The following is a 55346-nucleotide window of genomic DNA, read 5'->3' as shown; positions in this document are numbered from 1 at the left end:
GTTTTTCCGACAAGCCCCACTTGGTCACCATGTTCTTGGCCAACTGGGTGGCGCGCATGATGTCGTTGGAGGCACCGGTGGTGACGCCATCGAAGCCCAGGGTCATTTCCTCGGCGATACGGCCACCGAACAGCGAGCAAATCTGACTGGTCAGCGCACGCTTGCTCAGGCTGTAACGATCTTCCTCTGGGAGGAACATGGTCACGCCGAGGGCACGACCGCGCGGGATGATCGACACTTTGTAGACCGGGTCATGCTCAGGCACCAGGCGCCCGACAATCGCGTGACCGGCCTCGTGGAATGCGGTGTTGAGCTTTTCCTTGTCCGACATGACCATGGTTTTGCGCTCGGCACCCATCATGATCTTGTCTTTGGCCAGCTCGAATTCCTTCATCTCGACCACGCGCTTACCCGCACGGGCGGCGAACAGCGACGCCTCGTTGACCAGGTTGGCCAGGTCGGCACCGGAGAAGCCCGGCGTACCACGCGCAATTACGGCTGGAGCGACATCTTCGCCCATCGGCACTTTGCGCATGTGCACTTTAAGAATCTGTTCGCGACCACGAATGTCCGGCAGACCCACCACGACCTGACGGTCGAAACGGCCCGGACGCAGCAAGGCAGGATCGAGTACGTCAGGGCGGTTGGTAGCGGCGATGACGATGATGCCATCGTTCATTTCGAAGCCATCCATCTCCACCAGCAACTGGTTGAGGGTCTGCTCACGCTCGTCGTGACCACCACCCATGCCAGCGCCACGATGGCGGCCCACGGCGTCGATCTCGTCGATAAAGATAATGCACGGCGCGTGCTTCTTGGCCTGCTCGAACATGTCGCGCACACGGGATGCACCGACACCGACGAACATTTCGACGAAGTCCGAACCGGAAATAGTGAAGAACGGTACCTTGGCTTCGCCGGCAACCGCCTTGGCCAGCAAGGTCTTGCCGGTACCTGGCGAGCCGACCATCAGCACACCACGCGGGATACGCCCACCGAGGCGCTGGAACTTGCCCGGATCGCGGAGGAATTCGACCAGCTCACTGACTTCTTCCTTGGCCTCGTCGCAACCGGCGACGTCAGCGAAAGTGGTCTTGACCTGATCTTCCGAGAGCAGGCGCGCCTTGCTCTTGCCGAAACTCATCGGCCCGCCCTTGCCGCCTGCGCCACCTTGCATCTGGCGCATAAAGAACATGAACACGGCGATGATCACCAGAATCGGGAAGCTGGCGACCAGTAGCTGAGTCCAGATGCTCTGCTGCTCAGGCTGCTTGCCGACGATCTCGACGTTGTTGTCCATCAGGTCCTTGATCAGCCCATTGTCCTGAATCGCCGGACGAACGGTCTCGAACGATGAACCATCAGTACGAGTACCGCTGATGATGAAACCATCCACGGTCACCCGCTTAACGCCGCCATCCTGAACCTGCTGGATAAACTGCGAGTAATTGAGTTTGTTCGACTCACTCGGGCTGGAAAAATTGTTCATCACCGTCACCAAGACGGCGGCGATGATCAGCCACAGGACCAGATTCTTTGCCATGTCGTTCAATTAGCTACCCTCTGAAGCAGGCCCCGTGCAGAAGCGCGCTTCGCATGACGACCAGTTATGTACCGATCTAACTTACTACACAACGCCCACCCCTGGCAGACGCCGTCTGTAACCCTTTATTTGCTGTACACCTGCGACGGCAGTGCGCCAGCCTCAGGCTCAGACGTCTGGCTGACCGCGAAAACCACGCGCCAGCATATATTGCTCACGGGAGCGGTCGCGCGAGGACAGTGGCTTGCGCATCTGCACCTTGTCGAACAGCTGCCGCACCTGTTTGTGGTACAGGTCAAAACCTTCGCCCTGGAAGATCTTGATCAAAAAATCACCGCCTGGGCGCAGCACCCGAGTCGACAAATCCAGTGCCAACTCGCACAGGTACATCGCTCGCGGCTGATCCGACTCCCTCACCCCACTCATATTGGGGGCCATATCGGAAATCACAAGGTCTACCGGCTTATTGCCGATAGCCTCGAGGATCTGCGCGAACACCGCATCATCGGTAAAGTCGCCCTGGATAAAGGTGACGTCAGGGATGCTGTCCATTTCGAGAATATCTGACGCGATCAACCGGCCTTTGTCACCGATCACCCGACTGGTGACCTGCGACCAGCCGCCCGGTGCCGCACCCAGATCGACTACAGTGATGCCAGGCCGAAGGATGCGATCCTTCTCCTGAATCTCCAGCAGCTTGTAGCTGGCGCGCGAGCGATAGCCATCCTTCTGCGCCATTTTGACGTAGGGGTCGTTGAAATGTTCTTTCAGCCAACCTTGACTGGTCTTGGAACGGGCCACGCAATACCTCGATTTGTGCAGAGCATGAATATCTGGGCGGCCCCGAAGGCGCTCGGGTAAACTAACCGCCGTTTTTTACCAGATTAAATGCAGGAATCAGATTATGCCGCTCACTCAAGAGCAGAAGAAACAATTCAAATCCATTGGCCACCACCTGAAGCCTGTGCTGATCGTGGCAGACAATGGTTTGGCCGAAGGCGTGCTGGCCGAACTGGAGCGCGCGCTGAGCGATCATGAACTGATTAAAGTGCAATTACGCATCACCGAGCGTGAAGACCGCCTGACCGCCATCAACGAACTGTGCAAAGCCGGCAAAGCCGACCTAGTCCAGGTGATTGGCAAGATGGCGCTGATCTACCGCAAGAATCCAAAAGTGAACAAGAACCTGTCCAACGTTCACCGTCATCACGGCTGAGTCACCTGCTACTGCGAGGCGCTCACAGCGCCTTCGCAAGTACCCTGCCGCACACAACGCCCCGCCACCTCAGAGCTTGCGCCTGAGCCTTTCCGGCACCGGCTGCAAGACCAGCAACAGCCCGCAGAACGCCATCACCAGATAACTGAACATCAGCCATAGCCCTGCCTCGGGTAGCCACCGGCGTACACCGAAATAACTGCCCGCCATCGCCACCACGACCAACAGCAACTGCCCGCGCATGTCGCGCCACAGGCTGACCAGACGTTCGGCCCGAATCAATACCAGCACCTGCACAGCCGCACAGATAGCCGCCAAACCGACCAGCAGTGGCCGCAAGGTGTCGCCAAGCTCATCGACCAGCAATGACGCCAGTCCGACCTTGGCTATCGCCGGCAACAGCAGAAAATGCAGCAACCAGAGGCCACCGACCCAAAGCGTCTGGGCCAGCAGCCAGCCGATTGCGCCAACATCACGCCGGACAGGCTTAGAGATGGCGAACCTCAACAATTTCATACTCGAGGGCACCGCTCGGGGTCTGCACCACCACCACATCCCCCTCGGACTTGCCGATCAGGGCACGGGCGATGGGCGAGCCGACCGACAGCTTGCGCTGCTTGATGTCCGCCTCGTCTTCACCGACGATCTGGTACGTCACGCTTTCGTCGGTTTCGCAGTTGGCGATCTCGACAGTGGTACCGAAAATCACCTTGCCGGTGTGCTCGATGCTGGTGACATCGATGATCACTGCATTCTGCAGACGGCCTTCGATATCCCGCACGCGCGCCTCGACCATGCCCTGCTGCTCGCGCGCGGCATGGTATTCGGCGTTTTCCTTGAGGTCACCGAGCTCGCGCGCGGTGCCAATGTCCTGACTGAGTTTGGGGCGCACGACCTTGGTCAGGTGCGCCAGTTCCTCTTCCAGGGCGCGTGCGCCCTGAACGGTCATCGGGTATTTGATCATGCCTCGATTCCTGCATGCAGATCCTGCAGGCGGCGCACGGTCTTCTCGGGACCGAACTTCAGCGCCTCGCAGATCGCCTGCCCCGCCGCAATGGTGGTGGTGCAGTAGATCTTGTGCTGCAGAGCGTTACGACGGATGGAGTAGGAGTCAGCGATGGACTGACGGCCCTCAGTGGTGTTGATGATCAGGGTGACTTCGTCATTCTTGATCATGTCGACCACGTGCGGACGGCCTTCCGTCACCTTGTTCACCCGGCGCACTGGCAAACCAGCCGCTTCGATCAGCTTGGCAGTACCGGCGGTTGCCACCACTTCAAAGCCCAGCTCGATCAGATCGCGGGCAACGCCTTCCACCAACGGCTTGTCGTCATCACGCACACTGATAAAGGCTACGCCTGCGTTTGGCAGAATCTCGCTGGCACCCGACTGCGCCTTGGCAAAGGCTTCGCCGAAGGTATCGCCGACGCCCATCACTTCGCCGGTGGACTTCATTTCTGGGCCGAGGATCGGGTCGACGCCAGGGAACTTAGCGAACGGGAACACCGCTTCCTTGACGCTGAAATACGGCGGGATGATTTCCTTGGTGTAACCGGCATCAGCCAGCGACTTGCCGGCCATGACGCGGGCAGCCACCTTGGCCAGCGAGACGCCGACGCACTTGGAGACGAACGGCACGGTACGCGAGGCGCGCGGGTTCACTTCGATGACGAAGATGTCCTCGCCCTGCACGGCCATCTGCACGTTCATCAGGCCAACCACATTGAGCTCCAGAGCCATTTTCTTGACCTGGTCACGGATCTCATCCTGGATGTGCATCGGCAGCGAGTAAGGCGGCAGCGAGCAGGCCGAGTCACCGGAGTGCACGCCGGCCTGTTCGATGTGCTGCATGATCGCGCCGATCACCACGGTTTCGCCGTCGCACACCGCATCCACGTCCACTTCAATGGCGCAGTTGAGGAAGTGGTCGAGCAGTACCGGGCTGTCGTTGGAGACTTTTACCGCTTCGCGCATATAACGCTTGAGCTCGTCTTCCTGGTAGACGATTTCCATCGCACGACCGCCCAGTACATAGGACGGACGCACCACCAGCGGGTAACCGATGGTCTTGGAGTGCGCCAGGGCTTCATCTTCGCTGCGCGCAGTGGCGTTGGCCGGCTGACGCAGACCCAGACGCTGAACCATCTGCTGGAAGCGCTCGCGGTCTTCGGCACGATCGATGGCGTCAGGGCTGGTGCCGATAATCGGCACGCCGGCTTCTTCCAGGGCGCGGCAGATTTTCAGTGGAGTCTGGCCGCCATACTGCACGATCACGCCTTTCGGCTGCTCGACGCGGACGATTTCCAGTACGTCTTCCAGGGTTACTGGCTCGAAGTACAGGCGATCGGAGGTGTCGTAGTCGGTGGAGACGGTTTCCGGGTTGCAGTTGACCATGATGGTCTCGTAACCATCTTCACGCAGCGCCAGTGCCGCGTGTACGCAGCAGTAGTCGAACTCGATGCCCTGACCGATACGGTTGGGCCCGCCACCAAGAATCATGATCTTGTCGCGGCTCGACGGATTGGCCTCGCACTCTTCCTCGTAGGTCGAATACATATAGGCCGTGTCGGTGGCGAACTCGGCAGCGCAGGTGTCCACGCGCTTGTACACCGGCAGCACTTTCAACTTGTGGCGCTGGCTACGCAGGGTCTTCTCGGTTACGCCCAGCAGCTTGGCCAGGCGAATATCGGAGAAGCCTTTGCGCTTGAGCTTGTACATCGAGTCACGGTCGATGCTGGACAGCGCCAGGGTCTTGATCCGCTCTTCGTCCTTGATCAGATCTTCAATCTGCACTAGGAACCATTCATCGATATTGGTCAGCTCGAAGACTTCGGCCACAGTCTTGCCGGCACGGAAGGCATCGCCGATGTACCAGATACGGTCAGCGCTTGGCACGGTCAGTTCGCGACGCAGGGTGCTTTCGGCTTCAGGATCGGCCAGATCGAGCATCGGATCGAGGCCCGAAACGCCTACTTCCAAGCCACGCAGGGCTTTCTGCAGGGATTCCTGGAAGGTCCGACCAATGGCCATGACTTCACCGACCGACTTCATCTGGGTAGTCAGGCGGGCGTCGGCTTTCGGGAACTTCTCGAAGGCGAAACGCGGGATCTTGGTCACAACGTAGTCGATGGCCGGCTCGAACGATGCCGGCGTGCGGCCGCCGGTAATGTCGTTGCTCAGTTCGTCGAGGGTGTAACCCACGGCCAGCTTGGCGGCGATCTTGGCGATCGGGAAGCCGGTGGCTTTGGAGGCCAGCGCCGAGGAACGCGACACGCGCGGGTTCATCTCGATCACCACCATACGGCCAGTGTTCGGGCAGATACCGAACTGCACGTTGGAGCCGCCGGTTTCCACGCCGATCTCGCGCAATACCGCCAGGGAGGCGTTACGCAGGATCTGGTATTCCTTGTCGGTCAGGGTTTGCGCCGGGGCAACGGTGATCGAGTCGCCGGTGTGCACGCCCATCGGGTCGAAGTTTTCGATGGCGCAGACGATGATGCAGTTGTCCTTCTTATCGCGGACCACCTCCATCTCGTACTCTTTCCAGCCGATCAGCGATTCGTCGATCAGCAGCTCGCTGGTTGGCGACAGATCGATACCGCGCGCGCAGATTTCTTCGAACTCTTCGCGGTTGTAAGCGATGCCGCCACCGGTGCCGCCCATGGTGAAGGACGGACGGATGATGCACGGAAAGCCCACCTTCTCCAGTACGCCGTAGGCTTCTTCCATGTTGTGCGCGATACCGGAAACCGGGCACGCCAGGCCGATGTCTTTCATCGCCTTGTCGAAGCGCGAGCGATCTTCGGCCTTGTCGATGGTGTCGGCGTTGGCACCGATCATCTCGACGCCGAATTTTTCCAGGATGCCGTGCTTTTCCAGGTCCAGCGCGCAGTTCAGCGCAGTCTGGCCACCCATGGTCGGCAGCAGGGCGTCCGGGCGTTCCTTCTCGATGATCTTGGCCACGGTGGACCACTTGATCGGCTCGATATAGGTGGCGTCGGCCATGGCCGGGTCGGTCATGATGGTGGCCGGGTTGGAGTTCACCAGAATGACGCGATAGCCCTCTTCTTTCAGCGCTTTACACGCCTGGGCACCGGAATAGTCGAACTCGCAGGCCTGGCCGATAACAATCGGGCCAGCGCCGAGGATCAGGATGCTTTTAATGTCTGTACGCTTTGGCATGTTCTCTCTCTCGAATCCTTGGGTCAGTCGGCGGGCTTAACGGCGCTTGGCCATGGTTTCGATAAAACGGTCGAACAGCGGGGCCACATCGGCTGGGCCGGGGCTCGCTTCGGGGTGCCCCTGGAAGCTGAAGGCGTCCTTGTCGGTACGCTCGATACCCTGCAGGGAACCGTCAAACAGCGACTTGTGGATGGCGCGCAGGTTGCTCGGCAGCGTAGCCTCATCCACGGCGAAACCGTGGTTCTGGCTGGTGATCATCACCACGCCGGTGTCGAGGTCCTGTACCGGGTGGTTGGCACCGTGGTGGCCATGGCCCATTTTCAGGGTCTTGGCACCGGAGGCCAGGGCCAGCAGCTGGTGGCCGAGGCAGATACCGAACACCGGAATCTCGGTGTCCAACACTTCCTTGATCGCTGCGATTGCGTAATCGCAAGGCTCGGGATCACCCGGGCCGTTGGACAGGAATACGCCATCAGGTTTCATCGCCAGCACTTCGCTGGCCGGGGTTTGCGCCGGCACCACGGTCAGGCGGCAACCGCGCTCGACCAGCATGCGCAGGATGTTCCACTTAACGCCGTAGTCATAGGCGACCACGTGGTACTTCAGCTCGCTGCTCGGGATTTGCGGGTGGCTGTCGTTTTCCAGGCCCCACACGCTCGAGCGCCATTCGTAGCGCTCGGTGCAGCTGACCACTTTGGCCAGGTCCATGCCTTTCAGGCCGGGGAAGCTGCGTGCCAGCTCCAGCGCCTTCTCTTCGGTGGCGTCATCGCCCACCAGAATGCAGCCGTTCTGCGAGCCTTTCTCACGCAGGATGCGGGTCAGGCGGCGGGTATCGATACCGGCGATGGCGACAGTGCCGTTTTCCTTGAGGTATTCATCCAGCGGCTGCTTGTTGCGCCAGTTACTGGAGGTCAGCGGCAGGTCACGGATAATCAGGCCAGCTGCCCATACGCGGTTGGACTCGGCGTCTTCCGGCGTAGTGCCGGTGTTGCCGATGTGCGGATAGGTCAGGGTGACAATCTGCTGGGCATAGGAAGGATCGGTGAGGATTTCCTGATAGCCGGTCATGGCGGTGTTAAAAACCACCTCACCAATAGTCTGGCCATCGGCACCGATGGCCTCGCCACGAAAAATGCTGCCATCAGCAAGGGCCAAAATGGCAGGTTTAAGGGCTGGCTTACTCAAGAAAACCTCCAAAAATCAAAACGTGAAGCAAACGCAGATTGTAAAAAAGCGGGATGACGTATCGACCGTCACCCCGCTTTTTTATCTGATTCATTCTGCGCAACTTTAGTGGACACACTAAAGCAGAAAGCTTACAGGAAAGTGCCTTTTTGGTCCACCGCCAGTTGCGCTTAAGACCCAGACAAAAGCCACTCCTGCGACAGAATGCCCCAGTTCAACATCAATTCAGCCCCAGAACATCCTGCATGTCGTACAGGCCCGGCTGACGTTTTTGCAGCCACAACGCCGCGCGCACCGCGCCTTTGGCGAAGGTCATGCGGCTCGATGCTTTGTGGGTGATTTCCACGCGCTCACCATCAGCCGCGAACAGTACGGTGTGATCGCCGACCACATCACCGGCACGCACGGTGGCAAAACCGATGGTTTCGCGCTCGCGCGCACCGGTCTGGCCTTCACGCCCATAGACGGCGACCTTCTGCAGATCACGCCCCAGGGCATTGGCTACGACTTCCCCCATGCGCAGCGCAGTACCGGACGGCGCGTCGACCTTGTGCCGGTGATGCGCTTCGATGATCTCGATGTCCACGTCATCGCCAAGCACCCGCGCGGCGGTGTCGAGCAACTTCAGGCACAGATTGACGCCGACGCTAAAGTTGGCGGCAAACACGATCGGAATCTGCTTGCCGGCATCCGCCAGCAACTGCTTTTCTTCCGGGGAAAAACCGGTAGTGCCAATGACCATGGCCTTGCCGGCCTGGCGGCAGATTTCCAGGTTCTTCAGGGTGACCGACGGATGAGTGAAGTCGATCAGCACATCGAACTGATCGAGCACTGCGTGCAGATCACCCGACAGGCTGACGCCAATCTTGCCCTGCGCGACCAGCTCACCGACATCAGCACCGACCAGACTACTATCGGCACGATCAACCGCCGCATTCAGTTGCGCGCCGTCGGCCAGCTGCACGGCCTCGATCAGGGTTTTACCCATGCGCCCAGCGGCGCCCATCACTGCGATACGTTGCATAGAACTCAGCTCCAAGCTGCAAGCCTCAAGCTGTGGAGGCGCGGATTAACCTTCGCACCACAGCCTGCCGCCGGGTTTTACAGATCGCCAAAGAAGCGCTTAACGCCCTCGAACCAGCCATTGGCTTTCGGCGAGTGCGAGCTATCGCCTTCCAGGGTTTTGCGGAACTCATCAAGCAGTTCGCGCTGACGCTTGTCCAGGTTGATCGGGGTTTCCACCGCCACCTTGCACATCAGGTCGCCGGCACCGCCGCCACGCACCGGGGCCACGCCCTTGCCACGCAGACGGAACATCTTGCCGGTCTGGGTGCCTTCCGGAATTTTCAGTTTGACCCGACCATCCAGAGTCGGCACTTCCAGTTCGCCGCCCAGGGCCGCATCGGCAAAGCTGATCGGCACTTCGCAGTACAGGTGCTTGCCGTCGCGCTGGAAGATCGCGTGCTCGCGCACGTTCACCACAACGTACAGGTCGCCCGCCGGGCCGCCCATGGCGCCCGCCTCGCCTTCGCCGGACAGACGGATGCGGTCGCCGGTATCGACGCCAGCCGGCACTTTCACCGACAGGGTCTTGTGTTCTTCGACCCGGCCGTGGCCGTGGCAGGAGCCGCAAGGATCGGTGATCATCTTGCCGCTGCCGTGGCAGCGCGGGCAGGTCTGCTGCACCGAGAAGAAGCCCTGCTGCATACGCACCTGGCCAATACCGCCACAGGTGGTACAGGTTACCGGCGTGGTGCCCTTCTTCGCGCCCGAGCCATCGCAAGGTTTGCAATTAACCAGAGTCGGTACGCGAATGGTCACCGTGGTGCCACGCACCGCCTCTTCCAGGTCCAGCTCCAGGGTGTAGCGCAGGTCACTGCCGCGCTGCGCGCCACCGCGTGAGCCGCCACGACCGCCACCACCGAAGAAATCGCTGAACACATCGCCGAAGATATCGGAGAAGTTCGCCCCGCCTGGGCCGCCACCGCCGCCGCCCATTTGCGGATCGACGCCAGCGTGCCCGTACTGATCGTAGGCCGAGCGCTTGCCCGCATCGGAGAGCACTTCGTAGGCCTCGTTGGCTTCCTTGAATTTCTCTTCCGCGGCTTTGTCGTCGGGATTACGGTCCGGGTGATGCTTCATTGCCAGACGGCGGTAGGCTTTTTTCAGCTCCGCTTCGCTGACACCGCGCTCGACACCGAGCACCTCGTAATAGTCACGTTTAGCCATAAGTCTTCAACACCTTAAAATCGTCTACTCCAGACACGCCAACGCGGGAGCAAGCTCCCGCGCGGCGGATCATGCCGGGCGCGACTCGCGTCGCACCCGGCCAGAGCGGCATAAGCTTGCGCCTATTTGTGCCTATTTATTTGTTGTCTTTGACCTCTTCGAACTCAGCGTCGACCACGTCGTCAGCTGCGTCCTTGGCCTCGTCGGCACCTTGCGCAGCACCCGGCTGCGGCTGCTCGGCGTACATCTTCTGCGCCAACGGAGCAGTGACTTCGGACAGCGCGGTCATCTTGGCGTCGATGGCAGCTTTGTCGTCGCCCTTGATCGCCACTTCCAGCTCACCCAGCGCTTTCTCGATGGCCGCTTTCTCGTCGGCAGTCGCCTTGTCGCCGGCCTCAACGATCATCTTGCGGGTGGCGTGCACCAGCTGATCGCCCTGATTACGTGCGGTCGCCAGCTCTTCGAACTTGCGATCTTCCTCAGCGTTGACTTCGGCATCACGCACCATCTGCTGAATTTCTTCTTCAGACAGACCGGAGTTGGCCTTGATCACGATCGACTGAGTCTTGCCGGTCGCCTTGTCCTTCGCGCCGACATGCAGGATGCCGTTGGCGTCGATATCGAAGGTTACTTCGATCTGCGGTACGCCACGCGGGGCTGGCGGAATCTCGGCCAGGTCAAATTTGCCCAGGGACTTGTTACCGCTGGCTTGCTTGCGCTCGCCCTGCAGCACGTGAATGGTCACGGCGCCCTGGTTGTCGTCGGCAGTCGAGAACACTTGCGATTTCTTGGTCGGAATCGTGGTGTTTTTCTCGATCAGCGCGGTCATCACGCCGCCCATGGTTTCGATACCCAGGGTCAACGGAGACACGTCGAGCAGCAGCACGTCTTTGACGTCGCCAGACAGTACCGCACCCTGGATAGCAGCACCCATGGCTACAGCTTCGTCCGGGTTGACGTCTTTACGCGCTTCTTTACCGAAGAAATCGGTGACCAGCTTCTGCACCAGCGGCATGCGGGTCTGACCGCCGACCAGGATCACGTCGTTAATCGCACCGATGTCGATACCGGCGTCTTTCAGCGCGATACGGCACGGTTCGATGGTGCGCTGCACCAGGTCTTCAACCAGCGATTCCAGCTTGGCGCGGGAAATCTTCACGTTGAGGTGCTTAGGACCGGTGGCATCTGCGGTGATGTACGGCAGGTTGACGTCGGTCGACTGGCTCGAGGACAGCTCGATCTTGGCTTTCTCAGCGGCTTCTTTCAGGCGCTGCATGGCCAGCGGGTCACCCTTGAGGTTCATGCCGCTTTCTTTCTTGAATTCGTCGACGAGGTAATCGATCAAACGAATGTCAAAGTCTTCACCACCGAGGAAGGTGTCGCCGTTGGTGGCCAACACTTCGAACTGGTGCTCGCCATCGACTTCAGCGATCTCGATCACCGACACGTCGAAGGTACCGCCACCCAGGTCATAAACGATCACGGTGTGGTCGCCCTTGGCCTTGTCCATACCGTAAGCCAGAGCGGCCGCAGTCGGCTCGTTGATGATGCGCTTAACGTCCAGACCCGCGATGCGGCCGGCGTCTTTGGTGGCCTGGCGCTGGCTGTCGTTGAAGTAGGCCGGAACGGTGATCACCGCTTCGGTCACTGGCTCGCCGAGGTAGTCTTCGGCGGTTTTCTTCATCTTCTTGAGAATTTCAGCCGATATCTGTGGCGGCGCCATCTTCTGGCCGTTCACTTCAACCCAGGCGTCACCGTTGTCGGCCTTGGCGATCTTGTACGGCACCATCTGAATGTCTTTCTGCACGACGTCTTCTTCGAAACGACGACCGATCAGACGCTTTACCGCGTACAGGGTGTTGTGCGGGTTGGTCACTGCCTGGCGCTTGGCCGACTGCCCAACCAGAATCTCGCCATCGTTGGCGTAGGCGATGATCGACGGCGTGGTGCGCGCGCCTTCGGCGTTTTCGATAACTTTAGCAACACCGTTTTCCAGAACCGAGACGCACGAGTTGGTGGTCCCCAGGTCGATACCAATAATTTTGCCCATATTCACTCTCCCGAAACTTTGATAATCCCGCCGCTGATCGTTGTCAGCGGCGGTAGCACTAAAACGCTTGACTGTTTAATGGGGGCAGCTCGGCGAATTTCAAGCCTGCTCATCAATCGATGGCGGCGCTTCGACCGGTGCCTTGCTGACCACCACCATGGCGGGGCGCAGCAGGCGACCATTGAGCAGGTAGCCCTTCTGGAACACCTTGAGCACGGAGTTCGGCTCAACATTGGTGCTTTCCTGCATCGCCATCGCCTGGTGGTGCTCGGCGTTGAACGGCGCGCCATGCGGGTCAATGGCTTCCAGCTGGTAACGCTTGAGGGTGTCGTGGAACAGCTTGAGCGTCAGCTCCATGCCCTCACGCACCGCCTTGATCGCCTCATCATCCGGACTCGACAGCTCAAGGCCGCGCTCCAGGCTATCGACGACCGGCAACAGGTCGTTGGCGAATTTTTCCAGGGCGAACTTATGCGCCTTCTCCACGTCCTGCTCGGCGCGACGGCGCACGTTCTGCAGGTCTGCAGCCACACGCAGCGACTGATCCTGCGCAGTCGCCAGCTGCTCTTCCAGCGTTTGCACGCGGGCAGCCAGCTCATCACCCGAGGCTGCGTCGGCAGCGGTTTGCAGGTCGGGATTCTGCGTATCCAGGGTCTGTTCGTCAGCCATGCGTCTCTCCTCTAAAAATTCGACGTGAGCCTCAACTCACGTGCCTGACCGCTATATGGGGCCAAAAAATATGGTTTCAAGGACAACAGACGGATTGTCAGCCCACAAAAAAACACTGTATAAATAACCAGACATGAACTTGGGAGGCCCTCGCCATGCTGGTGCACCTGTCCGTACACAACTACGCCATCGTTGAACACCTCGACCTCGAACTGGACGCCGGCATGAGCGTGATCAGCGGCGAAACCGGCGCGGGCAAATCGATCATGCTCGACGCCCTCGGCCTGACCCTAGGCGATCGCGCCGATAGTGGCGTGGTGCGCCCCGGTGCCGACAAGGCGGACATTCTCGCCAGCTTCGACCTGACCGAGATCCCAGAAGCGCGCGCCTGGTTGGCCGAGCGCGACCTGGACAATGACGGCCCGTGCATCCTGCGCAGGGTGATCACCGCCGAAGGCCGCTCACGCGGCTATATCAACGGCGCACCCTGCCCGCAGGGCGATCTCAAAGCGCTCGGCGAGCTGCTGATCGACATTCACAGCCAGCATGAGCACCAGTCTCTGCTCAAGCCAGACACCCACCGCCGCCTACTCGACGAATACGCCGGCAGCCAGGAGCTGGCGCGCCAGGTGCAGCTGGCCGCACAGCGCTGGAAACAGACGCGCAACGAGCTGGAACGCATCGCCAACATCGGCGACGAACAGCGCGCCCGCCACCAGCTGCTCAGCTACCAGCTTGAAGAGCTGGATAATCTGGCCCTGGGCGAAAACGAACTAGAGCAGCTGGAGCAGGAACACAAGAACCTGACCAACGCCGAAAGCCTGCTCAGCGCGTGCCGCCTGGTGATCGAGCAATGCAGCGAGAATGACGCCGGCAACGTGCTGTCCGCCCTGACCAGCAGCCTCAACCGCCTCGGTGCCTTCCAGGGTCAGCCCGGAGCACTGAGCGAAGCGACCAACCTGCTGGCCAGCGCGCAAATCCAGGTCGAAGAAGCGGTCGGTGAACTGAACCGTTTTCTCGATCATTTCGACGCCGACCCCGAGCGCCTGCAACAGATGGAAGAGCGCCTGGACGCCATCTACACCCTGGCGCGCAAACACCGCATCCAGCCCAGCGAGCTGAGCGCGATGCAGCAACAGTTGTTCGAGGAGCTGGAAAGCCTCAACGCCGACGACCAGGCCGCCGAACGCCTGAGCGAAGAGCTAGCCGCCTTCGAACGCCACTATCAGGAAAAAGCCAGCGAACTGAGCACCCTGCGCAACAACGCCGCCAGCCAACTGGCCAGTGCAGTGGAGCTGGAAATGCAGAACCTCGGCATGCCGGGCGGGCGTTTCAACATCAAGCTAAGCGCTAACAGCAGCAGCGAGCCGCACCCTAATGGCCTGGAGCAGCTGGAATTTCTGGTCAGCGCCAACCCCGGCCAGCCGTTGAAAGCCTTGGCCAAGGTTGCTTCGGGTGGCGAGCTGTCGCGCATCAGTCTGGCCATTCAGGTGATCACCGCACAGACTTCGCGGGTACCAACGCTGGTCTTCGACGAAGTCGATGTCGGCATCGGCGGTCCCACCGCCGAAGTGGTCGGCCAACTGCTGCGTCGCCTCGGCGAACGCGGCCAGGTGTTGACCGTCACTCACCTGCCGCAAGTCGCGGCGCAGGGGCACCAGCACCTATTCGTGCACAAGGTGCGCGACAGCGATGCCACGCGCACTGCCGTCAGCAAGCTGGACAGCGCCCAACGCGTCGAGGAAATCGCGCGCATGCTCGGTGGCGTCGACCTGACCGAGGAATCTCTGGCCCACGCCAGAAAAATGGTCAGCAGCGCGCAGGCCTGAGCCCTACAAACGCAGCAAGAAAAAAGGCGACCCTAGGATCGCCTTTTTCATACAGGGATCAATCAGCTCTTCTTGCGCACATAGAGCACAAGGTTGTGATCGACCAGCTCAAAACCGTGCTCTTTGACGATTTCTTTCTGACGCTTTTCGATCTCGGCATCGAAGAACTCGATCACCTCACCGGAATCGACACAGACCATATGGTCGTGGTGACCGCTGTCCGCCAACTCGAACACGGCGTGGCCGCCGTCGAAGTTGTGGCGAACCACCAGACCGGCGGCCTCGAACTGGGTCAGTACGCGATAGACGGTGGCCAAGCCCACGTCATCGCCGGCTTCCATCAGTGATTTGTAGACGTCTTCCGCACTCATATGACGCTGACCAGCAGAGTCGAGCATTTGCAGAATCTTGACCCGTGGCAGGGTCACTTTCAGGCCAGCCTTACGTAGTTCGCTATTTTCAACCATGGTCTGCTTTCTCGCGGAAGCGGCTTCGCAGCTTCCCTTATTGCGGGTATGATCCGGGATTATGTTGCCCAGCCAAGATAGTGGAAGTCGCCCACCGATGCAAAAAACCAAGCTCCTGCTGACCAGCCTCACCCTTACGGGGCTACTCGCACTCGCCGGTTGTTCATTCCCCGGGGTTTATAAAATCGACATCCAACAGGGCAATGTCGTGACGCAGGACATGATAGACCAGTTGCGCCCGGGAATGACCCGCAAGCAAGTGCGTTTTATCATGGGCAACCCACTGCTGACCGATACCTTCCACGCCAATCGCTGGGATTACCTGTACAGCATCCAGCCAGGCGGCGGTCAGCGCCTGCAAGAGCGCGTCAGCATCAACTTCAGCGCCGACGACCAGCTTGTGGGCCTGTCGGGTGACTTTATGCCGGGCGTCAGCCGCGACCAGGCTATTCTGGGCGAAGACGGCAGCGTAACCGCTACCCCGCAAGCCACACCGCAGCCACAGGTTGAAGAAAAACCTGCGCCAGGCTCGCTGCTTGAGCAGATCCAGCGCGAAGTAGACGACGTGCAAACCGTGCCGGTGCCAACGCCCGAGCCACTGGAAAGCGCCCCGCAGTAAGCTTCAGCGACAAAAAAGCCCGGACATGTCCGGGCTTTTTTATGCGTTCGATTCGCTCAACTAGGTATTCGGGGCTTCAGTACGGGCTTGTGCCGCCTTTGCCGCGCGCAGTTTGCGCACCTCTTTCGGGTCAGCCAGCAGTGGCCGGTAGATTTCCACCCGCTCGCCCTCTTCAAGCACGCGTTCCTCGGGCTTGCTCACCACCTTGCCGAAGATACCCAAGGGGCAGCCGAGTAGATCCAGTTCAGGAAAGTGCAGCTGCATACCCGACTGCAACACAGTCTGGCGCACCGTGGTGCCGCGGGGCAGGCTCAGGCGCAGCAGTTTCTGCTGATCAGCCAGGGCATACACCACTTCAACCTCAATGCCTGACTTATCCATACAACTGCTTGGCCCGCTGACAGAAGGCATCGACCAACGTATTGGTCGCCTGATTGAACAGCGGCCCCAGGGTCGCGCGCACCAGCGGCCCGGCATAGTCGAAGGTCAGGTCAAGGCTGATCTTGCAGGCCGAATCGCCCAGCGGCTTGAACTCCCAAGAACCGCTGAGCTGAGTGAACGGCCCCTCGACCAGATTCAGGCTGATCGACTGTCCCGGCACCAGGCTGTTGGCCGTGACAAAGCGCTGACTCAAACCGCCCTTGGCGATCGCCAGACTGGCGCGCATATGGGTTTCGCTGACTTCCAGCACTTCACTGGCCGAACACCAGGGCAAAAACTGCGGGTAGCTGGCCACATCGTTGACCAGATCAAACAACGCCTGGGCCGGATAAGGCAGTAATGCCGAACGCTGGATACGGGTACTCATAGCACTGCCACTTCACTTACCAGGGTGCGCGCTGGCATACGCCAAGCACACAAAAATACGATTAACACGCCAAACGGCGCGACCCAGAACAACCCGACCTGACTCGATAACCGGCCTGCCCTGTCGATAAAGCCCGCGCATTGTCGGGGATTCACCGAAGTGGCTCAAGCACGGCAGAAAGTGCGAAGCGCCATGAACACGCCAATCCAGCGTTTTGCCCTGCTGCGCGCATAGCGCCCGCGCCAGTGACTCCCTATAATGCGCGCCCTATGGCTAAACAAAAGAAACATCCGCAAGGCACCATCGCGCAAAACAAGAAGGCGATGCATGACTATTTCGTCGAATCTAGGTTCGAGGCTGGCTTGGTCCTGTCCGGCTGGGAAGTGAAAAGCCTGCGCGCCGGCAAGGCCCAGCTGGTCGACAGCTACGTGCTGCTGAAGAACGACGAAGCATGGCTGATGGGCTGCCACATCACCCCGCTGACGGCGGCCAGCACCCACGTGATCGCCGACCCGACGCGCACGCGCAAGCTGCTGCTGAACAAGCGCGAACTGGAAAAGCTGTTCGGCGCCGTGCAGCAGAAAGGCTATGCCTGCGTGGCACTGTCGATTTATTGGAAGGCGCACCTGATCAAGTGCGAGATTGCCCTGGCCAAGGGTAAGAAAGACTTCGACAAGCGCCACACCGAAAAAGAGCGCGACGCCGACCGCGAAGTGCAGCGCGCTATGCGCAGTAAAGGCAAAGACGACTGAGTCCGCCCTGCACCACCAAAAACGCCCCGCAATGCGGGGCGTTTTCGTTGCAGCGATTTACTTAGCGTAACTCGCTGAATGCCAGCTTAACGCCGAGCCCCACCAACACCGCCCCCATCAGCCGATCAAACCAGTGGCCCATACGGGCAAAACCGGCACGCACGCGCTGATGGCTGAACAGTTGCGCGACCATGCAGAACCACAACGCGGTGGCCACCGCCAGGTAAACCCCGTAACCCGCCTGCACCGGCAGCGGCGTATGCGGGTTGATTACCACAGTAAACAGCGAGAGGAAGAACAGCGTGGCCTTGGGGTTCAGGCCATTGGTGATAAAGCCTGCAACAAACGCCGCACGCGGCGAACGCGCGCCCTCATCCAGGCTTAACTCGGCGGCGCTCGGGCTTGCCGGTTTGGCGCGTAGCGCCTTGATACCGATGTACAGCAGGTAGGCGGCGGCCAGCCACTTCAGCGCGTTGAACAGCACAATCGACTGCGACACGATCAAGCCGATACCCAGCAGCGAATAGGCTACATGGATGAAAATCCCGCAGCCCACGCCGACCGCGCTGAACATGCCGGCACGCCGACCATGGCCGACGCTCTCGCGCACCACAATGGCAAAGTCAGGGCCTGGGCTGGCCACCGCAAGCAGGTGAATCAGGGCCACGGCTAAAAATTCGGTCCAGTACATAAGCGGCTCCGCGCGTCGAAATGATTCTGCTAGGCTCGCCACCTTACTCCCCGCCCAAACCCGCAGGATAGATACAGCTGATGAGTAACAGTCACCGCGCCGTCTTTCTCGACCACAGTTCACTCGACCTAGGTGACCTTGATTTGTCCGGCCTGAGCGCCTGCTTCTCCGACCTGCAGCTGTATCCACACAGCACCCAGGCGCAAACCATCGAACGCCTACAAGGCGCACAGGTGGCGATCAGCAACAAGGTGCCGCTGAATGCCGAGGTGTTCGCCGCCTGCCCGGAACTGAAACTGGTGCTGGTAGCCGCCACCGGCACCAACCCGATTGACCTGGCGGCCGCCCGCGCCCATGGCGTCAGCGTGTGCAACTGCCAAGGCTACGGCACGCCATCGGTGGCGCAACACACCCTGATGCTGCTACTGGCCCTGGCGACCCGGCTGCCCGACTACCAGCAGGACGTGCGCGCCGGCCACTGGCAGCAGGCTGCGCAGTTCTGCCTGCTCGATCACCCGATAATCGAACTGCACGGCAAGACCCTCGGCCTGCTTGGCCATGGCGAACTGGGCAGCGCGGTGGCCAAACTGGCCGAAGCCTTCGGCATGCGCGTGTTGCTTGGCCAGCTACCCGGCCGACCGCCGCGTGCCGACCGCCTGCCACTGGCAGAGCTGCTGCCGCAGGTCGATGCCCTGACCCTGCACTGTCCGCTGAACAGCGACACCCTGAATATGCTCGGCGCACGCGAACTCGGCCTGATGAAACCCACGGCCTTTGTCATCAACACCGCACGCGGTGGCCTGATCAACGAACAAGCCCTGGCCGACACCCTGCGCGCAGGGCACCTCGGCGGCGCGGCGACCGACGTACTCAGTCAGGAGCCGCCAAGGGACGTCAACCCGCTGCTCGCAAGCGATATTCCGCGCCTGATCATCACCCCGCACAATGCCTGGGGCAGCCGCGAAGCGCGGCAACGTATCGTCGGCCAGCTGAGTGAAAACGCCTCGGCCTTTTTCAACGGCGCGCCCGTGCGCGTAGTCGGCTAAGCTACGCGACTTTTTTCCAGGAGCGCTTATGGACCCGCGAAGCGAAGTACTGCTGCGCCAGGCTGATCTATTCACCGGCGCACTGCTGTGCGTCGGTCTGCCCGCCGACGACCTGCTCGGCCAGCTGCCTGCGGCTCAGGGCTGGAGCTGGCATGCAGGCGAGCATGCGCTGCTGGATGCGCGCTTTGCCGGGCGTTGCCACTTCGGCGTCAGCCCGCCTGCACATGAATTTCAGGCTGCTGTGTTGTTCCTGCCGAAATCCCGCGAGTTGACCGACTACCTGCTCAACGCCCTGGCCGCACGCCTGGGCGGTCGCGAACTGTTTCTGGTCGGTGAGAAACGCGCCGGCGTCGAGCGCGCGGCCAAGCAACTGGCGACGTTCGGGCAAGCGCGCAAACTCGACAGCGCGCGGCATTGCCAACTTTGGCAAGTGCAGGTAAAGCACGCTCCCGCCGCACCCGACCTGCCGAGCCTGGCGCAGCGCTATGAACTGCCGCTGCCAGACGGCCCCCTGACCGTGCACAGCCTGCCCGGCGTTTTCAGCCACGGCCGCCTGGATGTTGGCAGCGCCATGCTGCTTGAACACCTCGACGGTTTACCCAGCGGGCATATCCTGGATTTCGGCTGCGGAGCCGGGGTACTCGGCGCGGCGCTGAAACGCCGCTATCCGGACAGCCAGGTGACCCTGCTGGATGTCGACGCCTTTGCCGTCGCCAGCAGCCGCCTGACCCTGCAAGCCAATGGCCTGCAAGCGGAGGTCATCAACGCCGACGGCATCGACGCTGCCCCGCATGGCCTCAGCGCCATCCTCAGCAACCCGCCCTTCCATCAGGGCGTGCACACTCACTACCAGGCCACCGAGCACCTGCTGCGCCAGGCCAGCCAGCACCTGGCCAGCAAAGGTGAGTTGCGCCTGGTCGCCAACAGCTTCCTTAAATATCCGCCACTGATCGAACAACACCTCGGCCCCTGCCAGACCCTGGCTGACGCCAAGGGCTTTCGCATCTACCGCGCGCGCAAAGGCTAAACGGCGCTTGCCCTATCGAGGAGGCGCGGGCAGAATGCGCGCGTCCTAGGGGAGTAGTCTCCCGCGAGCGCCAGCTCGCCCGGCACGCGTCAACATACTTGCTCAGCAGAGCATGGCGCGTGCGACCCAAGGCCCACTCAGTGAGGCCTGCGGTTTGACAAGACCTATGACACGCACACCTTACCCGGGGCGGGAAGGCTGTACGTGTCATAGCCGTGTCGACCCGCCCCTTTAGGAATCCTGATGCTCGAATCCCTGTTTGTGCCCACCTTTATCGTTGCCCTGGCCGAAATCGGCGACAAGACGCAGCTACTCGCCCTGCTGTTGGCCGCACGCTTTCGCAAACCCTGGCCGATCATCTGCGGCATCGTGGTCGCCACTCTGGCCAACCATTTCGCCGCCGGCGCTATCGGCAACTGGGTAGCCAGTTTCTTCTCCCCCGCCACCTTGAGCTGGATTCTCGCCGCCAGCTTTGTTGCCGTGGCCCTGTGGACGCTGATCCCGGATCAACTGGCCGACGATGAAAGCTCCAATTTCAAGCGCTACGGGCCATTCCTGACCACGCTGACTGCCTTCTTTATCGCCGAAATGGGCGACAAGACCCAGGTTGCCACCGTGATGCTGGCCGCGCAGTACCCGCACTTTGTCCTGGTCGTCATCGGCACCACGCTGGGCATGCTGCTGGCCAACGTGCCGGTGGTGCTGGCCGGCAATTTCGCCGCTGAACGCCTGCCCTTGACCCTGATCCGCCGCGTGGCGGCCTGCGCCTTTGCAGCCCTGGCAGTCTATGCGGGGTATCAGGCGCTGCAATTCAGCGGGCTAATTTGACATCAAGTTGACGCCAGGGCTCTGGCGTTTCGGCCAATACCTCGGCTTCCTGACGGCTGCTACAGTGCGCAACATTCTGCCCACTTCACTCAGCAGTCAGGGAGACACGCATGTCGCTGGATGATCGGAAAAAGCTGGTACGCCACCATATCGACCTGTCGTGGAACAAAGGCCGCACGGCCCTTGCCGAGCAATTGCACAGCAAGGATTTCCTCTACAAGAGCTCGTTTATCGGCCGCCCGCTGAGCAGCCTGGCGTTCGCCCAGATGGTGCAGGACATCCGACACGCCATGCCGGACCTGCAAGTGGTGATCGAGGAATGCATCGCCGAGGACAACAAGGTGGTCACCTGGAGCACCCTGATCGGCACCATCCAGAAACCGGCGCTGGGCTACCCGCCAAGCGACAAGGTGCTGAGCATCTCGGCCATGGCCTTCTGGACCCTCACCCCAAGCAATGAGATTCAGGAAATCTGCACCATGTTCGACATGGAGAGCTTCCGCTCACAGCTGGGCCTGGCCACTCAACCCTTCGCCGCCAAAGCACTGCCCTGAGCCAATAGCGCCCAACAAAAAGCCCCCAAGCGGGGGCTTTTTGTTTACCGCGCTTTAGCGCGTCTGCTCATACAACGGCATAACTTTCGGGATCGCCGCCTGCAGTGCAGTAATCCGACTGCTCGACGAGGGGTGCGTGCTCATGAATTCCGGCGGTGCGCCGCCACCGGCCTGGGCCATCTTCTGCCACAGGCTGATGGCCGCGTTCGGGTCGTAACCGGCTCGAGCAGACAGCTCCAGGCCAATGATGTCCGCCTCGTTTTCGTTGGCCCTGCTATTGGGCAGGGTCATCAGGTACTCCACCCCGGTACCGGCCATCTGCTGACCGAGTTCGCCCAGACCGAGCAGAGCAGAGCCCATCTGGGTCGCCATCTGCGTGCCATAGGCCTTGGACATCGCCTCGCGGCTGTGTTCGCGCAAGGCGTGAGCGATCTCGTGGCCCATCACCGCCGCCAGCTCGGCATCGGTCAGCTGCAACTGAGTGATCAGGCCACTGTAGACGATGATCTTGCCACCCGGGCCGCAGTTGGCATTCAGCTCGTCGCTCTTGATCAGACTGACCTGCCAGTCCCATTGCGCCGCATCGGCGCGGAACACCGGTGCCTGGGCAATCAGCCGACGAGCTATCGCATTGACCCGCTTGGCATTCTGGCTGCTCTTGTCCAGCGCTCCCTGGCTCGAAGCCTCGCTCAGCGTCTGCTGATAGGCCTTGGCGTACATGCTGTCGACCTCTTGGGCCGATAGCATGCTGAACATGTACTGCTTGCGCTCGACACCCACCACGCCGCCGCTGGTGGTGTTCACTGCCTGGCAGGCCGACAGCAGGCTGCAAAGCGCCAGGCCGGCCAGGCGAAATGGGGTATTCATGTCTGTTCTCCGTCACGACAGGGGGCCGTATGCTAGGCCGAGCCTCAGAGCAAAACAACCTGCACCACTTGCACTATGACCCTCAACCTCCTTTGCTAGTTGCAGGAGCGCTAAAAGGCTGTTTTTAACGCCGTGATGGCAACGCAGGTAGTTTTTCAACAGCCTGCTAATGCTTTGGCGCTAGACGGCCGATAAGCCAGGGACAGGTGCAACCAACGCGTTGAGGAGTCCCCATGCGATTCAAGTCGATCCAGTTTTCCGTCGTCATCCTGGCGGGGGCCAGCATCCTGGCTGTGGTGGTGGCACTGGTGCTCTACGCGCTGTTTGCCGGGTCGCGCACCCAGGGCCTGGTGCAAGAACGCACCCAGAGCCTGCTGGAAGAAGTGATCGATCAGCGCCTGGTGGCCCTGGCTGAAGCTCAGGTGGGCGATTTGCAGCGAGAGTTCGAAGCGCCGATGAACCTCTCAAAGTTCCTGGCGACTCTCAATAGTCAGATGGCCCAGGGCGCGGACGGCGCAACCAAGGTAAGTCTCAGCCGTGATGAGCTGTCGACACTGGTCAGTGTGTATCTGGAAAAGAACCCGAAACTGATTGATCTCTACATCGGCTGGGAAGCCAATGCCTTCGATCAGGACGATGATCTCTACGCCGGCCAGGAGGCCGCCGGCTATGACGCTACTGGGCGCTTCATGCCCTGGTGGTACAGGGACAATGGCCAGCTCAAGGTAGCCGCGCTGACCGCCGTGCAGATGGAAAGCGAGAAGCTGCTGCCCACAGGAGTACGCGAAGGTGAATACTACCTGTGCCCCAAGGCCAGCAAACAGCCCTGTGTGATCGACCCTGCCTCTTACGACTTCGGTGGCAAGCAAGTACTGGTTGCCTCCTTCAACGCACCTATCCTGGTCGACGGTCAGTTCAAAGGCGTCGTGGGCAACGACCTGGCCCTGGACTTTATCCAGGGGCTGCTGACTACCGCCAAGGGCGAACTGTATGACGGTGCCGGCGAACTGGCGCTGATCGCCGCCAATGGCACCCTGATCGCCGCTACCAAAGACGCCAGCCTGATCGGCCAGCCGGCCAGCAAGGTGCTGGATGCCGAGCTGCTGGAGCAACTCAAGCAAAACAGCAGCGAACAGGCGATCAACAAACTCGACGAGGAACGCCAGCTGTTCCAGTTGCTGCTGCCGTTCAAGGTGGCCGGCACCTCGACCCGCTGGACCCTGGCCATCGAGCTGCCAACCACCGCGGTATTTGCCGACCTGAAAAAACTCCAGAGCGGCCTCGCCGAGCAAGCCCAGGAAGACACCGTTGGCATGGCCCTGGTCGGCCTGCTGGTGGCCGGCATCGGTCTGCTGGTGATCTGGTTCGTCGGCTATGGCATCGCCCACCCGCTGCGGCAGATGGTGTTGATGCTCGACGATATCGCCAAGGGCGACGGTGACCTGACCAAGCGCCTGCAGGTCGACCGCAGCGACGAACTCGGACAGATCGCCAATGGCTTCAACACCTTCCTCAACAAGCTGCAGAACATGATCCGCGATGTGGTCACCTCGGTGCAGAAGGTCAGCGATTCCTCCGAGCACACCGCCGACATCGCCATCCGCACCAACGAGGGTGTACAGCGGCAAATGGCCGAGATTGATCAGGTGGCCACCGCCGTGCATGAGATGACCGCCACCGCCCAGGACGTGGCGCGCAACGCCAACCAGGCGGCTGAAGCCGCCAACCATGCCGACCAAGCGGCCAACCAGGGTCGCCAGACCGTGCAGCACACCGCCGACGCGATTGCCGCGCTGGCCCAGGAAATCGGCCGAGCAGTGGGTGTGGTGCAAACCCTGGCCAAGGACAGCGAGAACATCAACGCCATCCTGGTGGCGATCCGCGGGATTGCCGAACAAACCAATTTGCTCGCGCTTAACGCCGCGATCGAGGCGGCGCGTGCCGGCGAGCAGGGTCGCGGCTTTGCCGTGGTGGCCGATGAGGTGCGCAACCTGGCACAGAAGACGCAGAAGGCCACCGAAGAAATCCAGACCATGATTCAGCAACTGCAGCACGGCACCCGTGAAGTGGTGAAGGTCATGCAGGACAGCCAGGACAAGACCGAGGTCAGCGTGCAGCAGGCCAGCCAGGCGGCTGAGGCGCTCGAGTCGATTACCCAGGCGGTGTCGGTGATCAACGACATGAACACCCAGATCGCCAGCGCCGCCGAGGAGCAAAGCGCAGTGGCCGAGGACATCAATCGCAACGTCACCAATATCGGCCAAGTGGCCAACGAGGTCGCGGGAGGAGCCGACGAGGCCAGCCAGGCCAGCGCCGAGCTGACCAAACTGGCCGAGCAGCAGCGCCGCCTGATCAACCAGTTCAAGGTCTGACCGAGCCTGCAATGCAAAGGGCGGACTGCCATAAACAGTCCGCCCTTTTTATTTCCATGACCTCATGCCGTGTTAGCGAGCTAGGCGGGAGTCAGGCACTCCGGCGCATCGAGCTTGGGATCGTTGATCAGGTTGGCCAGCACCCGCTCGCGCAGCGCCAGTGGCGGGCTGGCCAGCAAGGCCTGCAAATCCGCCGCCGAGGTGTCGGCAGCCAACCAGGCGGCCTGCCCCGCCTCATCGAGAATCAGCGGGCGGCGCTGACTGGCCGCGGCCTGGGTCACCACGGCGGTACTCAGGTACACGCAGCCTTCTACCGGATAGGCTTCCCACAGCGCGGCGAAATACAACGGCGTGGAGTCACTGGTCAGCCAGTAAGGGCGCTTGCGCGCGGTGCCACGCCACTCGTAGAAGCCATTGGCCGGCAACAGGCCACGGCGCAGGCGAAAGGCCTCGCGAAACATCGGCTGCTCGGCCAGGGTTTCCGCACGGGCCTGGGCCGGGGTCTTGGTCAGGTCGGTCAGCCACGGCGGGGTCAGCCCCCAGCGCGCCCGCGTCAGTTGCCGCTCACCCTCGACGTTGCGCAGCAACAGCACCTGAGAATTCGGCGAAATACTCCAGTGCGGCAACTGGTCAGCAGGGAAACCGGGAATCGCCGCGAATGCGGGCGTCCAACGGAACAGGGCAAAACGTCCACACATGGGGTAACTCGATAGCGTTCAGGCAGTCAGTGCGCCAACCAGATGGTCAGCAAGAAGTCAGTCAGGTGCGCCGCCAGGTTCAGCTCAGCACAGCAGCGTGCCTTGAAAATTTTCCGATTCATCCGTCGGCAGCGGTTGCGCGGCATTGTACGCGGCGATCAGCTGTTGTGCGCTGTGCGCCTGCGCATCCTCGACCAGCACGCCAAGCAGGCCAGAGGCCGGCAACTCACCCACCGCGCCAGCCAGATGCTGCCCGGTCAGGTAGGCGTCGATGCCCTCGCTGGCCAGCATGCTCAGCAGCAACTCGCCCTCCATCAGGTCCTGCGGCTCGTAGATTCGCTGCATCAGTCATTCTCCCCGCGAACATCCAGTTGCCAGTCGTGGCCATCGGTTTGCAGTGAAAACACGATCGGCCGGCAGCACACCGGGCAGTCCTCGATGTACTGCTGATCACCCGCCGAAAGATCCAGCACGGCCTCGACCTGTTCACCGCAGTAAGGGCACTGGTAGTCCTGGTTTTCCAGCATCGCAGCCTCCGTGTGACTTGCGCGTATAATCGCCGGTCTATAGCTGGCCCAGCAGTCGTGAAACAGCCCTTGCGCGTTACCACGAGCAGCTAATTGAGCGTTCCCACAGCCAACCACAACAAGAGAACATGATGGGCGAATTCGATGCCATCCGACCTTACGCCGACGCCGAAGTCCCTGCCGTACTGGCGCGCTTGCTGGCGGACGAGGCGTTTCTCGACATCCTCACCCAGTTCCGCTTCCCGCGTCTGGCGGCACCTTTAGGTTGGCTGCTTAAACCACTTATAGCCTATCGCCTGCGCCGTGAGTTTCGTGGGGTCCATTCCGTCTCTGGATTACAGGAGAGAATCGAGACCTACGTCGACCACAGCATCGAGCGCGCGACGGATGGCGTGACCTATTCCGGCATCGAGCGCCTGCAAACCGGCAACGCCTACCTGTTCCTCGCCAACCACCGCGACATCGTCATGGACCCGGCCTTCGTCAACTACGCGGTGTACCACGCCGGCCTACCAACCCCGCGCATCGCGATTGGCGACAACCTGCTGCAGAAACCCTTCGTCAGCGACCTGATGCGTCTGAACAAGAGCTTTATCGTGCACCGCTCGATCAGCGGACGGCGCGAAAAACTGGCGACTTACCAACTGCTGTCGGCCTATATCAACCACTCGATCCGCAACGATGGCGAGTCGATCTGGATCGCCCAGGCCGAAGGCCGCGCCAAGGACGGTGACGATCGCACCGATTCGGCGATCCTCAAGATGTTCCACATGAGCCGCAAAGGTGAGCCCTTCGCCGAGGTAATCAACGCGCTGCGCCTGACACCGGTCTCGATCAGCTACGAATACGACCCCTGCGACCAGGCCAAGGCGCGCGAGCTGTTTATCCGCGCCAGCAGCGGCAGCTATACCAAGGCCGCCGGCGAAGACGACCAGAGCATCGCGCTCGGCATCACCGGCTACAAAGGCCGTGTGCATGTGCACTTTGGTGCGCCGGTCAGTGAAGGCCTGGAAGACAGCAAACTGCTGGCCGCCGAAATGGACCGGCAGATTCTCAGCGGCTACCGGCTGTTCCCCGTGCACTACCTGGCCTATGCCATGTGGGCCGAACGTGACCCGGCACTGGCGGTACCCGAGGCCGCCGAGCTATTCCCGGCCGCCGAACTGGCTGCGGCGCAAGCCGAATGGCACAAGCGCCTGGGCAACTGCCCGACCGAGCAGCAGCCCTACCTGATCCTGCAATACGCTAACCCGGTGCGTAACCAGTACCGGATCAAGGCGGGCCTGCCGCTGTAGATAAATCGCAGCCATAAAAAACGGCAGCCAATGGCTGCCGTTTTTATTACCTGAGGCACCGAGTTACAGCTGAGTGCTAAGCCAGGACAGCAGCAAGGCCGACGCCAGGCAGGCATGGCCAAAGCGATAAAAGAACCGATTCAAGCGCAGTGTCGGCTCATCAATGGCATAGGCCTCATCCGCCAATTCATTCAACTGATTGCCAGCCAGCAACCGCGCCTGCGCACGCTGCTCGCGCATGCGGGTGGCCAGCAACAGCCAGGCACCGGCCAGGGTAAAGAACAGCGCCAACCCATTAAGCCACTGCCCAGGTTGAGCCTCGATCAGCAACCAGAGCGCTTGCAACGACATCCTCGACCTCTACTTCTATAAGGCATGCGATCAACGCCGCGCCTGATTATCAGCACACCCGATGCAGTATCAGGCAGTCCAAATACGGCCGCGGAGTCTACCGAAGGCTGCAGCGCTCGCGATTCGATTCCGACGAATCGCAGTCACTATGACCAAGCGGTCTAAACACTGTCATCTACGTAAGCTATGGTCTAACACTCGTCTCCGCACCTTGTTCAAAAAGGCTTTGTGCGCCGAGACAGGCCTTAATATTCATGGAGGATCACAGCATGCTGCACGCCCAACCCCAAGACCGCGACTACCTGATCGATTCACTGGATGACGTGGAAGATGTCATCGACGGGCTGTCTTTCAATGTGCAGGACGACCACTGGCTGGTCTACTGCGCCATGGGCGGCCACGAGCATTACGCCCTGCCAGATGTGGATACGCTGACCGGCATGAGCATGCCGGAGTTTTACAGCGAGGCTGCCTGAAGCCAGAGCTCTCGGCGCAGACCGCAAAACGCAGGTGTAAAAAGCCCGGAATAAACCGGGCTTTTTTATTGCCGCCAGCCTTACTGCGCGAGCATCTGGCCGATGGTCGGGTCCTTGAAGGCGCGGGTCAGGGCGTCGCTCAGAACATCGCCAACCAGCTTGGTATTGGTCGCCTGGTTCGGGGCCATGCCGAAACGCTGGTTCAGCGAAGCGCCATAACGACCGCTGTAGCGACGGCTGCTGTTCTGCACATCGACGCGGAAGGTCGCGGTCATGTCAGCTTCGGTCACGTACAGGCCTTCTTTTGGCGACTGGTACTTCAGCTCGGCCAGGGTCAGGGTCAACTGCGGCGCGTTGTAGGCATTGGCGCTCGGGGTAAAGCCGAGCAAACGCACGGCGGCTTCAGCCTGGGCCTGCAGTTTGGGCAGAATGTCCTGACCGGTCACGCTGATGGCGCTGGTTTCCGGATAGAGACCACCACGGGTACCCAGTACTGGCGAGGGACGACCATCGGCCACACGCACCACCACCGGTTGGCCCTGACCAACGGCCGCAAGCGGGCTGTTGAGTTTAGGTTGCGGGCTGAGTTGTTGCGGGCTGTGGGCACAACCCACCAGAGTAAGGCTGGCAACAGCCGCCAGGCCTAACAGCAGACGATGCAGCATGCTCATCTCTCCAAAAAAGGGGGCAAAAGTGGCGCGCAGTATAACCAGCGCTGGAAATGCCTGACAGCGCTGCTTTCTAGGACGTTTATCGCGGCCACAGGTTCCCGTCACGCGCTTGTCACGCAGTTTGGGCATAAGACTTTAGTCTTCCCTAGTCGTGAGTGAGCCGCCATGTTTTCCCTGCGTAGCCTGTTTAGCACGCGCCGCCCGATGCGCTCATTCGCCCTGATAGACGCACAGGGAATATGCCGCGCGCTGCGCCAATCGGCCCAGCCTCCACAAGGCGTGGGCTGGATCGAGCTGCAGCAGTGCTGCCCGAGCTGGCTCGATCGAACGCTGCCAGCCAGCGCCCGAGCCGCCCAAGTCACACCCTGCCTGCACGCGCAGCGGGTGCTGGCGGCCTGACCGGCGGAAGAAGAAAAGTCACGCCAGGCGATCAATTTTCCCGCTTTGCCCTTATAATCGCGCCCGATTATAAGGGTGCCTCCTGACTCGGGCCTTGCCGTACGGCTGATGTACCTTCATCAGCCTCGCCCCAGAGAGTCGCCCACTTCGCGCTGCCAGCGGGCCGTCGTGTTCTTCCCCTGTGAAACCCCCTTGCAAGCTGTGCAACGGTCGTTTTACGCCGGCGAAAAAGACCGACCCGTGCAGACGCGTTTTGAGGTTCACGACTCCAAAAGGGCGTGGAAAAACGGTTGGAACAACTTCACAAGAGTGTGGCGAAAATGAACGATCTGGCGGTTGGCACCTGCATCCAGAGGCTTGCTTCCTTCAATCCTGAGTGTCTCGGCGATTACTGATCGGCTGTGTTTACGCACAAGCTTACTAACGTCTTTTGAGTGCTGGTTTGCGGAGAAGTGGTAATGGCGCAGAACGATTACGAAACAGTGGATGTGGTGCTGGTCGGTGCCGGCATCATGAGCGCGACCTTGGCCGTGCTGCTGAAAGAGCTCGACCCGGCGATCAAGCTGGAAGTGCTCGAGATGATGGCATCCGGGGCGATTGAAAGCTCCAACCCGTGGAACAACGCGGGCACTGGCCACGCCGGTCTGTGCGAGCTGAACTACACGCCGGAATCGGCTGATGGCTCGATCGACATCAAGAAGTCGGTGACCATCAACACCCAATTCGAAGAATCCAAGCAGTTCTGGGCCTACCTGGTCGAGAAAGGCCGCTTCGGTTCGCCCAAGTCGTTTATCAACCCGGTGCCGCACCTGAGCTTCGTCCGCGGGCAGAAAGGTATCGACTACCTGAAGAAGCGCTTCGACGCGCTGACCGCCCACCACGCCTTCGCGGAAATGGAATACACCGAAGACCGCGCCACCATGGCCGAGTGGATGCCGCTGATGATGCCGGGCCGCGACCCGAGCGAGCCGATTGCCGCCACCCGTGTAATGGCCGGTACTGACGTCAACTTCGGCACCCTGACCAAGAGCCTGCTGGATCACCTCGGCCAGCAGCAAGACGCCAACGTCACCTGCAGCCAGAAGGTCGTCGGCCTCAAGCGTAACGCCGATGGCTGGCGCGTCAGCGTCAAGGATCAGCAGAGCGGCAACAGCCGTGAAATCCAGGCCAAGTTCGTCTTCCTCGGTGCCGGTGGCGCGGCGCTGCCGTTGCTGCAGATGTCTGGTATTCCGGAAGGCAAAGGCTTTGGCGGTTTCCCGGTCAGCGGCCAGTGGCTGCGCTGCGACAACCCGGACGTGGTCAAGCAGCATCAGGCCAAGGTCTACAGCCAGGCCGCCGTCGGCTCGCCACCGATGTCGGTGCCGCACCTGGACACCCGCGTGGTGGACGGCAAGACCTCGCTGCTGTTCGGCCCTTACGCCGGCTTCTCGACCAAGTTCCTGCGTCACGGCTCCTTCCTCGATCTGCCGCTGTCGGTGCGCCCGAACAACATCGGTCCGATGCTGGCGGTAGCGCGCGACAACTTCGACCTGACCCGCTACCTGGTCAAGGAAGTGCTGCAGTCCGAAGAGCAGCGCCTGGAAACCCTGCGCGGTTTCTACCCAGAGGCCAAAGCCTCCGACTGGCGTCTGGAGATGGCTGGCCAGCGGGTGCAGATCATCAAGAAAGACCCGAAGAACGGCGGCATCCTGCAGTTCGGCACCGAACTGGTGGCCGCCGAAGACGGCTCGATTGCCGCGCTGCTCGGTGCCTCGCCAGGCGCGTCGGTGACCGTGTCGATCATGCTGGACCTAATCCAGCGCTGCTTCGGCGAGCAGGTAAAAACCGCAGAGTGGAGCCGCAAGCTCAACGAAATCTTCCCTGCCATGGGCAAGGTGCTGGCCAGCGATGCCGAGCGTTACCGCGAAGTGCAATCGCGCTCCGATGCCCTGCTACAGCTGGAACAAACCGTCAGCGCCTAACTCGCCTGACAATAAAAATTGCAGGGAGCAATTTTAAACGTCGCGCCAGCGACGGCCCGAAGGGTAGCCGCCAGGGATGGCAGGCAATAAAAAACCGCCTCTCAGGGCGGTTTTTATTGCACTCGAAATCAGGCGGATGCGGCCATCGGGCGGAAACTGAAGTAATGGCGCAGCGCATCGACCATTTCGACATAGTCGGCCGGCGGGGCCACCAACGCGAATCCTGAGTCATAGCCGCCTGGCGTGACATCCTCACGGCACCATTGGCAGGTCGCCGAAAAGTCGATGTAGTGCGGCGCATCATGTCCCGGAATCTTCAGGCGCATATCGAAGCGCGCACCCACCAGCATCGGCAACTGACTGATCAGCAGCAAACCGTCCAGAGAGACGTTGCCGATGTAGCCCATCGGCTTGTCGGTGATGCGATTGAACACCTTCAGGTAGTAGGGCAACTGGTGGCGTTCGATGCTGCGCTGAATATGCATAGGCATAGTGGCAAATCGCTATAGATGGCCATTGAGTATGGCCTCACTACTGCGCTTAAACCAGTTTCAGGAACAACGTTCTGACACCCGACTCTGGAGTTGCTGACGAGCGGTATCGACCTCCTCATCACTGTAATAACTGCGCTCACCGTCGGCCTCGGAGCGGTAATAACTGTAGCCTTCGGGAATTTCGGCCAGGGAATTACGCAGCTTAGCGCACTCTTCTTGGCGCTCCGCCTGGCGCTTGAGGGCCTCGGCGGAGGCCTGCGCCTGCTCTTCACGGCGCGCGTCATAAAAGCGGTTGGCACGCTCCTCGCGCTCACGGGTCAATTGGTCCCGCTCGACCACCTGCGGCTTGACCTCGACCTGTTCGGCACCGGCGGCCGTCGGGCGCTGGCTGAAATGCACCTGGCCATTGGCATCGGTCCAGCGATAGATCTCCGCAGCCGCCAACCCTGGCAGTAACAACAAGCACAACAGAACACGCATGGAATCCCTCCCTTAAAACCTCAGCTTACTGCCGAGGATAACCGCCAATGCCCCATCACGACCAACGGTCAAGGCTTCACAGGCGTAACCTTGATCGCAGCCCCACTGTCTTCATGGCCTAGCTGGCGCAAGGTATCCATACGCGCACGGGCGCGGTAGGCGTACTCACTGGCAGGGTAATTAGTGGTGATGAACTGGTAGGTCTGCATGGCGTCGACGAACAACGCCTGGCGCTCCAGGCACTGGCCGCGCAGCAGGGAGATTTCCGGCTGCATATAACGCCGCGAGCGGCTGTTACGCTCGGCCTTAGACAGCAACAGAATGGCCGACTCGCATTCACCGCGATCATAGGCCTCATAGGCGTTATTGAGGTCGCGATCGAACGAGTAACGGTTGCATCCCGCCACACCCACCACCAGCAAAACAATAAACAGTATGCGCATAAGCCTCTCCTCCGATGAGCAGTGTATCGACTGCCCTGGAAAATTCTGCAGCAACATATCCTCTGATGGGTAATGCCGCCAGCCACTTGGCCAGCACTCACGCGCCTGACTAGACTGGCGCGCAACGGCCCTGCGCCTTCGGAGTTGCCATGTCGTCATCGTCCCGCTTGTCGCTACTGCTATGTGCCGCCCTATTGAGCGCCTGCTCGCCCACCACGCCACTGTTTATCGCACAGATCACCACCAACGAAGTGGTCGAATACAAGACCCTGAAGAACAACCGCATGCTCGCCGCCATCGAAGAGGAAGGCGACCTGCTGACCTACAGCGCCCAGGCCATTCGTGACGCCAAGAGCGAGCAGGCCGAGCAGCTGTACCTGACCGGCTACCGCGACAGCAAACTCAGCGACGACGTACGGGCCATCTCGCTGTACCAGATCGGCCTGATATACATGAACCGTTTCAACGACCAGCGCGACGACAACAAGGCGCTCAACTACTTCTACCAGGTGCTCAACGAGTTCCCCGGCAGCCGCGCCGCCGAACGCGCCGATGCGCGCATCCAGCTGATTCGCGCGCGCGCCGACGAACCGCTGCACAAGACTTCGCGCGAACTGCTGGCGCACTGGAAACCCAACCAGCAACTCGACCTGTACAAGCCCAGCCTCGACCCTGACATGACCCTGCTGTCGCGACGCGCGGTGCTGAAAAACCGCGTCGGCGAGGCCGAGGAGCTGTACCTGCTGGCCCTCAGCGACAATGGCATCGCCGCCGACATAAAGGAAAGAGCCCTGTACCAGCTGGCCCTGATGTACCTCGCCCCGGACAACCCGACGGCCAGCCGCGACAAGGCCATCGGCTACCTGCGCCGCCTGCTGACGCAGTACCCGCAGAGCGCGCTGAACAACAAGGCGGCCCGCCATCTGGACCAGGCGCTCAATCGCGAATAGAGCCAGGCAAGGTAGTGCAGAGGAACAATGACTACAGGGTTGCGGCATAGTAGCCTCGTGCTCAGATGCAACTCAGGAGTCTGTGCATGACCTTTCGCCGTACCAAAATCGTCGCCACCCTCGGCCCATCCAGCAATAGCCCCGAGGTCCTCGAACAACTGATCATCGCGGGCCTGGATGTCGCCCGCCTGAACTTCTCCCACGGCTCACCCGATGAGCACAAAGCCCGCGCCAAGCTGGTGCGCGAACTGGCCGCCAAGCATGGCCGCCATGTCGCCCTGCTCGGCGACCTGCAAGGGCCGAAGATCCGCATCGCCAAATTCGCCAACAAGCGCATCGAGCTGAAACTCGGCGACCGCTTCACCTTCTCCACCAGCCACCCGCTGACTGCCGGCACGCAAGACATCGTCGGCATCGACTACCCGGATCTGGTCAAGGATTGCGGCGTCGGTGACGAGCTGCTGCTCGACGACGGCCGCGTGGTGATGCGCGTCGTCAGCGCAACCAGCGATGCCCTGCACTGCGGAGTGCTTATCGGCGGCCCACTGTCTGACCATAAAGGCATCAACCGCCGTGGCGGTGGCCTGACTGCGCCGGCGCTGACCGAAAAAGACAAAGCCGACATCAAGCTGGCTGCCGAGATGGAGCTGGATTACCTGGCTGTGTCCTTCCCGCGCGATGCTGACGACATGCATTACGCGCGCAAGCTGCGTGATGAAGCCGGCGGCACCGCCTGGTTGGTGGCCAAGATCGAGCGCGCCGAAGCCGTGGCCGACGATGAGACCCTCGATGGCCTGATCCGTGCCAGCGATGCGGTGATGGTTGCTCGTGGCGATCTGGGCGTAGAAATTGGCGACGCCGAACTCTGCGGCATCCAGAAGAAAATCATTCTGCACGCCCGTCGCCACAACAAGGCGGTGATCACGGCCACGCAGATGATGGAGTCGATGATCCAGAACCCTATGCCGACCCGCGCAGAAGTCTCCGACGTGGCCAACGCGGTGCTCGACTACACCGACGCAGTGATGCTCTCGGCGGAAAGTGCCGCCGGTGCCTACCCACTGGAAGCGGTGCAGGCCATGGCGCGTATCTGCCTGGGTGCGGAAAAACATCCGACCAGCAAGAAGTCCAGCCACCGCATGGGTACCGAGTTCGAGCGCTGCGACGAAAGCATCGCCCTGGCAGCCATGTACACGGCCAACCACTTCCCGGGCGTGAAGGCGATCATCGCGCTGACCGAAAGTGGCTATACCCCGCTGATTATGTCGCGCATCCGCTCCTCGGTGCCGATCTTCGCGTTCTCACCGCACCGCGAAACCCAGGCCCGCGCGGCCATGTTCCGTGGTGTCTACACCGTGCCATTCGACGCGGCCGCGATGCAGCCGGGCGAAGTCAGCCAGGCGGCGGTGGACGAGCTGCTCAAGCGTGGCGCAGTGCAGGCCGGCGACTGGGTAATCCTGACCAAGGGCGACAGCTACCACACCATCGGCGGCACCAACACCATGAAGCTGCTGCATGTCGGTGAAGCGCTCGTTTAACTGCTGCGCTGCAATGCAAAAGGCCGCTCAACTGAGCGGCCTTTTGGTTTGCCTCAATGCATCAGGCGAACTTGCTGAAATCCGGCGTGCGCCGCTGCATAAAGGCGGTCAGCGCCTCGATGGCTTCCGGCGAGCGCAAGCGCTGACCGAACAGCGCGCCCTCTTCCTCTATTACCCGGCGCAGTTGCTCGCGATCAGGTGCGCGCATCAGGCGCTTGCTGTCCGCCACTGCTGCCGGTGCCAGTTGCTGAAAGCGCAGGGCCATTTCGCGGGCTTTAGCCAGGGTTGCCTCACCGCTATCCAGAGCCTGATTGGCGATGCCCCAAGCGGCGGCTTGCTCACCGGTAAAGCTCTGCCCGAGCAACAATAGCTCAGCAGCGCGAGCGTGGCCAAGCAGACGCGGCAGGATCAGGCTGGAACCGTATTCAGGACACAGGCCAAGGTTGACGAAGGGCATCTTCAGCGTGGCATCGCGGCTGACATACACCAGGTCGCAGTGCAGCAGCATGGTCGTGCCGATGCCCACCGCCGGGCCGTTGACCGCGGCCACTACCGGCTTGCTGAACTCGAACAGCGCCTGCATAAACTGGAACACTTCACTGTTCAGCCCGGTGGGCGGTGCCTTGATAAAGTCGGCGACATCATTGCCGCTGGTAAAGCAGCTCTCGCCGCCGCTGATCAGCACGGCGCGCACGCTTTTATCCTGATCGGCCTGCACCAGCACTTCGGCCATGCCGCTGTACATGGCTCGGGTCAGGGCATTCTTCTTGTCGGGGCGGTGCATGCGCAGGGTCAACAGCCCTTGTTCACGCTCAACCAGCAGGTGCTCGCTCATCATCAATCCTCACGGCAGGCCACCCGCGAGCTGAGAACCTGACTGGCTAGCGCGCGTGGGGCAAAAAGACGTCAGCGAACACCTGGCTACGCGGCATGCCTGCCAGGTACAGGCGGCGCGCAAAGGTTTCGACGTTGTCGGGATGGCCGCAGAGTAAGGCGATGGCTTGCCGTGAAACAAGGCGCAGTTCGGCCAAAGCAGCCGCCAACTCGGCCGCGCAGAGCAACTCGACCTGCACCTGCGGATGGCTGGCCGCTAGCGCCTGCAAGGGCTCGGCCAGATAATGCGCGGACGCATCATGGGCCAGGTGAATAACCCGAATGCCGCCCTGATGATCCTGGCGCAACGCCTCGCGCAGCACCCCGTACAGCGGTGCCAACCCGGTGCCGGCGGCCATCAGCCAAAGCGGGCGGGCTTGCCAGTCAGGGTCATAATGCAGGGCCGCACCACGCAGCTCGCCCAGACGCAGACTGCCGCCAGGCTGAAATGCCCGCGCCGCCGTGGCAAACACACCGCCCTGACGGCAATCGATATGAAACTCCAACCAGGGATCTTCGCCAGGCAGGCTGGCTAGCGAGTAGGGCCGGGCAATGCCGTCCTCGGTCCAGAGTTGCAGGTGCTGACCGGCGCTGTAGCGCAGCGGCCGTTGCGGAGTCAGGCGCAAACGCAGCACATGCGGACTGAGCCAGTCGCAGGCCTCAATCAGCGCCGGCATGCCATCGCGTAGCGGGTCGAATACCTCGACCTGCACGTCCTCAATCACCCGGCACTGGCAGGCCAAACGCCAACCCTGTTCGCGCCTGGCCTGGTCCAAGGCCTCGGGCTTGCCATCAAGCACGTCGCCACGCACGCAACGCACCAAACAGGCATGGCAACTGCCGGCGCGGCAGCTGTAAGGCACGCGGATACCGGCCGCCAGCAGGCTATCGAGCAGATTAGTAGTGGCGGCAACTTCAAGGCAGTGCTCAGCGACCCGCAGCTCAGGCATCCACATCCTCCCAGGTCGCCGCGCAACGGTTTCGCCCGTCACGTTTGGCCTGGTACAGGGCCTGATCGGCACGCTGCAGGGCATCGTCCAGATCATCGTGCATGGTCAGCAGGGTCATGCCGATCGACACGCTCAGGCTGTCCACTTTCACCCCCAGCGGTTCGGCGCGGCTGAACGCCTCACGCAAGCGCTCACAGCAGGCGGTGAACTGATCGGCCTCGGTATTGGGCAGCAGCAGCACAAACTCTTCGCCACCGTAACGGGCGATCACGTCACCATCACGCAGGCAGGCCCGCGCCACAGCGGCAAAGGTCTGCAACACGCGATCACCAGCAGCATGCCCGTGCACATCGTTGATCCGTTTGAAATGATCGAGATCCAGCAGCGCCAGGCCGTGCTGACGGCCACTGCGCAAAGCGCTCAGCTCGCGACCGGCCAGACGCAGGAAATGCCGGCGGTTGCACAAGCCGGTCAACTCGTCGGTCGCGGCCAGGTCTTCGAGCTGACGCATCATCCCGCGCAGGGTGTCCTGATGGGCCTGCAAGGCAAAACGCCGTTGGCGCATGCGTTGGCGCATGGCCTGGGCATAGCTGGCGAACAGGGTCAGCCAGGCCAACACCACCGCCAAGACGCATGACTGCATCAGTGCCACACGCGGTTCACTCAACTGCAGGGTATAGGCTTCATACAGGTTCAAGCCGGCAAAACCGAAGAAGGCAAACAAGGCGCAGCGGGCAAAGACTTTCGGCGGCAACTGGAACACGCCGAACAGCAGAATCAGCATGTAGATCACCAGCATGCTGCCGCGACCTTCGCTGAACAGCGCCAGCAGTACCGTCAGCCAGGTCAAGGCCAGCAGCACCTGGGGCTCGGTCAGGCTGGGGTCGCTAAAACGCAGATTAAGGCGCGACAGAAACAGCCCGAGAATCAGCAACTGGCTGAGCGCCGCCAATGCCGTCAGGCCCAGCGCGGTCGTCGCGGAGGCATGGAACAGCCCGGCAGCGAATGCCACCCAACACAGCAGTGCGGTCAAGGCATAGGTCGCCACGGCCATGCCGAAACGCTTCAGCAACAGGCTTTGTAGAGTTCGCTGGGTTACCCGCTGGCTGCTTAGGCTCATGGGTTTATGGGCTCCGTCCCATGCTGGCATCTAGCCGCCACTCTACCCCTGTGACCACAGAATGCCTAGCTCATTGGTCGGCCGATCAGCGACCATGGTCGAGGCCGCAGAGGTGTCCGCCTGGGGGTTCGGCGCGGTATACTGCCGCGCCTTTTTATCTTGTGCTTTGGCCTTGTCCTTTGACCTTGCCTTTTGACCTTGATAGCCCTGCGCCGGGCCGTGACCCAGCGCTCTTCGAAGTTCCTGCCCTACTCCTAGCCCTACAAAAAGGAGCGCCAAGCATGACCGTGATCAAGCAAGACGACCTGATCCAGAGCGTCGCCGACGCCCTGCAGTTCATCTCCTATTACCACCCCGTGGATTTTATCCAGGCCATGCATGAGGCCTACCTGCGCGAAGAGTCCCCCGCTGCGCGCGACTCCATGGCGCAGATCCTGATCAACTCGCGCATGTGCGCCACCGGTCATCGGCCGATCTGCCAGGACACCGGCATCGTCACCGTATTTATCCGCGTCGGCATGGACGTGCGCTGGACCGGCGCCACCATGAGCGTCGACGACATGATCAACGAAGGCGTACGCCGCGCCTACAACCTGCCGGAAAACGTCCTGCGCGCCTCGATCCTCGCTGACCCGGCCGGCGCGCGCAAAAACACCAAGGACAACACCCCGGCAGTAATCCACTACTCCATCGTCCCCGGCGACAAGGTGGAAGTGGACGTCGCAGCCAAAGGCGGCGGCTCCGAGAACAAATCGAAGATGGCCATGCTCAACCCGTCCGACTCCATCGTCGACTGGGTACTCAAGACCGTCCCGGAAATGGGCGCCGGCTGGTGCCCGCCAGGCATGCTCGGCATCGGCATCGGCGGCACCGCTGAGAAAGCCGCGGTAATGGCCAAGGAAGTGTTGATGGAACACATCGACATCCATGAGCTGAAAGCCCGCGGCCCGTCGAACAAGATCGAGGAAATGCGCCTCGAGCTGTTCGACAAGGTCAACCAGCTGGGCATCGGTGCCCAGGGCTTGGGCGGCCTGACCACCGTGCTCGACGTGAAGATCATGGATTACCCGACCCACGCCGCCAGCCTGCCGGTGTGCATGATCCCCAACTGCGCCGCCACCCGTCACGCCCACTTCGTGCTCGACGGCAGCGGCCCGGCCGAGCTGGAAGCGCCGGACCTGTCCGCCTACCCGGAAATCGTCTGGGAAGCCGGCCCGAGTGCGCGCCGCGTCGACCTCGACACCCTCACCCCAGAAGACGTGCAGAGCTGGAAGCCGGGCGAGACCGTCCTGCTCAACGGCAAGATGCTCACCGGCCGCGACGCCGCGCACAAGCGCATGGTCGACATGCTCAACAAGGGTGAACAGCTGCCGTTCGACCTCAAGGGCCGCTTTATCTATTACGTCGGCCCGGTCGATCCAGTGCGCGAAGAAGTAGTCGGCCCGGCCGGCCCGACCACCGCCACGCGGATGGACAAATTCACCCGGCAGATTCTGGAAAGCACTGGCCTGTTGGGCATGATCGGTAAATCCGAGCGCGGCCCGATCGCCATCGAAGCGATCAAGGACAACAAGGCCGTGTACCTGATGGCCGTTGGCGGCGCTGCTTACCTGGTCGCCCAGGCGATCAAGAAATCGCGCGTGGTGGCCTTCGCCGAACTGGGCATGGAAGCCATCTACGAGTTCGACGTGAAAGACATGCCGGTCACCGTGGCCGTCGACACCAAGGGCGAGTCGGTGCACATCACCGGCCCGGCGATCTGGAAAGGCAAGATTGCCGAAAGCCTGGCCGTCGAGATCAAGTAAGCCTCACGGCAGCAAACACCAAACCCGGCCAAGTGCCGGGTTTGTTGCCTTTGCTCCGCCAACAACAGCCTGTTAGCCGTCAGCGCCGCTGCGCAGAGCCTTCATCTGCCTGAATTAATCTTGCCTTAAGCTTCACTGGACATACTGCCCGCACCAGCACTGATCGAGCCGTTAGCTAGACGGCGCGCTGAAACAGCAGAAAAGGACAGTGAACATGAGCCAAGCAACTCCCAGCGCCTCGAAATGGGCCACTTCGTACGATCATCTGCATGCGACCGACTGCCTGCAAAAGCATGAGTACGGCCTGACGCGCAGAATCGCCCACTGGCGCGACGAACAACAGACTCGCCGCGCCTTGAAGCTGGCGGGCGATCCGGACATGGTGCTCGACCTGCCCTGCGGCACCGGGCGGTTCTGGGCGCTGCTGGCCGAGCAACCCAATCGACTGATCTTTGCCGCCGACGACTCGACCGACTCGCTGGAAAATGCCGAAGCCGCGCAACCGCTGGATGTACTCAAACAGGTTGAGAGCTTTCAAAGCTCGGCCTGCGCCATCGAGATGGACGATAATTTTGTCGACAGCATTCTCTGCATGGACCTTCTGCACCAGATTGCCGACCCGGCTCAACGCCTGCTGATCCTGCGCGAGTTCCACCGCGTCACCCGCGACACGCTGATTGTCTCGCTCAAACTGGACGACCAAGCCCTCACCGAGGCGCAATTCGATCAAGCCGGCTTCGACATCCTCGACCACAGCAACTTTCTGCCCGGTTATGCCCTGTGGCGCGTCTACGTACTGCGCAAACGCACCCAGGCCTAAGCTGCACGCCCACCCTCGTCAGTCGTCGCGAGTCAGCACCTCCAGCAGCTCGACCTCGAAGATCAGGTTGGAGTTCGGTTTGATATAGGCACCGAACTCGCGTTCGCCGTAACCCAGGTGTGCCGGCACGAAGAGTTTGCGCTTGCCGCCGACCTTCATGCCCATCAGGCCCTGATCCCAGCCCTTGATCACCCGGCCGGTGCCGATCACGCACTGGAAGGGTTTACCACGCGCATAGGATGAGTCAAACGTGGTGCCATCTTCGAGAAAACCGTTGTACTGGGTGGTGATCAAAGCCCCTTTGACCGCCTCTTTGCCATCGCCCAGCTGAATATCTTCAATCCGCAATTCGCTGCTCATCACTCACCTCGTCTATCACCCGGCCTGCTCTCGGCCGGCCTTGCAGGAACATCACTCGGCAGCCGGCTCCAGCACCGCCAACAACTCGGACAGCCGCGCATCCAGCTGCGCCAGCTCGGCGGCGGCTATCGGTGCCAGCAGCCGCGCCTCATTGGCGACATGCGCCGTCACCGCACGCTCAATCAACTCCAGCCCCGTCGGCGTCAGTTGCACCAGCATGCTGCGCGCGTCATTCGGGTTAGGCATGCGACTGACCAAACCTGCGCTCTCCAACTGCTGCAACTGCCGGGTCATGGTGCCGGAGGTAATCATCAGGGTAGAAAACAGTGTGGTCGGTGCCAGGCAATATGGCGCACCCGAGCGACGCAAGGTCGCCAGCACGTCGAACTCCCAGGCGCTCAGGCCGAAGGCACTGAACACCTTGTCCAGCTCGCGCTGCAGCAGGGCCGAACAGCGTTTGACCCGGCCAATGGTGCCCATTGGCGCGACGTCCAGGTCCGGGCGCTCACGCCGCCATTGCGCAAGGATTGCATCGACCGCATCGGCGCGGCGCGGAATGCTCATGACCTACCTCTCGATAACTTATCTTGAATTCAAGCTAATCCGCTTCTAGGCTCTGATTTTATCTTGAACTCAAGACAATTGCATGGACCGCTCACAACGTCGCAACACTTGGCTGGATGTGCTGATCACCGCGCTGGCTCCGGCCATCTGGGGTTCGACCTATATCGTCACCACAGAAGTGTTGCCAGCTGATCGACCGTTCACCGCCGCCCTGCTGCGCGCACTGCCGGCCGGCTTGCTGCTGGTGCTGTACAGCCGCTATCTGCCCAAGACGAATCAATGGGGCCGCTTGGTGATCCTCGCGGCGCTGAATATCGGCTTCTTCCAGGCCTTGCTGTTCGTCGCGGCCTACCGCCTGCCAGGCGGGCTGGCGGCCGTGGTCGGGGCGATTCAGCCATTGCTGGTGATGGGCCTGGCGTGGGCACTCGATCGCCAGCGCCCGGCGTCCCTGGCCGTCGCGGCCAGCGCCGTGGGGATTGCCGGCATGGCCGCGCTGCTGCTGTCGCCAGGTTCAAGCTGGGATGCGCTGGGCATCGCCGCGGCGTTCTTCGGCACCGCCTGCATGGCCGCCGGCACCTACCTGACCCGACGCTGGCAGCCGAAGGTGCCGCTGCTGGCATTTACCGGCTGGCAATTGCTGATCGGTGGCGTGCTGTTGCTGCCGGTGGCCTGGCTGGTCGACCCACCCCTGCCAGTGCTGAGCCTCAGCCATGTACTGGGCTATGCCTACCTGTCGATCTTCGGCGCGCTGCTGGCTTATGTGCTGTGGTTTCGCGGTATCTCCCGCCTGGCTCCGGTGGCGGTGTCATCGCTGGGACTGTTAAGCCCGCTGGTGGCGGTGATCCTCGGCTGGGCATTGCTTGGGCAGAGCATCACCGGCGTGGCGCTGCTGGGGTTGATTGCGGTGCTGGGCAGCATCCTCGCCGTGCAATGGGCCACAACGAAAAGCAGCGCAGCCACCCAGACCAAGCCGGTAGTAGCTGCGCCCCATGCTAAAGTCGCGCCCTGCGCAACCATGGCCCAAGGCGACAACTAGCGATTATGCAAATCCCGGCATTTACTGGTGAACTGGAAGACTGGAGCACCCTGAATAGCAGCATCGGCTTTCCCGAGCTGCTGATCGGCAACGGCGCGAGCCTGGCGGTATGGCGCAAGTTCGCCTATTTCTCGCTGTTCGACGAGGCTCAGACCACGCGCAATCGCCCGCTTAGTGCGACCGAGCTCAGCGTGTTCCGCGCCCTGGATACCAGCAGTTTCGAGCAGGTGCTCAGCGCGCTGAAGAACAGCATCCGGGTCAATGCTGCACTGGCCATCAACTCGTCGTCACCGCGCCATCGCTACTTCGCCATCAAGGAAGCGCTGATCCACGCCGTGCGCTCAGTGCATATCCCCTGGAGCCAGATGCAGGCCGCCAGCCTTGGCCGCATCAACAGCGCGCTTAGCCAATATCAGACCGTCTATTCCGGCAATTACGACCTGCTCAATTACTGGGCCGTTATGCAGACCCCGCAGACGTTTGAAGAGATGTTCCGCGGCGCGGACTCGACCTTCGATCCCGGCAACTGCCAGCGCGATGGCAACGCCACGCGCATGCTCTACCTGCACGGCGGCATGCACCTGGTGAAGAACATCGACGGCAGCACGCGCATCCTCAACTCATCGGAAAGCACGCTACTGGCCAGCTTCGCCATCAACCAGCTGGGCGATATTCCGCTGTTCGTCAACGAAGGCAGCAGCGCCGACAAGCTCAAGGCCATCCGCAGCTCCGACTACCTGTCGTTCTGCTACAGCCAGCTGGCGCAGCCCAAGGACAAGCTGTGCATCTTCGGCCACAGCCTGGCGGCGCAGGATCAGCACCTTGTCCAGGCTTTGCAGCAGGCCGAATTGAAGACCCTGGCCATCTCGATCTACCCGCACAACCCGCTGTTTATTGCGCAGCAGAAGCAGCACTACGCCAGCCTGTTCGCCGAGCAGCAGGTGGAGCTGCGCTTTTTCGATGCGCTAAGCCACCCGCTGGGTGACCCTGCACTACGCATCTCGGCTACCGCTTAGGGCTGGATCGCCAGTAACAAGGCCAGTTAAGCCGGAACACGACGCTGGCTGAGGTAGCGGGTGCAGCTGACGCGCAGAAATTCAGCCTGGCTCAGGGAATAACCCGGTACTACAGCAAGGAAACAGACAGGAAGCGTGCGGCTGGGCTTCAGCAAGAAGCCCAACGCGGTGGCTGGATTATTCCAGCACCTCTTCATCACGCAGCAGCACATAGATGCAGCCGCTGTCGTCTTCCAGGTAGTCGTGCACATAGAACATCAGCACTTCGCCCTGGCCCGACTGCGCGGCTACGTAGTCGCCGATATCCGCGGTGAAATAGCCCTTCGAGCCCGGCTTGGCCTCGCATTCGATACGCGCATTGACGAACAGCTCCGGCGCGCTGTCGCCGAAATAGTCCTCGCGCTCCGCCGCATCCCAGTCGGCCGGGGCCTCGAACGGGCCGCAGAACAGCACCTTGGCATCGCCCAGATCCACTTCCTCGGCCTCCGGGTCCTGCTCATCGGCGCGGTAGACCGTGCAATCCTGTGCTTCGGGATTATTCAGGAGGGCCAAACGGGCAGCCAGTTGTTGCTCAGTATCCATAGGGGGCATAACTATCTCCGAGCGTTTGGCGTTTAAGACCAGGGCAAATCAACCAGCCGTTATCCGGCTGGTCGGGCTTCGCAGGCTATGGGCTGTTGCGGTTGCAGCGCAAGCAATGAAATACGCGCGGCGCAGAATAATTTGCGACTTAATTTGCCGTTAAGCCTGGACAGCGAAACTCGCACCCAAGTTCTCAGAAGAGGTTCCTGTTATGGAGCTGCCTTGGGTGTATCACGACACTGCACTTGCACAAATTGGCCGCGAGCAGCCGCTCAGCCTCTACCTGGCCAACGCCGCCAGCCCTCGCCGCGCCGGGATTGAAGCCTTTATCGGCGAACGCTTCGCCGCTCAGCATCAGGCGCGCATCCGCCATTTCATGCCCTGCCTGCTCAGCCTGGAAGACCGCGACGGGCAACTGCTTGGCGCGGTGGGCCTGCGCAGCGCAGCCAGTGGCCCGCTGTTTCTTGAGCGCTACCTGCAGCAACCGACGGAACAGGTGATTGGCGCGCAGCAGGTCGTCAATGCGCCGCAGCGCACGCAACTGGTCGAGGTCGGCAACCTGGCCGCCGGCAGCCCCGGCGCAGCGCGTCTGCTGATAGTCGCACTGACCGATCTGCTGGTGGCGCTGGGTTATCGCTGGGTGTGCTTCACCGGCACCCTGGCCCTGCTCAACAGCTTCCAGCGCCTGGGCCTGACGCCTTTGCCGCTGGGGCCGGCCAGCCCCGATTGCATGGGCGATGAACAGGCCGACTGGGGCAGCTATTACGACAACCAGCCGCAGGTGATGGCCGGCGATATCTACGCCGGCCATCAGCGCCTGCTGCAGCTGGGGGCTTACCCACGTCTGGCCCACCAAGCCTTTTATGCCCTGGAGGACATGCCCGATGTGGCCTGCCGCTGAATCATTGTTCAATCGCCTGGCCGCCCTCGGCGATGCCATTGCCCTACGCGAAGGCGAGCGAGAACTGAGCTACGCCCAACTGCTGCATGAAGTTGAACAGCGCAGCAGTCAGCTGCAACAGCTCGGCGCCCGGCGGATCGCCCTGGCCCTGGATAACGGCATCGACTGGGTGCTCTGGGACCTGGCCGTCCTGCATGCCGGGCTGGTCTGCGTGCCGCTGCCGGGATTCTTTTCCAGCAGCCAGCAAGCCCATGTGCTGGACAGCGCCGGCATCGACTGCCTGATCAGCGCCCAGCCGCATGCCGACTTCGTCGAGGCCGCGCCAGGCCTGCATCTGCGCCCGGTAGTACAGGCCGCGGACCTGCATCCCGGCACCTGCAAGATCACCTACACCTCCGGCACCACCGGCCAGCCCAAGGGCGTGTGCCTGGATAGCGCTACGCAACTGGCGGTGGCGCACAGCCTGGTGCAAGCCAGCGCCAGCTGCCGGGTCGAGCGCCATCTGTGTGTGCTGCCGCTGGCCACCCTGCTGGAGAATATCGCCGGGGTCTATGCCCCCTTGCTGGCCGGGGCGCAGATCGAGCTGATGCCGATGGCGCAGATCGGCCTGTTGGGGGCCAGCCAGTTCGACCTGCCGGCGTTTCTCGGTGCCCTGGCCCAGGCGCAGCCCCATAGCCTGATTCTGCTGCCGCAGTTGCTGCTGGCCCTGGTCAGCGCGGCGGAACGCGGCCTGCCAGTGCCGGACACACTGCGCTTTATTGCGGTCGGCGGTGGCCGCGTGGCCAGCCAGCTGCTGCAGCGCGCCGATGCCCTGGGGTTGCCGGTATTCGAGGGCTATGGCCTGTCCGAATGCGCCTCGGTGGTGTGCCTGAACACCCCGGAACACCGCCGCATCGGCACAATCGGCCAGCCGTTGCCGCACCTGCAGGTATGCCTGAGCGAAGACGGCGAAGTGCTGGTCAAAGGCCCGCGCCTGCTCGGTTATCTGGGCGAGCCAAGCCCATCAGAAGAATGGCTGGGCAGCGGCGACCTGGGCCATTTCGACGGCAACTACCTTGTGCTGCACGGGCGCAAGAAGCATCAGTTCATCACCGCCTTCAGTCGCAACGTCAACCCGGAGTGGGTCGAGGCCGAGCTGGTGCAGCAACTGCCCATCGCCCAAGCCTGGCTACATGGCGAGGCCCTGCCCGGCAACGTCGCCGTGCTGGTGCCGCGCTTCGCCCATACCAGCGACCAGCAGCTTGCCGAGGCAGTCGCCACGGCCAACCAAGCCCTGCCCGACTACGCCCGCGTGCACCACTGGTTGCGCGCCGCACAGCCTTTCAGCAGTGCCAACCAGCTGGCCACCAGCAACGGTCGCCTGCGCCGCACAGCCCTGCTCAACCACTACCTGCGCGCCATCGAGCAATTGATGGCGACCGAATCCTGCTACGGAGATGCCTGATGAGCTTCTATGAATCCCTGCTCGAACAAACCGCCATTGAGCGCGACTACCTGCTCGGTGCGCCGATCATTGCCCAGGCCATGGCCGGCAGCGTCAGCCTGAACAGCTACGTGGCCTTTCTCACCGAGGCCTATCACCACGTCAAACATACCGTGCCGCTGCTGATGGCCTGTGGCGCGCGCCTGCCGGAGCGCCTGGAGTGGCTGCGTGAGGCCATCGCCGAATATATCGACGAGGAGAAGGGTCACCAGGAATGGGTGCTCAACGACATCGCCGTATGCGGTACGGATAAAGAGGCCGTGCGCAACGGCACGCCCAGGCTGCCCACCGAGCTGATGGTCAGCTACGTCTACGACCGCATCGCCCGGCACAACCCGGTGAGTTTCTTCGGCATGGTCAATGTGCTGGAGGGCACCAGCATTGCCCTGGCCACCCAGGTCGCCGGAGTGATTCAGGACAAGCTGCAACTGCCGAACAAGGCCTTCAGCTACCTGAGTTCCCACGGCAGCCTCGATCTGGAACATATCGAGTTCTTCAAGCGCCTGATGAACCAGCTCGACAACGACGATGACCAGGCCGCCGTGGTGCATACCGCCAAGGTGGTCTACCGCCTGTACGGCGACATGTTCCGCAGCCTGCCGCTTAGCGCCCGGGAGCCGCAATGAAACTGTCGGAATGCCGCGCCGTAATCACCGGAGCCAGCGGCGGCATTGGCCAGGCACTGGTTGCTGCCTTACTGACCGAAGGCGCGCAACTGCTGCTGGTCGGCCGCCAGACCGAGGCCTTGCAGGCACTGGCTCAGGCGCACGCCGGTAAGGTCGCCGTGGTGGCCGCCGATATTCGCCAGCGCAGCGGCCGTGAGGCGGTGCTCGCCGCCGCGCAGTGCTTCGGCGGCATCAACACGTTGATCAATGCCGCCGGCGTTAATCACTTCGGCCTGCTGGAGCAGCATGACGAAAGCGCCATCGCCGAGCTGATCGAACTCAATGTCACCGCCACCCTGCAGCTGACCCATCGCCTGCTGCCGCTGCTGCGGCAACAGGGCCGGGCGCTGGTGGTCAACCTTGGTTCGACCTTCGGTTCCATCGGCTACCCCGGGTTCAGCGCCTACTGCGCCAGCAAGTTCGCCCTGCGCGGCTTCTCCGAGGCGCTACGCCGCGAACTGGCCGACACCCAGGTCAAGGTTCTCTACTTCGCCCCGCGCGCCACCCGCACCAGCATGAACGCGGCCAGCGTGGTGGCCATGAATGATGAGTTGAACGTTGCCATGGACGACCCGCACAGCGTGGCCCTGCAACTGCTGGCGGCCATTCGCCATGAGCGCGAGGAACGCTACCTGGGCTGGCCAGAGCAGCTGTTTGTGCGCCTCAACAGCCTGCTGCCGCGCCTGGTCGACCAGGCCCTGCGCAAACAACTGCCGATCATCCAGCGCTTTGCCCGCAGCAAACCCTAAAGGAGAGTCACCATGAAACTTATCCGTAACGCCGCCTGCGCCCTGCTCTGCCTCACCAGCCTGCCCAGCTTTGCCCTCAGCGAACAGGGCCAGGCCCAGCTGCAAAACCTGCAGGAGCGTTGGACCGAGATCAATTACCAGCTGCCCAAGGCACAACGGGAAAAAGCCTTCGCCAGCCTTAGCGCCCAGGCGCAAAAAGCCGTCGCCGCCGAGCCAAACGCCGCCGAACTGCAGATCTGGAACGGCATTATCCTCAGCACCTACGCCGGCGCCAAAGGTGGCCTAGGGGCGCTGGGCCTAGTCAAGCAGGCCAAGACCAGCCTGGAACAGGGCCTGGCGCTAGATCCCAAGGCGCTGTCCGGCTCGGCCTATACCAGCCTCGGTAGCCTCTACTACCAGGTGCCCGGCTGGCCGATCGGCTTTGGCGATGACGAAAAGGCCGAGGCCATGCTCAAGCAGGCCCTAGTGATCAATCCGGACGGCATCGACCCCAACTACTTCTATGGTGACTACCTGGCCCGCGCCAAGCGCTTCGAGGAAGCTCGCGCCGCCCTGGAAAAAGCCCTGCAAGCGCCGCCGCGGCCCGATCGCCTATCCGCCGATGCTGGGCGCAAGCAGGAAATCCAGGCGCTGCTAAATACAGTCAAAGCCGAGCTGGACTAATCTCGCCTGCGCGAGCTTGAATAGAAAAAACCAGGAATTACTGCATGCGCATTCTGCTGGTCGAAGACGACAAAGCCCTTGGCGAAGGTATTCGCACCGCTCTAAAACCCGAGGGTTATACCGTCGACTGGGTGCAGGATGGCAGCAGTGCGCTGCATGCCCTGAGCAGCGAGAGTTTCGAGCTGGCAATTCTCGACCTTGGGCTGCCGCGTATGGACGGCCTGGAGGTGCTCAAGCATCTGCGCGCCGCCGCCAACCCGGTGCCAGTGCTGGTGCTGACCGCCCGCGACTCGACCAGCGACCGCATCGCCGGGCTGGATGCCGGTGCCGATGATTACCTGATCAAACCCTTCGATGTCGCCGAGCTCAAGGCGCGCCTGCGTGCCCTGCTACGGCGCAGCTTCAACCGCCCGCAACCGGCGCTGGAATACCGTGGCATCTGCCTCGACCCGGTCAGCCAGTCCGTCAGCTACCAGGGCCAGGCGGTCAATCTGCCGCGCAAGGAGTTTCTTCTGCTACACGAACTGCTCGCCCAGCCGGGCCGAGTGATGACCCGCGACAAGCTGCAACAGGCGCTCTATGGCTGGGATGAGGAGCCGGAAAGCAACGCCCTGGAGGTGCATGTGCACCACCTGCGCAAGAAGTTCTTTGCCGAGCTGATCCGCACCGTGCGCGGCGTCGGCTACCTGGTGGATAAATAACATGCCGAAGGTGTTGCGCTCGATCCGCGCGCGTTTGCTGGTATTGCTGCTGTCCTTGCTGAGCGTCTCCCTGGGGCTGATCAGCCACAAGATTTACCTCGACGCCAGCCATGAAGTGGAAGAGCTGTTTGACGCCCAGCTGGCGCAGACCTCGCGCATGCTCATGGGCCTGGTGCGCCATGAGCTGTCCGCCGATTCGCGCCGCGACCTGCAGGCGGCGCTGGACGAAGCCCTGCTGCTGAAAAACAGCCCGCGCAACCTCGATGGCCTGCTCGGGCACGATTACGAGAGCAAACTGGCCTTCCAAATGCTCGATGACAACGGCGAGCTGGTATTCCAGTCAGCCAGTGCCCCCAAGGGTCTGCTGATGGAGATGATTGCCCAGCTCGGCCTCAACCTGCCAAACGACGCGCAACCGCTGAGCGCACGCCTCAATCGCCTGGCCAAGTACCTCAGCGGTTACCACACCCTGACCCTCGGCGAGCACCGCTGGCGGGTGTTTGTGCTGCACGACAACGTGGACCATCACTGGGTGCTGGTGGGCGAACGCGAAGACGTGCGCGGCGAGCTGTCCGGCAAGATTGCCCGGCGCACCTTGCAGCCCTTGCTGATTGGCCTGCCACTGCTGGCCCTGCTGCTCTGGCTGGCCGTGGGTTTTGGTTTGCGACCGCTGCAGCGCATGGCCGAGTCGATCAAGGCGCGCGCGCCGGACAACCTGGCCCCGCTGATTTTCGGCCCGCTGCCGCGTGAACTGGAACCCATGGGAGCCTCGCTCAACCGCCTGCTGATGCAGGTCAACCAGCTGCTTGATCAGGAAAAACGCTTTATCGCCGACGCCGCCCACGAGCTGCGCACACCGCTGGCGGTGCTGCGCATCCACGCGCAGAACGCCCTGGAAGCCCCCGACCCGCAAGACCGCAACGATGCACTGCGCCAGCTTGGCAGCGGTGTCGAGCGCGCCACCCGGGTAGTGGCACAACTGCTAACCCTGGCGCGCCTGGAACCCAACGTGGCACAGCTGGCCATGCGCGAACTGGACCTGCTCGGTTATCTGCGCAACGAGCTGGCGGAGCTGATTCCGCTGGCCCTAGAACGCCATCAGGAGCTCAACCTGGAGGCCATTGAACCGGCCGATTATCAGCTGCTCGCCGATGCCCCAAGCCTGGGCACCCTGCTGCAGAATCTGGTCAGCAATGCCGTGCAGTACACCCCTGACGGCGGGCGCATTCAGGTGCAGCTGGAGGCCCAGGCGGATGCCATCGTGCTGCGCGTGCAGGACAGCGGCCCGGGTGTGGACGAAGCGCTGCGGGAAAAACTCTTCGAGCGCTTCTACCGCCTCGGCGCAGGCCAGGGTGCGGGGCTGGGGCTGTCGATCGTGCTCCGGGTGGTAGAGCTGCACCGCGGCAGCATCCAATTGCATCCATCGCCATTGGGCGGCCTGGAAGTCTGTGTGCGCCTGCCAAGAACGCTCTAGCGTAGGCACGCAGATCTGCCGTGGAGCAGCGGCCCTGCACCGTACAAAAACAGACTAACGGCCCAAGGCCGCGGCGAGCGCTTCCTATACTGAAGAGCCCGACCACCTAACGGAGCACCAGCATGCGCCGGCTTATTCTGCTTGTTGCCACCGCGCTACTCAGCACCTCGCTCTGGGCGATGCATTGCCCGGCGGATATGGCGAAGATCGATGAACGGCTGAAAACCGATCCGCCAGGCGACGCCACGGTACTTGCCCAGGTAAAACAGCTACGCGCCGAAGGCGAAGCCCTGCACAAGGCCGGCAACCATAGCCAGTCGGTCAAGGTGCTGGGTGAGGCCTTGCAACTGCTCGAAGCCAGCGAATAGAGCCGCAGCTAGAGCGCCTGCCCCAGCAGGCTCAGGGCCAACCGGCGCACCTGAGCCAGGTCGATCGGCTTGGCCAGACAGGCTTGCGCGCCGCGTCGGCGCGCCTCGCTGAATATCTCCTCGTCGGCTGCCGCGCTGATCACCAATACCGGCACCGCCTGCAGCCTTGGGTTCTGGCGCATGGCGTCGAGCACGCGCAAGCCATCGCCGTCGGGCAAATCCAGATCGAGCAGCAACAGGGTTGGCGTACAGCGTTCCAATTCAGCCAACGCACGCTGGATCGAGCCGGCACCGCGCACCTCGGCAAACTCGCGCAACGCCTCCTGCACCACCTTCAGGCAGGCCGGGTGATCTTCCACGCACAGCACTTCGGCCAACTGCTTGGGCTGCGCCGATTCCGGCTCGGCCTCCGGCGCACTGACAGCCCCCGGCGCGGCAGCCCCCGGCAGATCAATCCAGAAGCGGCTGCCGCTGCCACTGGCGCTGCTAAAGCCCATCTCTCCAGCCATCAAGCTGGCCAGCTCGCGGCACAACACCAGACCGATGCCCGTACCCGGGATGCTGGAGTTTTCCCGACCCAGGCGCTGGAACGGTTGGAACAGATTGGCCTGCTGCTCGGCACTCAGGCCCGCGCCATTGTCTTCGACCCACAGCCGCACACAGTTTGAGCGCACCTCGTAGCCCATGCGGATCAGGCCTTGTGGGCTGTTGTACTTGATCGCGTTGGACAGTAGGTTGAGCATCACCTGGCGCACGCGGCGCATGTCAGCCTGTACGTAGAGGCCGGCATCGGCCCCTGCCAGCACCTGCAGTTGCAACTGGCGTTGCTGCACTTCCGGCTGCACCAGCTCGGCACAACCATGCAGCAGGGCACCGACCTCCACCGCCTGCAAGTTGAGCTGCTGGCGGCGGCTTTCGATACTCGACAGGTCGAGGATGTCGTCCACCAACGAGGTCAGGTGCCGGCTGGCATTGACGATCTCACGGGCGTAGTCGGCTTCCTGCTTGGCGTCCGGTTTGTCCTGCGCTTCCAGCTCAATCAGTTGGCCAAAACCATAAATGGCATTCAGTGGCGTGCGCAGCTCATGGCTCATGCTGGAGAGGAACCGGCTCTTGGCCTGGCTGGCGGCCTGCGCATCCAGGCTGGCGCGGCGTAAATCCTCCTGCACCTGCTTGAGCCGAGTGATATCGACATGCGTGCCCGCCACCTGCAGGGCGCGGCCCTGCTCGTCACGCTCCAGCACCTTGCCACGGCTCAGCAGCCAGGCATATTCACCCTCGGCATCGGCGTAGCGGTATTCGGCTTCGAACTGATCCTCACCACTGCTGGCGAACAGTTGGCGCAGATGGCGAATCCGCTCCAGGTCGTTGGGGTGCACGCGCTGGTTGAACTCGCTAAAGCTCATGCACGCTTTCGGCAGCCCGAAACGTTTAAGGAAGCGCTCGCTGAGCGTGATGCTCATGTCGACCGCCTCGACCTGCCAGAGACTCTCCGTGGTGCTCTCCAGCACCAGCTGGAGAATCCGCTGCGCCTCGAAACGCTGCGCTTCGCTGGCCTGCAACTGCTCGCCGGTGTGTTGCACGGCCTCGGCCATGCTGACCAGCTCATCAATCTGGCTCGGCGGGGCCTCGGGCTGGTAATTGCCCTGGCCCAGCTGGCGCATCATGCCGACGACACCGTCGATCGGCTGTACCAGCTGCTCATTCAGGCGGCGCGAACGCAGCCACATCCAGGCGAAGAACAGCAGGTAGAACACCACCAGCCCGGCGATCAGCAGATAGCCAATATGCAGGTAACGCTGAGCCAGGCGGTTGGTCTCACTGAAGATATTGTCTTCATCCACCACCAGCAGCAGTTGCCAGCCGGTCTGCGGAATCTCGCTCCAGGCGATCAACTGACTGCGACCTCCCAGCACCACTTCCTGCACATTACCCTGCCCGGCGGCCATGGCCTGCAGCAGCGGCTGCATCTCGGCGCGTTTGGCCAGGTTGAAGTCTTCGGGCTTGAGTACCTCACGGCGCACGGCTTCGGCATAGGAGTACTCGGTCAGCTCACGCAGGCCGAAGTCCTCTTCGCCGGCACTCGGCAAGGCCATGATGTTGTGATCACGGCTGACCAGCATCGCATAGCCCTGCCAGGGCACATCCAGCTCGCCGATTTCACCCAGCATCTGCCCCACCGTGATATCCAGCCCCACCACGCCCTCAAGGAAATCGCCGCGGTACACCGGGGCGATCGCCGACATCATCCAGCCCATACCGGCGGGGTCGAGATAGACGTCAGTCCAGGCCACCTCGCGCTTGGGGTTGTGCTTGGCGTCGGCGAGGTAATAGAAGTTGTAATCGGGTATCACCATGTCATGGGGATACTGCTCGGGCGTCATAAAGAACGGCAGGATGCGGTTGTAGCTGTCCCAGCTATTGAAGTAGGCCGCCGCAACCCGTGGGTTGGCGGCCTGAATCGAGCGCATCAGCGGATCGAGCTGCGACAGGCGCAAGGCCTTGGCATGGTCCTGCTGCGCCTGCGGCGTGCTGTTGGCATAAAAGGAGGCCGCACGCCCATCATCGCTGCGGCTATAGAACACGCCACTGTCGGTCATGGCATGGCGCTGGCGCTCCAGCGCATCGGGCTGAAAATCCTTATTGGCCAGAGCGTTCGCCGCCGCATCACGAAAGATCTGCACCTGCGCCTCCACCGAGCGCAGGCGGCCATCGATGACCTGGCCTTCACGCTTCACCGCTGCCGACAAATCGTCCAGCGCGCTCTGCTGCAAATGCTCGATCTGCGCATCACGAATCGCCGCATTGCTCAGCAGGTACACCGTAATCAGCACCGACTCGACCAGAATCAGCGGAATCAGGGCACTCTGCACGAAAGCGCGCCAGATCCACTGACGCAAGGGGTAACGCGAGGCGCGCGGCATACGAAGGTCTCATCCAAAAGACAAATCGGCTTGGCAAGATGTCAATCATAGCCGGCAACGCCCACCGGCGTCCGCTTGGCAATTGTCGGGTCGACGCTGCGGAACCTTTGCCGTACACTCGCGTCTCAGCTACAGCTGCAAAAGTTTTGGGACCGATTAGGATTCGACGCCGGTAGCGAAACTTGAGGGGCATGCCGAGTGGGTAACAGAACTCGTAAATCCACTGTTGCAAAACTCTATAATTGCCAATGATGACAATTACGGTGCCCAACTAGCTGCGTAAGCAGCCTAGTCGCACTTCTGGTAGCTTCGGCTCCAGCAATCATTAGGGGATGTCTGTAAACCCGAAATGATTGTCATATAGAACAGAATCGTCGCCTAGTACGTTGTGGACGAAGCGCCTAAAACTTACACAACTCGCCCAAAGCACCCTGCCCGTCGGGCGGCTAAGGGTTAACTCAGTAGACACGGCTAAGCATGTAGAACCAATAGCGGAGAACTGGCGGACGGGGGTTCAAATCCCCCCGGTTCCACCAAATGAAAAAGCGTAAGCCCCTGAAATCAATACGATTTTTCAGGGGCTTTTCGTTTCCGTCTTTCAATTAGTCCCACACCTCGTCCCACACCTGACAGCCCGCTAGGGACGCACGCAACCCGACCTACTGTAGGTGGCCCCCCGTCACCCAGGCAAAAACTCCGCGCCCATTTATGCACATTGCCGCTTTACGGCTAATGAAAGTGAGGTTTTGGAGAGCGCTTTGTACTCACGCCGCAGCATCTGACGGCATGAGGTGAGGATCGGGAGAAAGGATCACTGAACGATTTGTGACTCCCAATCACAAAAATCGCACCTGCCATCACCGTCAGGATCAAGCTCATTGCCACAGCTATGACACTCATGTTTTGAGGGCTTGTACAAACAGGCTGCGCACTGGTCGTCCGAAGGGATGGACTACCCCCGCTCTGGTAGACATTTCCCGACCTCATAATGAGGCACGTTCAAATGCCTCAGGACTGACACCGCCCAAGTAACTGTGGCGGCGGGTTCGGTTGTAAAACACTTCGATGTAATCGA

General features: G+C 61.6%; 57 protein-coding genes, 1 other RNA gene, 1 pseudogene and 1 riboswitch (1 of these 60 running past the window's edge). Of the genes and pseudogenes, 28 read left to right on the top strand and 31 right to left on the bottom strand.

Translation table 11 applies throughout. From position 1 onward, the window contains the following. Positions 1-1543, bottom strand: partial view of an ATP-dependent zinc metalloprotease FtsH gene (gene ftsH / locus WBK23_RS07520; protein ID WP_424483362.1) — the 5' portion only. 374 nt of this gene lie to the left of the window's left edge; only the first 1543 of its 1917 coding nucleotides appear in the window; the start codon lies at positions 1541-1543; its stop codon lies beyond the left edge, outside the window. 168 nt (positions 1544-1711) lie between these two features. Next, complete coding sequence (gene rlmE, locus WBK23_RS07515) at positions 1712-2344, bottom strand: 23S rRNA (uridine(2552)-2'-O)-methyltransferase RlmE (RefSeq protein WP_424483361.1); 633 nt, start codon at positions 2342-2344, stop codon at positions 1712-1714. Between the two features lie 103 nt (positions 2345-2447). Between rlmE and yhbY the strand changes: the two genes are divergently transcribed. Next, a complete protein-coding gene (gene yhbY / locus WBK23_RS07510) occupies positions 2448-2759 on the top strand; it encodes a ribosome assembly RNA-binding protein YhbY (protein WP_424483360.1) in 312 nt (103 codons plus the stop codon). 69 nt (positions 2760-2828) lie between these two features. Here yhbY and WBK23_RS07505 read toward each other — a convergent pair whose 3' ends face one another. The 8 genes from WBK23_RS07505 to grpE all read right to left on the bottom strand — a co-directional run bounded on the left by WBK23_RS07505 (position 2829) and on the right by grpE (position 13074). Then, the gene (locus WBK23_RS07505; protein ID WP_424483359.1) at positions 2829-3275 is read right to left on the bottom strand and encodes a DUF4149 domain-containing protein; all 447 of its coding nucleotides are present in this window, start codon (positions 3273-3275) and stop codon (positions 2829-2831) included. Continuing rightward, on the bottom strand, positions 3247-3723 hold the full coding sequence (gene greA / locus WBK23_RS07500; protein WP_424483358.1) for a transcription elongation factor GreA: 477 nt from the start codon (positions 3721-3723) through the stop codon (positions 3247-3249). Before greA ends, WBK23_RS07505 begins: the two co-directional genes overlap by 29 nt. Then, positions 3720-6941: a carbamoyl-phosphate synthase large subunit gene (gene carB / locus WBK23_RS07495; protein WP_424483357.1), complete on the bottom strand. Its 3222-nt coding sequence runs from the start codon at positions 6939-6941 to the stop codon at positions 3720-3722. The genes greA and carB overlap by 4 nt, the downstream gene beginning before the upstream one ends. Before the next feature lie 36 nt (positions 6942-6977). Further along, positions 6978-8126 carry a glutamine-hydrolyzing carbamoyl-phosphate synthase small subunit gene (carA, locus tag WBK23_RS07490; protein ID WP_424483356.1) on the bottom strand — a complete coding sequence of 383 codons (1149 nt, stop codon included), beginning with the start codon at positions 8124-8126 and terminating at the stop codon, positions 6978-6980. 220 nt (positions 8127-8346) lie between these two features. After that, positions 8347-9150, bottom strand: a complete 804-nt coding sequence (dapB, locus tag WBK23_RS07485) for a 4-hydroxy-tetrahydrodipicolinate reductase (protein WP_424483355.1) — start codon at positions 9148-9150, stop codon at positions 8347-8349. 77 nt (positions 9151-9227) lie between these two features. Next, a complete protein-coding gene (gene dnaJ, locus WBK23_RS07480) occupies positions 9228-10355 on the bottom strand; it encodes a molecular chaperone DnaJ (RefSeq protein WP_424483354.1) in 1128 nt (375 codons plus the stop codon). A 136-nt stretch (positions 10356-10491) separates the two neighbouring features. After that, the gene (dnaK, locus tag WBK23_RS07475; protein WP_424483353.1) at positions 10492-12405 is read right to left on the bottom strand and encodes a molecular chaperone DnaK; all 1914 of its coding nucleotides are present in this window, start codon (positions 12403-12405) and stop codon (positions 10492-10494) included. A 99-nt stretch (positions 12406-12504) separates the two neighbouring features. Beyond that, positions 12505-13074 (bottom strand): nucleotide exchange factor GrpE, encoded by a 570-nt coding sequence (gene grpE / locus WBK23_RS07470; RefSeq protein ID WP_424483352.1) that lies wholly within the window; start codon positions 13072-13074, stop codon positions 12505-12507. Between the two features lie 155 nt (positions 13075-13229). Here grpE and recN point away from each other — a divergent pair, with 155 nt between their 5' ends. After that, a complete protein-coding gene (gene recN, locus WBK23_RS07465; protein WP_424483351.1) occupies positions 13230-14903 on the top strand; it encodes a DNA repair protein RecN in 1674 nt (557 codons plus the stop codon). A gap of 62 nt (positions 14904-14965) precedes the next feature. Here recN and fur read toward each other — a convergent pair whose 3' ends face one another. Further along, positions 14966-15370 carry a ferric iron uptake transcriptional regulator gene (gene fur / locus WBK23_RS07460; RefSeq protein WP_424483350.1) on the bottom strand — a complete coding sequence of 135 codons (405 nt, stop codon included), beginning with the start codon at positions 15368-15370 and terminating at the stop codon, positions 14966-14968. 97 nt (positions 15371-15467) lie between these two features. Here fur and WBK23_RS07455 point away from each other — a divergent pair, with 97 nt between their 5' ends. Continuing rightward, on the top strand, positions 15468-15989 hold the full coding sequence (locus WBK23_RS07455) for an outer membrane protein assembly factor BamE (protein WP_424483349.1): 522 nt from the start codon (positions 15468-15470) through the stop codon (positions 15987-15989). Positions 15990-16049: 60 nt separating this feature from the next. Here the strand turns inward: WBK23_RS07455 and WBK23_RS07450 are convergent, their stop codons facing one another. Together WBK23_RS07450 and WBK23_RS07445 are read right to left on the bottom strand one after the other, a co-directional pair. Continuing rightward, a complete protein-coding gene (locus WBK23_RS07450) occupies positions 16050-16370 on the bottom strand; it encodes an RnfH family protein (RefSeq protein WP_424483348.1) in 321 nt (106 codons plus the stop codon). After that, entirely contained in the window at positions 16363-16797 is a 435-nt protein-coding gene (locus WBK23_RS07445) for a type II toxin-antitoxin system RatA family toxin (protein WP_424483347.1), read from the bottom strand. The genes WBK23_RS07450 and WBK23_RS07445 overlap by 8 nt, the downstream gene beginning before the upstream one ends. Positions 16798-17066: 269 nt before the next feature. Between WBK23_RS07445 and smpB the strand changes: the two genes are divergently transcribed. Continuing rightward, positions 17067-17549, top strand: a complete 483-nt coding sequence (gene smpB, locus WBK23_RS07440) for an SsrA-binding protein SmpB (RefSeq protein WP_424483346.1) — start codon at positions 17067-17069, stop codon at positions 17547-17549. 61 nt (positions 17550-17610) lie between these two features. On the opposite strand, the gene WBK23_RS07435 is transcribed toward smpB, so the two are convergent. Continuing rightward, entirely contained in the window at positions 17611-18240 is a 630-nt protein-coding gene (locus tag WBK23_RS07435) for a LysE family transporter (protein ID WP_424483345.1), read from the bottom strand. A gap of 80 nt (positions 18241-18320) precedes the next feature. Between WBK23_RS07435 and WBK23_RS07430 the strand changes: the two genes are divergently transcribed. From WBK23_RS07430 to WBK23_RS07415, 4 genes are all read left to right on the top strand, one after another. Beyond that, complete coding sequence (locus tag WBK23_RS07430) at positions 18321-19286, top strand: 2-hydroxyacid dehydrogenase (RefSeq protein WP_424483344.1); 966 nt, start codon at positions 18321-18323, stop codon at positions 19284-19286. Between the two features lie 28 nt (positions 19287-19314). Next, positions 19315-20313, top strand: a complete 999-nt coding sequence (locus WBK23_RS07425; RefSeq protein ID WP_424483343.1) for a methyltransferase — start codon at positions 19315-19317, stop codon at positions 20311-20313. Between the two features lie 36 nt (positions 20314-20349). After that, a riboswitch (yybP-ykoY riboswitch) is annotated at positions 20350-20481 on the top strand. A 75-nt stretch (positions 20482-20556) separates the two neighbouring features. Further along, the gene (locus WBK23_RS07420; protein WP_424483342.1) at positions 20557-21141 is read left to right on the top strand and encodes a TMEM165/GDT1 family protein; all 585 of its coding nucleotides are present in this window, start codon (positions 20557-20559) and stop codon (positions 21139-21141) included. Between the two features lie 110 nt (positions 21142-21251). Beyond that, on the top strand, positions 21252-21695 hold the full coding sequence (locus WBK23_RS07415; RefSeq protein ID WP_424483341.1) for a ketosteroid isomerase-related protein: 444 nt from the start codon (positions 21252-21254) through the stop codon (positions 21693-21695). Positions 21696-21749: 54 nt separating this feature from the next. Here WBK23_RS07415 and WBK23_RS07410 read toward each other — a convergent pair whose 3' ends face one another. After that, a complete protein-coding gene (locus WBK23_RS07410; protein ID WP_424483340.1) occupies positions 21750-22562 on the bottom strand; it encodes a M48 family metallopeptidase in 813 nt (270 codons plus the stop codon). A gap of 233 nt (positions 22563-22795) precedes the next feature. Here WBK23_RS07410 and WBK23_RS07405 point away from each other — a divergent pair. Both WBK23_RS07405 and WBK23_RS07400 read left to right on the top strand, forming a co-directional pair. Further along, positions 22796-24076: pseudogene (locus WBK23_RS07405) on the top strand (HAMP domain-containing protein); the annotation flags it as partial. A 15-nt stretch (positions 24077-24091) separates the two neighbouring features. After that, positions 24092-24934: a methyl-accepting chemotaxis protein gene (locus WBK23_RS07400; protein WP_424483430.1), complete on the top strand. Its 843-nt coding sequence runs from the start codon at positions 24092-24094 to the stop codon at positions 24932-24934. A gap of 80 nt (positions 24935-25014) precedes the next feature. Here the strand turns inward: WBK23_RS07400 and WBK23_RS07395 are convergent, their stop codons facing one another. From WBK23_RS07395 to WBK23_RS07385, 3 genes are all read right to left on the bottom strand, one after another. Continuing rightward, positions 25015-25632, bottom strand: a complete 618-nt coding sequence (locus WBK23_RS07395) for an SOS response-associated peptidase (RefSeq protein WP_424483339.1) — start codon at positions 25630-25632, stop codon at positions 25015-25017. Between the two features lie 84 nt (positions 25633-25716). Continuing rightward, on the bottom strand, positions 25717-25977 hold the full coding sequence (locus tag WBK23_RS07390) for a putative signal transducing protein (RefSeq protein ID WP_424483338.1): 261 nt from the start codon (positions 25975-25977) through the stop codon (positions 25717-25719). After that, complete coding sequence (locus WBK23_RS07385; RefSeq protein ID WP_424483337.1) at positions 25977-26159, bottom strand: CPXCG motif-containing cysteine-rich protein; 183 nt, start codon at positions 26157-26159, stop codon at positions 25977-25979. Before WBK23_RS07385 ends, WBK23_RS07390 begins: the two co-directional genes overlap by 1 nt. Before the next feature lie 128 nt (positions 26160-26287). Here WBK23_RS07385 and WBK23_RS07380 point away from each other — a divergent pair, with 128 nt between their 5' ends. Continuing rightward, a complete protein-coding gene (locus WBK23_RS07380) occupies positions 26288-27454 on the top strand; it encodes a 1-acyl-sn-glycerol-3-phosphate acyltransferase (protein WP_424483336.1) in 1167 nt (388 codons plus the stop codon). Between the two features lie 63 nt (positions 27455-27517). On the opposite strand, the gene WBK23_RS07375 is transcribed toward WBK23_RS07380, so the two are convergent. Then, entirely contained in the window at positions 27518-27805 is a 288-nt protein-coding gene (locus WBK23_RS07375; protein ID WP_424483335.1) for a hypothetical protein, read from the bottom strand. A 269-nt stretch (positions 27806-28074) separates the two neighbouring features. Here WBK23_RS07375 and WBK23_RS07370 point away from each other — a divergent pair, with 269 nt between their 5' ends. Beyond that, a complete protein-coding gene (locus WBK23_RS07370; protein WP_424483334.1) occupies positions 28075-28281 on the top strand; it encodes a hypothetical protein in 207 nt (68 codons plus the stop codon). 80 nt (positions 28282-28361) lie between these two features. Here WBK23_RS07370 and WBK23_RS07365 read toward each other — a convergent pair whose 3' ends face one another. Then, a complete protein-coding gene (locus WBK23_RS07365; protein ID WP_424483333.1) occupies positions 28362-28946 on the bottom strand; it encodes a YajG family lipoprotein in 585 nt (194 codons plus the stop codon). A gap of 863 nt (positions 28947-29809) precedes the next feature. On the opposite strand from WBK23_RS07365, the gene mqo reads away from it, so the two are divergent. Continuing rightward, a complete protein-coding gene (gene mqo, locus WBK23_RS07360; RefSeq protein WP_424483332.1) occupies positions 29810-31312 on the top strand; it encodes a malate dehydrogenase (quinone) in 1503 nt (500 codons plus the stop codon). Positions 31313-31440: 128 nt separating this feature from the next. Here mqo and WBK23_RS07355 read toward each other — a convergent pair whose 3' ends face one another. The 3 genes from WBK23_RS07355 to WBK23_RS07345 form a co-directional block, all read right to left on the bottom strand. Then, positions 31441-31797, bottom strand: coding sequence for a PilZ domain-containing protein (locus tag WBK23_RS07355; protein ID WP_424483429.1), 357 nt, complete (start codon positions 31795-31797; stop codon positions 31441-31443). A gap of 66 nt (positions 31798-31863) precedes the next feature. Continuing rightward, positions 31864-32286, bottom strand: coding sequence for a DUF4124 domain-containing protein (locus WBK23_RS07350; RefSeq protein WP_424483331.1), 423 nt, complete (start codon positions 32284-32286; stop codon positions 31864-31866). Between the two features lie 68 nt (positions 32287-32354). Beyond that, positions 32355-32729 (bottom strand): tetratricopeptide repeat protein, encoded by a 375-nt coding sequence (locus WBK23_RS07345; RefSeq protein ID WP_424483330.1) that lies wholly within the window; start codon positions 32727-32729, stop codon positions 32355-32357. Positions 32730-32878: 149 nt separating this feature from the next. Between WBK23_RS07345 and WBK23_RS07340 the strand changes: the two genes are divergently transcribed. Together WBK23_RS07340 and pyk are read left to right on the top strand one after the other, a co-directional pair. Next, the gene (locus tag WBK23_RS07340) at positions 32879-33679 is read left to right on the top strand and encodes a tetratricopeptide repeat protein (protein WP_424483329.1); all 801 of its coding nucleotides are present in this window, start codon (positions 32879-32881) and stop codon (positions 33677-33679) included. Positions 33680-33765: 86 nt separating this feature from the next. Further along, entirely contained in the window at positions 33766-35217 is a 1452-nt protein-coding gene (gene pyk, locus WBK23_RS07335; protein ID WP_424483328.1) for a pyruvate kinase, read from the top strand. Between the two features lie 61 nt (positions 35218-35278). Here the strand turns inward: pyk and WBK23_RS07330 are convergent, their stop codons facing one another. From WBK23_RS07330 to WBK23_RS07320, 3 genes are read right to left on the bottom strand one after another with little or no spacing between them, the layout of a single operon-like run. Further along, positions 35279-36052 (bottom strand): enoyl-CoA hydratase, encoded by a 774-nt coding sequence (locus WBK23_RS07330; protein ID WP_424483327.1) that lies wholly within the window; start codon positions 36050-36052, stop codon positions 35279-35281. Between the two features lie 46 nt (positions 36053-36098). Next, positions 36099-37040, bottom strand: coding sequence for an iron-sulfur-binding ferredoxin reductase (locus tag WBK23_RS07325; RefSeq protein WP_424483326.1), 942 nt, complete (start codon positions 37038-37040; stop codon positions 36099-36101). Continuing rightward, on the bottom strand, positions 37033-38160 hold the full coding sequence (locus WBK23_RS07320) for a diguanylate cyclase domain-containing protein (protein WP_424483325.1): 1128 nt from the start codon (positions 38158-38160) through the stop codon (positions 37033-37035). Before WBK23_RS07320 ends, WBK23_RS07325 begins: the two co-directional genes overlap by 8 nt. 281 nt (positions 38161-38441) lie before the next feature. Here WBK23_RS07320 and WBK23_RS07315 point away from each other — a divergent pair, with 281 nt between their 5' ends. Both WBK23_RS07315 and WBK23_RS07310 read left to right on the top strand, forming a co-directional pair. Further along, positions 38442-39965: a fumarate hydratase gene (locus WBK23_RS07315; protein ID WP_424483324.1), complete on the top strand. Its 1524-nt coding sequence runs from the start codon at positions 38442-38444 to the stop codon at positions 39963-39965. Between the two features lie 214 nt (positions 39966-40179). Continuing rightward, positions 40180-40785: a class I SAM-dependent methyltransferase gene (locus WBK23_RS07310; protein ID WP_424483323.1), complete on the top strand. Its 606-nt coding sequence runs from the start codon at positions 40180-40182 to the stop codon at positions 40783-40785. 18 nt (positions 40786-40803) lie between these two features. On the opposite strand, the gene WBK23_RS07305 is transcribed toward WBK23_RS07310, so the two are convergent. Beyond that, a complete protein-coding gene (locus tag WBK23_RS07305) occupies positions 40804-41145 on the bottom strand; it encodes an FKBP-type peptidyl-prolyl cis-trans isomerase (RefSeq protein ID WP_424483322.1) in 342 nt (113 codons plus the stop codon). 51 nt (positions 41146-41196) lie between these two features. Next, a complete protein-coding gene (locus WBK23_RS07300; protein ID WP_424483321.1) occupies positions 41197-41709 on the bottom strand; it encodes a MarR family winged helix-turn-helix transcriptional regulator in 513 nt (170 codons plus the stop codon). An 82-nt stretch (positions 41710-41791) separates the two neighbouring features. On the opposite strand from WBK23_RS07300, the gene WBK23_RS07295 reads away from it, so the two are divergent. Together WBK23_RS07295 and WBK23_RS07290 are read left to right on the top strand one after the other, a co-directional pair. Then, on the top strand, positions 41792-42745 hold the full coding sequence (locus tag WBK23_RS07295; RefSeq protein ID WP_424483320.1) for a DMT family transporter: 954 nt from the start codon (positions 41792-41794) through the stop codon (positions 42743-42745). A 5-nt stretch (positions 42746-42750) separates the two neighbouring features. Then, entirely contained in the window at positions 42751-43761 is a 1011-nt protein-coding gene (locus WBK23_RS07290; RefSeq protein ID WP_424483319.1) for a DUF4917 family protein, read from the top strand. 177 nt (positions 43762-43938) lie between these two features. On the opposite strand, the gene WBK23_RS07285 is transcribed toward WBK23_RS07290, so the two are convergent. Further along, on the bottom strand, positions 43939-44352 hold the full coding sequence (locus WBK23_RS07285) for a hypothetical protein (RefSeq protein ID WP_424483318.1): 414 nt from the start codon (positions 44350-44352) through the stop codon (positions 43939-43941). Between the two features lie 202 nt (positions 44353-44554). Here WBK23_RS07285 and WBK23_RS07280 point away from each other — a divergent pair, with 202 nt between their 5' ends. The 8 genes from WBK23_RS07280 (at position 44555) to WBK23_RS07245 (ending at position 51347) form a co-directional block, all read left to right on the top strand. Next, the gene (locus WBK23_RS07280) at positions 44555-45244 is read left to right on the top strand and encodes a thermostable hemolysin (protein ID WP_424483317.1); all 690 of its coding nucleotides are present in this window, start codon (positions 44555-44557) and stop codon (positions 45242-45244) included. Beyond that, positions 45228-46688 carry an AMP-binding protein gene (locus WBK23_RS07275; RefSeq protein ID WP_424483316.1) on the top strand — a complete coding sequence of 487 codons (1461 nt, stop codon included), beginning with the start codon at positions 45228-45230 and terminating at the stop codon, positions 46686-46688. The genes WBK23_RS07280 and WBK23_RS07275 overlap by 17 nt, the downstream gene beginning before the upstream one ends. Beyond that, a complete protein-coding gene (locus WBK23_RS07270; protein WP_424483315.1) occupies positions 46688-47353 on the top strand; it encodes a TenA family transcriptional regulator in 666 nt (221 codons plus the stop codon). Before WBK23_RS07275 ends, WBK23_RS07270 begins: the two co-directional genes overlap by 1 nt. Next, the gene (locus WBK23_RS07265) at positions 47350-48141 is read left to right on the top strand and encodes an SDR family oxidoreductase (RefSeq protein ID WP_424483314.1); all 792 of its coding nucleotides are present in this window, start codon (positions 47350-47352) and stop codon (positions 48139-48141) included. The genes WBK23_RS07270 and WBK23_RS07265 overlap by 4 nt, the downstream gene beginning before the upstream one ends. A 12-nt stretch (positions 48142-48153) precedes the next feature. Continuing rightward, positions 48154-48804, top strand: a complete 651-nt coding sequence (locus WBK23_RS07260; RefSeq protein ID WP_424483313.1) for a hypothetical protein — start codon at positions 48154-48156, stop codon at positions 48802-48804. A gap of 44 nt (positions 48805-48848) precedes the next feature. After that, on the top strand, positions 48849-49505 hold the full coding sequence (locus WBK23_RS07255) for a response regulator (RefSeq protein ID WP_424483312.1): 657 nt from the start codon (positions 48849-48851) through the stop codon (positions 49503-49505). Position 49506: 1 nt separating this feature from the next. Continuing rightward, positions 49507-50979, top strand: coding sequence for a sensor histidine kinase (locus tag WBK23_RS07250; RefSeq protein ID WP_424483311.1), 1473 nt, complete (start codon positions 49507-49509; stop codon positions 50977-50979). A 122-nt stretch (positions 50980-51101) separates the two neighbouring features. Next, on the top strand, positions 51102-51347 hold the full coding sequence (locus WBK23_RS07245) for a hypothetical protein (protein ID WP_424483310.1): 246 nt from the start codon (positions 51102-51104) through the stop codon (positions 51345-51347). A gap of 8 nt (positions 51348-51355) precedes the next feature. Here the strand turns inward: WBK23_RS07245 and WBK23_RS07240 are convergent, their stop codons facing one another. Then, complete coding sequence (locus WBK23_RS07240; RefSeq protein WP_424483309.1) at positions 51356-54271, bottom strand: ATP-binding protein; 2916 nt, start codon at positions 54269-54271, stop codon at positions 51356-51358. A gap of 148 nt (positions 54272-54419) precedes the next feature. Here WBK23_RS07240 and ssrA point away from each other — a divergent pair. Beyond that, positions 54420-54807, top strand: a transfer-messenger RNA (tmRNA) gene (ssrA, locus tag WBK23_RS07235). Between the two features lie 447 nt (positions 54808-55254). On the opposite strand, the gene WBK23_RS07230 is transcribed toward ssrA, so the two are convergent. Next, positions 55255-55346: IS3 family transposase (locus tag WBK23_RS07230; RefSeq protein ID WP_424482077.1), on the bottom strand; the 92-nt coding region annotated here is incomplete at its 5' end.

Source organism: Pseudomonas sp., from assembly GCF_049653025.1.
Classification (GTDB): domain Bacteria; phylum Pseudomonadota; class Gammaproteobacteria; order Pseudomonadales; family Pseudomonadaceae; genus Aquipseudomonas.
Note: the sequence above shows the minus strand (reverse complement) of the source record. Positions and strands in the feature narration are given on the sequence as shown.

Excerpts from the sequence above, each read along its gene's own strand:
- carB (WP_424483357.1), bottom strand. The coding sequence starts at position 6,941 with ATGCCAAAGCGTACAGACATTAAAAGCATCCTGATCCTCGGCGCTGGC.
- greA (WP_424483358.1), bottom strand. The coding sequence starts at position 3,723 with ATGATCAAATACCCGATGACCGTTCAGGGCGCACGCGCCCTGGAAGAG.
- WBK23_RS07370 (WP_424483334.1), top strand. The coding sequence starts at position 28,075 with ATGCTGCACGCCCAACCCCAAGACCGCGACTACCTGATCGATTCACTG.
- WBK23_RS07265 (WP_424483314.1), top strand. The coding sequence starts at position 47,350 with ATGAAACTGTCGGAATGCCGCGCCGTAATCACCGGAGCCAGCGGCGGC.
- WBK23_RS07240 (WP_424483309.1), bottom strand. The coding sequence starts at position 54,271 with ATGCCGCGCGCCTCGCGTTACCCCTTGCGTCAGTGGATCTGGCGCGCT.
- WBK23_RS07305 (WP_424483322.1), bottom strand. The coding sequence starts at position 41,145 with ATGAGCAGCGAATTGCGGATTGAAGATATTCAGCTGGGCGATGGCAAA.
- WBK23_RS07365 (WP_424483333.1), bottom strand. The coding sequence starts at position 28,946 with ATGCTGCATCGTCTGCTGTTAGGCCTGGCGGCTGTTGCCAGCCTTACT.
- WBK23_RS07270 (WP_424483315.1), top strand. The coding sequence starts at position 46,688 with ATGAGCTTCTATGAATCCCTGCTCGAACAAACCGCCATTGAGCGCGAC.
- WBK23_RS07295 (WP_424483320.1), top strand. The coding sequence starts at position 41,792 with ATGGACCGCTCACAACGTCGCAACACTTGGCTGGATGTGCTGATCACC.
- WBK23_RS07435 (WP_424483345.1), bottom strand. The coding sequence starts at position 18,240 with ATGTACTGGACCGAATTTTTAGCCGTGGCCCTGATTCACCTGCTTGCG.
- WBK23_RS07445 (WP_424483347.1), bottom strand. The coding sequence starts at position 16,797 with ATGAGTACCCGTATCCAGCGTTCGGCATTACTGCCTTATCCGGCCCAG.
- WBK23_RS07350 (WP_424483331.1), bottom strand. The coding sequence starts at position 32,286 with ATGCGTGTTCTGTTGTGCTTGTTGTTACTGCCAGGGTTGGCGGCTGCG.
- WBK23_RS07340 (WP_424483329.1), top strand. The coding sequence starts at position 32,879 with ATGTCGTCATCGTCCCGCTTGTCGCTACTGCTATGTGCCGCCCTATTG.
- WBK23_RS07420 (WP_424483342.1), top strand. The coding sequence starts at position 20,557 with ATGCTCGAATCCCTGTTTGTGCCCACCTTTATCGTTGCCCTGGCCGAA.
- WBK23_RS07300 (WP_424483321.1), bottom strand. The coding sequence starts at position 41,709 with ATGAGCATTCCGCGCCGCGCCGATGCGGTCGATGCAATCCTTGCGCAA.
- dnaK (WP_424483353.1), bottom strand. The coding sequence starts at position 12,405 with ATGGGCAAAATTATTGGTATCGACCTGGGGACCACCAACTCGTGCGTC.
- WBK23_RS07250 (WP_424483311.1), top strand. The coding sequence starts at position 49,507 with ATGCCGAAGGTGTTGCGCTCGATCCGCGCGCGTTTGCTGGTATTGCTG.
- WBK23_RS07315 (WP_424483324.1), top strand. The coding sequence starts at position 38,442 with ATGACCGTGATCAAGCAAGACGACCTGATCCAGAGCGTCGCCGACGCC.
- WBK23_RS07320 (WP_424483325.1), bottom strand. The coding sequence starts at position 38,160 with ATGAGCCTAAGCAGCCAGCGGGTAACCCAGCGAACTCTACAAAGCCTG.
- WBK23_RS07415 (WP_424483341.1), top strand. The coding sequence starts at position 21,252 with ATGTCGCTGGATGATCGGAAAAAGCTGGTACGCCACCATATCGACCTG.
- WBK23_RS07330 (WP_424483327.1), bottom strand. The coding sequence starts at position 36,052 with ATGAGCGAGCACCTGCTGGTTGAGCGTGAACAAGGGCTGTTGACCCTG.
- WBK23_RS07380 (WP_424483336.1), top strand. The coding sequence starts at position 26,288 with ATGATGGGCGAATTCGATGCCATCCGACCTTACGCCGACGCCGAAGTC.
- WBK23_RS07355 (WP_424483429.1), bottom strand. The coding sequence starts at position 31,797 with ATGCATATTCAGCGCAGCATCGAACGCCACCAGTTGCCCTACTACCTG.
- fur (WP_424483350.1), bottom strand. The coding sequence starts at position 15,370 with ATGGTTGAAAATAGCGAACTACGTAAGGCTGGCCTGAAAGTGACCCTG.
- WBK23_RS07505 (WP_424483359.1), bottom strand. The coding sequence starts at position 3,275 with ATGAAATTGTTGAGGTTCGCCATCTCTAAGCCTGTCCGGCGTGATGTT.
- WBK23_RS07325 (WP_424483326.1), bottom strand. The coding sequence starts at position 37,040 with ATGCCTGAGCTGCGGGTCGCTGAGCACTGCCTTGAAGTTGCCGCCACT.
- WBK23_RS07345 (WP_424483330.1), bottom strand. The coding sequence starts at position 32,729 with ATGCGCATACTGTTTATTGTTTTGCTGGTGGTGGGTGTGGCGGGATGC.
- WBK23_RS07385 (WP_424483337.1), bottom strand. The coding sequence starts at position 26,159 with ATGCTGGAAAACCAGGACTACCAGTGCCCTTACTGCGGTGAACAGGTC.
- grpE (WP_424483352.1), bottom strand. The coding sequence starts at position 13,074 with ATGGCTGACGAACAGACCCTGGATACGCAGAATCCCGACCTGCAAACC.
- WBK23_RS07410 (WP_424483340.1), bottom strand. The coding sequence starts at position 22,562 with ATGAATACCCCATTTCGCCTGGCCGGCCTGGCGCTTTGCAGCCTGCTG.
- recN (WP_424483351.1), top strand. The coding sequence starts at position 13,230 with ATGCTGGTGCACCTGTCCGTACACAACTACGCCATCGTTGAACACCTC.
- WBK23_RS07310 (WP_424483323.1), top strand. The coding sequence starts at position 40,180 with ATGAGCCAAGCAACTCCCAGCGCCTCGAAATGGGCCACTTCGTACGAT.
- dnaJ (WP_424483354.1), bottom strand. The coding sequence starts at position 10,355 with ATGGCTAAACGTGACTATTACGAGGTGCTCGGTGTCGAGCGCGGTGTC.
- mqo (WP_424483332.1), top strand. The coding sequence starts at position 29,810 with ATGGCGCAGAACGATTACGAAACAGTGGATGTGGTGCTGGTCGGTGCC.
- WBK23_RS07245 (WP_424483310.1), top strand. The coding sequence starts at position 51,102 with ATGCGCCGGCTTATTCTGCTTGTTGCCACCGCGCTACTCAGCACCTCG.
- WBK23_RS07260 (WP_424483313.1), top strand. The coding sequence starts at position 48,154 with ATGAAACTTATCCGTAACGCCGCCTGCGCCCTGCTCTGCCTCACCAGC.
- WBK23_RS07275 (WP_424483316.1), top strand. The coding sequence starts at position 45,228 with ATGTGGCCTGCCGCTGAATCATTGTTCAATCGCCTGGCCGCCCTCGGC.
- dapB (WP_424483355.1), bottom strand. The coding sequence starts at position 9,150 with ATGCAACGTATCGCAGTGATGGGCGCCGCTGGGCGCATGGGTAAAACC.
- pyk (WP_424483328.1), top strand. The coding sequence starts at position 33,766 with ATGACCTTTCGCCGTACCAAAATCGTCGCCACCCTCGGCCCATCCAGC.
- WBK23_RS07285 (WP_424483318.1), bottom strand. The coding sequence starts at position 44,352 with ATGCCCCCTATGGATACTGAGCAACAACTGGCTGCCCGTTTGGCCCTC.
- WBK23_RS07400 (WP_424483430.1), top strand. The coding sequence starts at position 24,092 with ATGATCCGCGATGTGGTCACCTCGGTGCAGAAGGTCAGCGATTCCTCC.
- WBK23_RS07450 (WP_424483348.1), bottom strand. The coding sequence starts at position 16,370 with ATGGATAAGTCAGGCATTGAGGTTGAAGTGGTGTATGCCCTGGCTGAT.
- WBK23_RS07395 (WP_424483339.1), bottom strand. The coding sequence starts at position 25,632 with ATGTGTGGACGTTTTGCCCTGTTCCGTTGGACGCCCGCATTCGCGGCG.
- WBK23_RS07255 (WP_424483312.1), top strand. The coding sequence starts at position 48,849 with ATGCGCATTCTGCTGGTCGAAGACGACAAAGCCCTTGGCGAAGGTATT.
- WBK23_RS07375 (WP_424483335.1), bottom strand. The coding sequence starts at position 27,805 with ATGTCGTTGCAAGCGCTCTGGTTGCTGATCGAGGCTCAACCTGGGCAG.
- smpB (WP_424483346.1), top strand. The coding sequence starts at position 17,067 with ATGGCTAAACAAAAGAAACATCCGCAAGGCACCATCGCGCAAAACAAG.
- WBK23_RS07455 (WP_424483349.1), top strand. The coding sequence starts at position 15,468 with ATGCAAAAAACCAAGCTCCTGCTGACCAGCCTCACCCTTACGGGGCTA.
- yhbY (WP_424483360.1), top strand. The coding sequence starts at position 2,448 with ATGCCGCTCACTCAAGAGCAGAAGAAACAATTCAAATCCATTGGCCAC.
- WBK23_RS07430 (WP_424483344.1), top strand. The coding sequence starts at position 18,321 with ATGAGTAACAGTCACCGCGCCGTCTTTCTCGACCACAGTTCACTCGAC.
- WBK23_RS07280 (WP_424483317.1), top strand. The coding sequence starts at position 44,555 with ATGGAGCTGCCTTGGGTGTATCACGACACTGCACTTGCACAAATTGGC.
- WBK23_RS07425 (WP_424483343.1), top strand. The coding sequence starts at position 19,315 with ATGGACCCGCGAAGCGAAGTACTGCTGCGCCAGGCTGATCTATTCACC.
- WBK23_RS07290 (WP_424483319.1), top strand. The coding sequence starts at position 42,751 with ATGCAAATCCCGGCATTTACTGGTGAACTGGAAGACTGGAGCACCCTG.
- WBK23_RS07390 (WP_424483338.1), bottom strand. The coding sequence starts at position 25,977 with ATGCAGCGAATCTACGAGCCGCAGGACCTGATGGAGGGCGAGTTGCTG.